General features: G+C 72.4%; 50 protein-coding genes and 1 pseudogene (1 of these 51 cut by a window edge). 27 read left to right on the plus strand and 24 right to left on the minus strand.

All coding sequences use genetic code 11. The features are described 5' to 3' along the window. Positions 1-211: 211 nt before the first annotated feature. Complete coding sequence (locus ACFYW9_RS25560; protein WP_351875642.1) at positions 212-988, plus strand: GNAT family N-acetyltransferase; 777 nt, start codon at positions 212-214, stop codon at positions 986-988. A 188-nt stretch (positions 989-1,176) separates the two neighbouring features. Here ACFYW9_RS25560 and ACFYW9_RS25565 read toward each other — a convergent pair whose 3' ends face one another. Next, positions 1,177-2,058, minus strand: a complete 882-nt coding sequence (locus ACFYW9_RS25565; protein WP_389154671.1) for a GNAT family N-acetyltransferase — start codon at positions 2,056-2,058, stop codon at positions 1,177-1,179. 125 nt (positions 2,059-2,183) lie between these two features. Then, a complete protein-coding gene (locus tag ACFYW9_RS25570) occupies positions 2,184-2,447 on the minus strand; it encodes a GlsB/YeaQ/YmgE family stress response membrane protein (protein WP_389154674.1) in 264 nt (87 codons plus the stop codon). A gap of 254 nt (positions 2,448-2,701) precedes the next feature. Here ACFYW9_RS25570 and ACFYW9_RS25575 point away from each other — a divergent pair. Next, positions 2,702-3,115, plus strand: a pseudogene (locus ACFYW9_RS25575) (hydrolase); the annotation flags it as partial. Here the strand turns inward: ACFYW9_RS25575 and ACFYW9_RS25580 are convergent. Then, positions 3,099-5,435: a recombinase family protein gene (locus ACFYW9_RS25580; protein ID WP_389154677.1), complete on the minus strand. Its 2,337-nt coding sequence runs from the start codon at positions 5,433-5,435 to the stop codon at positions 3,099-3,101. The pseudogene ACFYW9_RS25575 and the gene ACFYW9_RS25580 sit on opposite strands and share 17 nt — an antisense overlap. Before the next feature lie 463 nt (positions 5,436-5,898). Next, positions 5,899-6,471, minus strand: coding sequence for a GNAT family N-acetyltransferase (locus tag ACFYW9_RS25585; protein ID WP_389154680.1), 573 nt, complete (start codon positions 6,469-6,471; stop codon positions 5,899-5,901). Positions 6,472-6,639: 168 nt separating this feature from the next. Between ACFYW9_RS25585 and ACFYW9_RS25590 the strand changes: the two genes are divergently transcribed. The 5 genes from ACFYW9_RS25590 to ACFYW9_RS25610 all read left to right on the plus strand — a co-directional run bounded on the left by ACFYW9_RS25590 (position 6,640) and on the right by ACFYW9_RS25610 (position 12,555). Further along, positions 6,640-8,175: an AMP-binding protein gene (locus ACFYW9_RS25590; RefSeq protein ID WP_389154683.1), complete on the plus strand. Its 1,536-nt coding sequence runs from the start codon at positions 6,640-6,642 to the stop codon at positions 8,173-8,175. A 327-nt stretch (positions 8,176-8,502) separates the two neighbouring features. Then, complete coding sequence (locus tag ACFYW9_RS25595) at positions 8,503-9,759, plus strand: NAD(P)/FAD-dependent oxidoreductase (protein ID WP_389154922.1); 1,257 nt, start codon at positions 8,503-8,505, stop codon at positions 9,757-9,759. Beyond that, the gene (locus ACFYW9_RS25600) at positions 9,756-10,487 is read left to right on the plus strand and encodes a DUF1365 domain-containing protein (protein ID WP_389154686.1); all 732 of its coding nucleotides are present in this window, start codon (positions 9,756-9,758) and stop codon (positions 10,485-10,487) included. Before ACFYW9_RS25595 ends, ACFYW9_RS25600 begins: the two co-directional genes overlap by 4 nt. Continuing rightward, positions 10,484-11,752, plus strand: a complete 1,269-nt coding sequence (locus ACFYW9_RS25605) for a class I SAM-dependent methyltransferase (protein ID WP_389154689.1) — start codon at positions 10,484-10,486, stop codon at positions 11,750-11,752. The genes ACFYW9_RS25600 and ACFYW9_RS25605 overlap by 4 nt, the downstream gene beginning before the upstream one ends. Beyond that, positions 11,749-12,555: a DUF1295 domain-containing protein gene (locus tag ACFYW9_RS25610; protein ID WP_389154692.1), complete on the plus strand. Its 807-nt coding sequence runs from the start codon at positions 11,749-11,751 to the stop codon at positions 12,553-12,555. Before ACFYW9_RS25605 ends, ACFYW9_RS25610 begins: the two co-directional genes overlap by 4 nt. Before the next feature lie 55 nt (positions 12,556-12,610). Here ACFYW9_RS25610 and ACFYW9_RS25615 read toward each other — a convergent pair whose 3' ends face one another. The 3 genes from ACFYW9_RS25615 to ACFYW9_RS25625 all read right to left on the minus strand — a co-directional run bounded on the left by ACFYW9_RS25615 (position 12,611) and on the right by ACFYW9_RS25625 (position 14,640). Then, complete coding sequence (locus ACFYW9_RS25615) at positions 12,611-13,363, minus strand: anti-sigma factor domain-containing protein (protein ID WP_389154695.1); 753 nt, start codon at positions 13,361-13,363, stop codon at positions 12,611-12,613. Continuing rightward, positions 13,360-13,944, minus strand: coding sequence for a sigma-70 family RNA polymerase sigma factor (locus ACFYW9_RS25620; RefSeq protein WP_389154699.1), 585 nt, complete (start codon positions 13,942-13,944; stop codon positions 13,360-13,362). Before ACFYW9_RS25620 ends, ACFYW9_RS25615 begins: the two co-directional genes overlap by 4 nt. Before the next feature lie 102 nt (positions 13,945-14,046). Further along, entirely contained in the window at positions 14,047-14,640 is a 594-nt protein-coding gene (locus ACFYW9_RS25625) for a sigma-70 family RNA polymerase sigma factor (protein WP_389154702.1), read from the minus strand. A gap of 113 nt (positions 14,641-14,753) precedes the next feature. On the opposite strand from ACFYW9_RS25625, the gene ACFYW9_RS25630 reads away from it, so the two are divergent. Further along, the gene (locus ACFYW9_RS25630; RefSeq protein WP_389154705.1) at positions 14,754-15,752 is read left to right on the plus strand and encodes a MerR family transcriptional regulator; all 999 of its coding nucleotides are present in this window, start codon (positions 14,754-14,756) and stop codon (positions 15,750-15,752) included. A 65-nt stretch (positions 15,753-15,817) separates the two neighbouring features. Here the strand turns inward: ACFYW9_RS25630 and ACFYW9_RS25635 are convergent, their stop codons facing one another. The 3 genes from ACFYW9_RS25635 to ACFYW9_RS25645 all read right to left on the minus strand — a co-directional run bounded on the left by ACFYW9_RS25635 (position 15,818) and on the right by ACFYW9_RS25645 (position 19,958). Beyond that, on the minus strand, positions 15,818-16,588 hold the full coding sequence (locus ACFYW9_RS25635; RefSeq protein WP_389154708.1) for a DUF4142 domain-containing protein: 771 nt from the start codon (positions 16,586-16,588) through the stop codon (positions 15,818-15,820). A gap of 242 nt (positions 16,589-16,830) precedes the next feature. After that, positions 16,831-18,204 carry a cryptochrome/photolyase family protein gene (locus ACFYW9_RS25640; RefSeq protein WP_389154711.1) on the minus strand — a complete coding sequence of 458 codons (1,374 nt, stop codon included), beginning with the start codon at positions 18,202-18,204 and terminating at the stop codon, positions 16,831-16,833. Between the two features lie 227 nt (positions 18,205-18,431). Next, positions 18,432-19,958, minus strand: a complete 1,527-nt coding sequence (locus tag ACFYW9_RS25645) for an SDR family oxidoreductase (protein WP_389154714.1) — start codon at positions 19,956-19,958, stop codon at positions 18,432-18,434. Positions 19,959-20,112: 154 nt separating this feature from the next. Here ACFYW9_RS25645 and ACFYW9_RS25650 point away from each other — a divergent pair, with 154 nt between their 5' ends. Continuing rightward, on the plus strand, positions 20,113-20,634 hold the full coding sequence (locus tag ACFYW9_RS25650; protein ID WP_329297909.1) for a MarR family transcriptional regulator: 522 nt from the start codon (positions 20,113-20,115) through the stop codon (positions 20,632-20,634). 219 nt (positions 20,635-20,853) lie between these two features. Next, a complete protein-coding gene (locus ACFYW9_RS25655; RefSeq protein WP_389154718.1) occupies positions 20,854-22,995 on the plus strand; it encodes an MMPL family transporter in 2,142 nt (713 codons plus the stop codon). A 146-nt stretch (positions 22,996-23,141) separates the two neighbouring features. Here the strand turns inward: ACFYW9_RS25655 and ACFYW9_RS25660 are convergent, their stop codons facing one another. Continuing rightward, entirely contained in the window at positions 23,142-23,309 is a 168-nt protein-coding gene (locus ACFYW9_RS25660; RefSeq protein WP_326789658.1) for a hypothetical protein, read from the minus strand. Positions 23,310-23,995: 686 nt separating this feature from the next. On the opposite strand from ACFYW9_RS25660, the gene ssuE reads away from it, so the two are divergent. From ssuE to ACFYW9_RS25675, 3 genes are read left to right on the plus strand one after another with little or no spacing between them, the layout of a single operon-like run. Next, a complete protein-coding gene (gene ssuE, locus ACFYW9_RS25665; protein ID WP_389154722.1) occupies positions 23,996-24,550 on the plus strand; it encodes an NADPH-dependent FMN reductase in 555 nt (184 codons plus the stop codon). Between the two features lie 5 nt (positions 24,551-24,555). Next, a complete protein-coding gene (locus ACFYW9_RS25670; RefSeq protein WP_389154725.1) occupies positions 24,556-25,740 on the plus strand; it encodes an SfnB family sulfur acquisition oxidoreductase in 1,185 nt (394 codons plus the stop codon). A 55-nt stretch (positions 25,741-25,795) separates the two neighbouring features. Further along, positions 25,796-26,938 carry an LLM class flavin-dependent oxidoreductase gene (locus tag ACFYW9_RS25675; RefSeq protein WP_389154728.1) on the plus strand — a complete coding sequence of 381 codons (1,143 nt, stop codon included), beginning with the start codon at positions 25,796-25,798 and terminating at the stop codon, positions 26,936-26,938. On the opposite strand, the gene ACFYW9_RS25680 is transcribed toward ACFYW9_RS25675, so the two are convergent. Beyond that, positions 26,928-28,001 (minus strand): acyl-CoA dehydrogenase family protein, encoded by a 1,074-nt coding sequence (locus ACFYW9_RS25680; protein WP_351876176.1) that lies wholly within the window; start codon positions 27,999-28,001, stop codon positions 26,928-26,930. The two genes, ACFYW9_RS25675 and ACFYW9_RS25680, sit on opposite strands and share 11 nt — an antisense overlap. Before the next feature lie 100 nt (positions 28,002-28,101). On the opposite strand from ACFYW9_RS25680, the gene ACFYW9_RS25685 reads away from it, so the two are divergent. After that, complete coding sequence (locus ACFYW9_RS25685) at positions 28,102-28,458, plus strand: YciI family protein (RefSeq protein WP_351876179.1); 357 nt, start codon at positions 28,102-28,104, stop codon at positions 28,456-28,458. After that, positions 28,455-29,654 (plus strand): RNA polymerase sigma factor, encoded by a 1,200-nt coding sequence (locus ACFYW9_RS25690; protein WP_389154733.1) that lies wholly within the window; start codon positions 28,455-28,457, stop codon positions 29,652-29,654. Before ACFYW9_RS25685 ends, ACFYW9_RS25690 begins: the two co-directional genes overlap by 4 nt. Positions 29,655-29,717: 63 nt before the next feature. Here the strand turns inward: ACFYW9_RS25690 and urtE are convergent, their stop codons facing one another. The 4 genes from urtE to urtB are packed head-to-tail and all read right to left on the minus strand — an operon-like array spanning position 29,718 to position 33,218. Continuing rightward, on the minus strand, positions 29,718-30,410 hold the full coding sequence (gene urtE, locus ACFYW9_RS25695; RefSeq protein ID WP_351876185.1) for an urea ABC transporter ATP-binding subunit UrtE: 693 nt from the start codon (positions 30,408-30,410) through the stop codon (positions 29,718-29,720). Next, positions 30,410-31,213, minus strand: coding sequence for an urea ABC transporter ATP-binding protein UrtD (gene urtD / locus ACFYW9_RS25700; RefSeq protein WP_389154737.1), 804 nt, complete (start codon positions 31,211-31,213; stop codon positions 30,410-30,412). The genes urtE and urtD overlap by 1 nt, the downstream gene beginning before the upstream one ends. Further along, positions 31,210-32,325 carry an urea ABC transporter permease subunit UrtC gene (gene urtC / locus ACFYW9_RS25705; RefSeq protein WP_389154740.1) on the minus strand — a complete coding sequence of 372 codons (1,116 nt, stop codon included), beginning with the start codon at positions 32,323-32,325 and terminating at the stop codon, positions 31,210-31,212. Before urtC ends, urtD begins: the two co-directional genes overlap by 4 nt. Further along, entirely contained in the window at positions 32,322-33,218 is an 897-nt protein-coding gene (gene urtB, locus ACFYW9_RS25710) for an urea ABC transporter permease subunit UrtB (protein WP_261707052.1), read from the minus strand. Before urtB ends, urtC begins: the two co-directional genes overlap by 4 nt. A 195-nt stretch (positions 33,219-33,413) precedes the next feature. Here urtB and ACFYW9_RS25715 point away from each other — a divergent pair, with 195 nt between their 5' ends. After that, entirely contained in the window at positions 33,414-34,598 is a 1,185-nt protein-coding gene (locus ACFYW9_RS25715; protein ID WP_389154743.1) for a glutathionylspermidine synthase family protein, read from the plus strand. Positions 34,599-34,658: 60 nt separating this feature from the next. Here ACFYW9_RS25715 and rocD read toward each other — a convergent pair whose 3' ends face one another. Continuing rightward, positions 34,659-35,873 carry an ornithine--oxo-acid transaminase gene (gene rocD, locus ACFYW9_RS25720; protein WP_351868638.1) on the minus strand — a complete coding sequence of 405 codons (1,215 nt, stop codon included), beginning with the start codon at positions 35,871-35,873 and terminating at the stop codon, positions 34,659-34,661. Between the two features lie 320 nt (positions 35,874-36,193). Between rocD and ACFYW9_RS25725 the strand changes: the two genes are divergently transcribed. Further along, positions 36,194-37,639: a glycine hydroxymethyltransferase gene (locus ACFYW9_RS25725; protein ID WP_351868443.1), complete on the plus strand. Its 1,446-nt coding sequence runs from the start codon at positions 36,194-36,196 to the stop codon at positions 37,637-37,639. Between the two features lie 52 nt (positions 37,640-37,691). Here ACFYW9_RS25725 and ACFYW9_RS25730 read toward each other — a convergent pair whose 3' ends face one another. Next, positions 37,692-38,459: a hypothetical protein gene (locus tag ACFYW9_RS25730; RefSeq protein WP_389154748.1), complete on the minus strand. Its 768-nt coding sequence runs from the start codon at positions 38,457-38,459 to the stop codon at positions 37,692-37,694. Between the two features lie 387 nt (positions 38,460-38,846). On the opposite strand from ACFYW9_RS25730, the gene trpS reads away from it, so the two are divergent. Next, positions 38,847-39,860: a tryptophan--tRNA ligase gene (gene trpS, locus ACFYW9_RS25735; protein WP_328671030.1), complete on the plus strand. Its 1,014-nt coding sequence runs from the start codon at positions 38,847-38,849 to the stop codon at positions 39,858-39,860. A gap of 227 nt (positions 39,861-40,087) precedes the next feature. After that, a complete protein-coding gene (locus ACFYW9_RS25740) occupies positions 40,088-40,669 on the plus strand; it encodes a 2'-5' RNA ligase family protein (RefSeq protein WP_351868449.1) in 582 nt (193 codons plus the stop codon). Between the two features lie 13 nt (positions 40,670-40,682). Here ACFYW9_RS25740 and ACFYW9_RS25745 read toward each other — a convergent pair whose 3' ends face one another. Continuing rightward, positions 40,683-41,438, minus strand: coding sequence for a decaprenylphospho-beta-D-erythro-pentofuranosid-2-ulose 2-reductase (locus ACFYW9_RS25745; protein WP_351868451.1), 756 nt, complete (start codon positions 41,436-41,438; stop codon positions 40,683-40,685). Positions 41,439-41,521: 83 nt separating this feature from the next. Next, the gene (locus ACFYW9_RS25750; RefSeq protein WP_389154754.1) at positions 41,522-42,871 is read right to left on the minus strand and encodes an FAD-binding protein; all 1,350 of its coding nucleotides are present in this window, start codon (positions 42,869-42,871) and stop codon (positions 41,522-41,524) included. Between the two features lie 142 nt (positions 42,872-43,013). Between ACFYW9_RS25750 and ACFYW9_RS25755 the strand changes: the two genes are divergently transcribed. From ACFYW9_RS25755 to ACFYW9_RS25770, 4 genes are all read left to right on the plus strand, one after another. Further along, positions 43,014-43,550: a phosphatase PAP2 family protein gene (locus tag ACFYW9_RS25755; protein ID WP_389154758.1), complete on the plus strand. Its 537-nt coding sequence runs from the start codon at positions 43,014-43,016 to the stop codon at positions 43,548-43,550. Then, entirely contained in the window at positions 43,543-44,487 is a 945-nt protein-coding gene (locus tag ACFYW9_RS25760; RefSeq protein WP_389154761.1) for a decaprenyl-phosphate phosphoribosyltransferase, read from the plus strand. The genes ACFYW9_RS25755 and ACFYW9_RS25760 overlap by 8 nt, the downstream gene beginning before the upstream one ends. Before the next feature lie 134 nt (positions 44,488-44,621). Next, entirely contained in the window at positions 44,622-45,035 is a 414-nt protein-coding gene (locus tag ACFYW9_RS25765; protein ID WP_389154926.1) for a GtrA family protein, read from the plus strand. Then, the gene (locus ACFYW9_RS25770) at positions 45,023-46,075 is read left to right on the plus strand and encodes a YihY/virulence factor BrkB family protein (protein WP_389154765.1); all 1,053 of its coding nucleotides are present in this window, start codon (positions 45,023-45,025) and stop codon (positions 46,073-46,075) included. The genes ACFYW9_RS25765 and ACFYW9_RS25770 overlap by 13 nt, the downstream gene beginning before the upstream one ends. Here the strand turns inward: ACFYW9_RS25770 and ACFYW9_RS25775 are convergent. Further along, positions 46,029-47,360, minus strand: coding sequence for a D-alanyl-D-alanine carboxypeptidase family protein (locus ACFYW9_RS25775; protein ID WP_389154768.1), 1,332 nt, complete (start codon positions 47,358-47,360; stop codon positions 46,029-46,031). The genes ACFYW9_RS25770 and ACFYW9_RS25775 overlap by 47 nt on opposite strands. Positions 47,361-47,472: 112 nt before the next feature. Between ACFYW9_RS25775 and ACFYW9_RS25780 the strand changes: the two genes are divergently transcribed. The 3 genes from ACFYW9_RS25780 to ACFYW9_RS25790 all read left to right on the plus strand — a co-directional run bounded on the left by ACFYW9_RS25780 (position 47,473) and on the right by ACFYW9_RS25790 (position 50,940). Then, a complete protein-coding gene (locus ACFYW9_RS25780) occupies positions 47,473-47,715 on the plus strand; it encodes an SCO4848 family membrane protein (RefSeq protein ID WP_328449026.1) in 243 nt (80 codons plus the stop codon). A gap of 16 nt (positions 47,716-47,731) precedes the next feature. Then, the gene (locus tag ACFYW9_RS25785) at positions 47,732-49,237 is read left to right on the plus strand and encodes a metallophosphoesterase (RefSeq protein ID WP_389154772.1); all 1,506 of its coding nucleotides are present in this window, start codon (positions 47,732-47,734) and stop codon (positions 49,235-49,237) included. 146 nt (positions 49,238-49,383) lie between these two features. Then, on the plus strand, positions 49,384-50,940 hold the full coding sequence (locus ACFYW9_RS25790; protein ID WP_389154775.1) for an ABC transporter substrate-binding protein: 1,557 nt from the start codon (positions 49,384-49,386) through the stop codon (positions 50,938-50,940). A gap of 100 nt (positions 50,941-51,040) precedes the next feature. Here the strand turns inward: ACFYW9_RS25790 and ACFYW9_RS25795 are convergent, their stop codons facing one another. The 3 genes from ACFYW9_RS25795 to ACFYW9_RS25805 form a co-directional block, all read right to left on the minus strand. Beyond that, on the minus strand, positions 51,041-53,212 hold the full coding sequence (locus ACFYW9_RS25795) for a sulfatase-like hydrolase/transferase (RefSeq protein WP_389154779.1): 2,172 nt from the start codon (positions 53,210-53,212) through the stop codon (positions 51,041-51,043). Between the two features lie 322 nt (positions 53,213-53,534). Continuing rightward, complete coding sequence (locus ACFYW9_RS25800; RefSeq protein WP_351868471.1) at positions 53,535-54,989, minus strand: HAMP domain-containing sensor histidine kinase; 1,455 nt, start codon at positions 54,987-54,989, stop codon at positions 53,535-53,537. After that, on the minus strand, positions 54,986-55,675 hold the full coding sequence (locus tag ACFYW9_RS25805) for a response regulator transcription factor (RefSeq protein ID WP_351868473.1): 690 nt from the start codon (positions 55,673-55,675) through the stop codon (positions 54,986-54,988). Before ACFYW9_RS25805 ends, ACFYW9_RS25800 begins: the two co-directional genes overlap by 4 nt. 158 nt (positions 55,676-55,833) lie before the next feature. Between ACFYW9_RS25805 and ACFYW9_RS25810 the strand changes: the two genes are divergently transcribed. Further along, positions 55,834-56,131 carry the 5' portion of an MMPL family transporter gene (locus ACFYW9_RS25810; protein WP_389154929.1) on the plus strand. Its footprint extends 2,117 nt past the window's final position, so the window shows 298 of its 2,415 coding nt (coding positions 1-298); it begins with the start codon at positions 55,834-55,836; its stop codon lies beyond the right edge, outside the window.

Raw genomic sequence — 56,131 nt, forward strand, 5'->3', positions numbered from 1 at the left:
GCGCCGGGCGCCCCCCCCCCCCCCCCGCGCCCCCCCCCCCGGGCCCGCCCCCCCCCCCCCCGGCCCGGGCGCGGCCGCCCGCCCCCCCCCCCCCCCCCCCCCACGCCCTCATGTCCGGGGCGTACGCGCGGTGACGCCTGGCGGGTGATGGACAGGGAGGACACCGCCTTATCCCGTTGCCCCGTTCGTCCCGGGATGTTGAAGTGACCCCATGGATCACGTAGCGGTACTGGCGCTGTTCGACCGGGACATGCGGGAAGGCGCGCGGCCCGACGCGCCGGGCGCCCGCGTCGAGCGCGCCGGCAAGGTGGTGCGCCAGGTCGGCGCCGACAAGGGCTGGAACGGGGTGCTCTGGTCCGACCTCGACGCGACGAGCGCCGACGCGGCCATCGCCGAACAGGTGCGCTTCTTCTCCTCGCTCGGGGGCGGCTTCGAGTGGAAGCTGTACGGGCACGACCGGCCGGAGGACCTGGGGCAGCGACTGCGGGCCGCGGGTTTCACCGCCCAGCCCGAGGAGACGCTGATGGTCGCCGAGCTGAGCGACCTGGCCCTCGACGGGGAACCGCCCGAGGGCGTACGGCTGCTTCCGGTCACCGACCGCGCGGGCGTGGCCCTCGTCGCCGACGTCCATGAGCAGGCCTTCGGCGACGACAGCACCCTGCTGCGCCACCAGCTGCTCGCCCAGCTCACCGGCGACGCGAACACGGTCGTCGCCGTCGTGGCGCTCGTCGGAGACGTCCCGGTCAGCGCGGCCCGCATGGAACTCCCGCCGGGGGCCCGGTTCGCCGGGCTGTGGGGCGGCGGGACCGTCGAGGCCTGGCGGGGCCGGGGCATCTACCGCGCCCTCGTCGCCCACCGGGCCCGTGTCGCCGCCGAGCGCGGCTACCGCTACGTCCAGGTCGACGCCTCCAGCCAGAGCCGCCCCATCCTCACCCGGCTGGGCTTCCAGCCGCTCACCACGACCACGCCGTACGTGTACGAAGGGTGACCCCGGCCGCCGTCGACGCGCGCGGCCGGGGTTGATGCCGCCGCGCTGAAGGCGGCCGTCCGGCACGGGAGCCCGCCGTCGGGCGCCGGGTCCCGGCCGGGAACTCCGACCGGGGCCTCCCGGGACCGATGCCGGACCGGTGCGGGACCGAGGGGACCGGCACCCCGGAGCGCCGCCGTCCCCGTCCCTCAGAGGTCCAGCCGGTACTCCAGCTCCCGGTGGGTCGGCCGATAGCCGAGTGCGTCGTTGATGCCGATCATGTGCGCGTTGCTGTCGGCCGTGTCGGTCAGCAGTCCGGCGAGTTCCGGGTACCGCAGACGGGCGGCGCGGATCGACTCGGCCTTCATCCACAGCCCGAGGCCGTGGCCGCGATGTCCGGGCAGGACGCCCGTTCCGTAGTGCTGGGCGTCGCCGCGCCCGCCGCCCGGTACGACGAGTTCCGAGAATCCGGCGACGGAGCCGTCCGAGCGGTCCACCACGGCCACCGTGTGCAGCGCGTCGCCCCGTGCGAGGACGGCCTCGGCCACGGCCACGACCCGCGTGACGTCCCAGACGTCGATGCCGTGGTCGCTGTCCTCCATCGGCATGTCGTCCATCGCCCGGCGGGAGTCGGCGAAGGTGTGCGCCAGTTCGGGCGGCACGACACCGTCCCAGCTCGTCAGCGCGTAGCCGGGGTGCGGACGTCCGGCGATCGCGGTCACCGCTTCGAGGTCGAGTTCCGGCAGCGGGAGGCGGGCGAACGTCAGGGCCAGCACCGGGCGGAACCCATGGGCCGTGAGAAACGGTTCGCCGGGGGAGCCGGCTGTGACGCGGGCGACCAGCGACCGGCGTCCGTCGCCCCGCGCGGCGGTCAGGGCGGCGTCCAGAAGGGCGCCGCCCACTCCGGCGCGCCGCTCGGCCGGGTGCACCGCGATCTCCAGCTCGGCGCGATGGTCCTGCCCCTTCCCGCCGGGCAGCCGGAGGAACGCCGAGCCCACCGGGACCCCTTCGTCGTCCGAGGCCAGCCAGGCCGGTCGTCGGTTCGAGGGGGAGGAGCCGGGATCGGTCAACGGCGTGATGCGTGGCGGCAAGGTGTCTCCGTGAAGTGGCGGCGCGGGCATGCGAAACCCGCAGAACGTAGCCGCACACACCCCCGCCCGGCAACGCAATTCGGCGAGCGCCGCCCGTCAGCCGGTTCCGGCCCGGCGGCGGCCGCTCAGTGACGCCCCCTGGCCCGGTCCAGCGCCGTGACGCCGACCGCGGCGAGGCCTATCTGGATGAGCCACTCGATCCAGTCGACGCCCTTGGTGTCGGCGACGCCGAACGCGGCGGCGATCCCCGACCCGATGAACGCGGCCACGATGCCGACCATGATCGTCCACAGGATGCCGATGCGCTGGCGTCCCGGCACGGCGAGCCGGCCCAGTACACCGATGACGATGCCGATGACGACGGCACTGATGACGCCCGAGATCTCCATCTCCGCCCCTCCTGGTCGGTCCCCCGTAGTCATGTATCTGCCCGCATCGGGCCCGGCCAGTCCGCCGCCGCGCAGGCACCCGCGGGGATGCCGCCGCAGGGCCCGCGGCGCACCTCTTCCGCCCCCTGGGAAACTCACGTTTGGACATGTGCAGTTCAATAATCTGTTGAACGGGAGACGGTCAACTTCCGTTCTACGCGCGCAGACTTGGCGCCCGCACCGCCTCTCCCCCCTCATTGCCGGAGGTTCGTCGGATGCTCGGATTCAGGAAGTCCCGTCACAGACTCACCACCGCCCTGGGCCTGTTCGGACTGTTCGTCACGGGTGCCGCGCTCCAGGCGGCCACCGCTGTTCCCGCCCACGCGGCCACCCCCCACCGCGTCCTGTTCGACAACGGCCACGCCGAGACCGCGGGCAACGCCGACTGGATCATCTCCACCAGCCAGCCCGACCCGCTCGGCCAGAACTCCAGCCCGACCTCGGAGACCTCCTGGACGGGCGCCCTGTCCTCCTGGGGCGTGGCCCTGCAGAACACCGGCAACTACAGCCTGAAGACGCTGCCCTCGGGCTCCAGCCTCACCTACGGGGGCAGTGCCGCGACCGACCTGTCGAACTTCGACGAACTGGTGCTGCCCGAGCCCGACACGCTGTTCACTGCGGCCGAGAAGGCCCTCCGATCGGCAGTGGGTTGGTGAACAGATCCTGCGTGATCCTGCCGCGCACCTTGAGCTGTGGAATCACGGGCTCCTGATAGGCCGGCGTCCCCTCGCCCCGTGCCAGCAGCACGGGCATCATCAGCTCCCAGGCGCCGGTGTTGAACCAGAGCCCCTGGGCCCGCTTGAGCGAGGCCCTGGAGACCCCGAAGGTCCCGTCCAGCTCCTCCCACGTGGCTCCCGAGCGGAGCCGGTGGAGCATCGCCCGCAGAGCCTCACGGAGGTCGTAGCGGCCCTTGAGGAGATCCGGGTCCACGTCCAGCAGGACGTCCTGTACCTGACCCCACGCCGTGTCGTCCGGGTCGTCCGGTACGGGCGTACTGCTCTCCAGGTGCCAGGCCGTGACCGAGCAGCGCCGCCCGCTGCGACGGGCGAACCGGTGCTCTTCGGGAATGACTTCGATGCCGAACATGTCGAACACCTCGGCCTGCTTGTCGAGATCCAGCGTGTGCATGCGGCCCTTGGCCTTCCCGATCAGCTCCACCATGTCCTTGGCCCGCACCTGGGCCGGGTCGTACTCGGCCAGCCAGGCCTCCGTCTCGGCGAGGGCCGACCGCAGAGCGGCAAGGTCGGTGTTCAGCTCGTCCGTCGCCTCCCTGACGGCCTCTTCATCGAGGCCGAGGACCGCGGCGTTCTTGAAGGCGTTTTTCAGCGCGCCCTGGCGCTCGTCCACCTGCCGACGCAGTGACTCCGCGCGCTCGATGTACGCCACCTGATTGCCGGGCAGACTCTCAGCCCATTCCTCGGCCGGCTGGCGTAGCCTCTCGGGCTCCTCAAGGAAGGCCTCCAGACGGCCCCAGACGTCCTTTTCGACCGCTTCGGCCTCCAGGTAGCTGTCACCGCACGGCGTGGCGTGAGTGGCCCCCTGGCAGCGGTACATGCGCGTCCCGTCGGGGCGTTCGTTGCCGACATACGTCTTGCCGCAAGAACCAAGGATGTGGCGGCTCAGCGGGTACTTGTCGCTCACCCGCTTCTCTCGGGCCCGGTCCTTCAGCGCCTTGGCCAGGGCTCCGGCGCGGTCCTCGGAGAGGATGCGCGGCACCGGCAGAGCGACGGTCGGTCCGTACAGGGGCGCCCCGTCCTCGTCCAGCTTGGTCTTGGTCGTGCCGTCGGTCTTGCGGAAGTAGACCTTGCCCTCCAGGAGATGGCTTCCGCTCAGCAGCCGGTCCACGCTGGCGCAGTCCCACTCCTTGCCCGAACGGCGCCTGCCCTTGGCTTCATTGAGCCGGCGGGCGGTCTCCTCCTTGGAGTGACCGTCGTCCAGGAACAGTGTCACGGCCCGGTTGATCACCTGGACCTCGTCCTCATGGAGGACCGCCACGGCGTCCTTGCCCTTGCCCTGGAGAGCAAGACCGAAGGGAGTGCCCCCTGAAGGCCAGCCGCCCTCGGTCAGCTTGCGGTCACGGCCGCCCAGGGTGCGCTCCAGGATCAGCGTGTGCTCCAGCTCCGCCATGAAGGCGAGCAGGCTCATCATGATGCCGAACATGTCGTCGTCGGAGTCCAGGCGGTTGTCCGCAGTGAGCACGCGGACACCCCGGTCCTGGGTGTCGTACACCCAGCGGTGAATGTCCTTAATCGTGCGCCCGATGCGGTCGAGCTTGCCGAAGATCACCGCGTCGAAGGTGCCGGCGCTGATCTGGCGGTTCATTTCGTCCAGGTTCGGTCGACTGGCCAGCTTGCCGGACACGGCGCCATCGGTGAAGACCATGACGTCGTAACCGCTCTTGAAGATGCCGTCCAGCCTGGTGCGGCAGAGGGATTCCTGGACCTCCAGGCCGTATCCCTCCAACTGCTGGGCCGTGGACACCCGGAGATACACCGCGACCCTCGGGCGGTTCTTGCGGCGGGGTGCGGGCAGGGTAGCTTTACGCATGTCAGTCCTATCGCGACTGGCCATGTGATCCCGGGAGGGCCTCAGAAACGCTCCCGGGATCACTCGTGTAGCGGCAGCCTGGGCCGTGGCGTCCTCGCCGAAGAGGATTTCCAGCAGTCTGGCCCGCTGAGCGGGCCCGGGGAGGGGGCGATCTCCCACTCGATCGAGACCTTCGGATCGGGCTTGTCCTTCAGGTCTCGCGCAGCCACTCGCCGGCCGCTTCGGCCTACCCGTTCTGCATGGCTTACCTGCCTTCCGGGTGCGCGTGGCACGCCATGCCCTCCCGGAGACCACACAGGCACACAGGCCCTGTCGTGTGGGTCGGGAGGCTTTCCAGTGCTCGAGCAATGACCGGCACGCCCTCGGTGCCGCGGTAGAAGTCCAGGCTTCATTAGCCTTCATGAACGCCGGGCCAGCATGAAGCGGCCCAGGTTCGTGCTGGTCTTGCAGTCCAGGCCAGGTCCTGGCCGGCCCGCCTGGCGTCCGTACACGGCTTCGCCAGGACGTCCCGGAAGCGCGCCTGGTCCGTGAGCTTCAGCGGGGCGTAGAAGGGCCCCAGGGTGACCGTGTGGGTCGGTTCCTGGGGCCGTAGGAGATCTGCCCGACGACGGTCAGACAGCGAGCCTGGGAGTCTCGATCGAAGATCCCGCGCCTTGTCTCCGTCCTGACTTCCGCCTTGGCCGTGGTGACGGCCAGGTTGTACATCTGATCCAGGATCAGGGCGGCCAGCTCTTCAGCCGAGCGGTGTGAGCTGAGCGCCCCGCCGGACGGAGGGGCGGGCCCGCGACCGGGGCCGCCCCTCACGCCGCTCCGCCGGGACGGTCCGCGCCCCCCCGAAGCGGTCGCGTCCTTTCGGCGCGGCCCCTCATCCGCGGCGTGGGCCGGTGCCTTCGAGATGGTTCCAGGTCCGCAGTACGACGTCCCGTCCCTTCGCCGTACGGACCACGGGCTCGTCGTCGGTCAGGACGAAACCCGTCGCCTCGGCGACCGCCTCGCTCGCCGTGTTCCCGTCCTCGATGCACAGCACGACGCGCCGGCCGCCGACGCGACGGTGGGCGAAGTCCACGACGAGCCGGACCGCGCGGGTCGCGAGCCCCCGGCCCCGGTAGGCGGCCCCCACCCCGTAGGCCAGCTCGACGTCACGGTCGTCGGCCGTGCCGGGGAACAGCAGGATCTCGCCCCGGGGCCGCGCACCGTCCGTGGTGATGGCGAGCTGCACCCCCCGCCTCTCGGCGGCCTTCTGCTCGGCCGCCGCGAGGTAGGCGAGCGCCGCCTCCGTGTCGAAGGGCGAGACGACCGGCGTCCACCGGTCGATCTCGGGATCGTCGTAGAGCGCGACGAGATCCGCGACGTCGTCGTCGGACCACTCGCGCAGATGCAGTCCCAGCCCGCCGATGCGCAGGGGCCGGGGCAAGTCGAACGTCGGTCGGCTGTCCATCGGACGATCGTGGCGTGCCGGGCGGGCGAAGGCCAAGGAGGCGAGGACGCGTACATGGGTCCGGACACCACGGCCGGTGCCCTTTACGGCCCCTTCGTGTGTTGTCCGGATGCGCGGGGGCGGGGCCAGGATAGAAAGGGGACATCGTCCGATCGTCGGGAGGCCGTGATGCTCGTCCCTTTCGGAGCGCTTGATTTCCTGGACCGCGCCGTCACCGTGTACGGCGACCGCCTCGGTGTCGTCGACGAACCCGACCAGCCCGCCGAGCCCTGGGAAGGGCTGACCTACCGGCGCGTCGGTGAGCTGGCCGTGGCCCAGGCCGCCGGGCTCGACGCGCTGGGCGTCCCGCACGGCGCGCGCGTGGCCGTCGTCTCGCCCAACAGTGCCCGGCTGCTCACCTCCTTCTTCGGCGTCAGCGGCCACGGCCGGGTCCTCGTACCGGTCAATTTCAGGCTGACGTCCGAGGAGGTGAGCTACATCGTCGAGCACTCGGGCGCGAGCGTCCTGCTCGTCGACCCCGAACTGACCGACCGCCTCGCCGGGGTCGACTGCAAGCACCGCTTCACCCTCGGCGCCGCCGCGGACGCCGAGCTGTACCGCTTCGGCACCGAACCCCGACCCTGGGAGCCGGACGAGAACGCCACCGCGACGATCAACTACACCAGCGGCACGACGGCCCGGCCCAAGGGCGTACAGATCACGCACCGCAACATCTGGGTCAACGCCACGACCTTCGCCCTGCACGCCGGGGTCACCGACCGTGATGTGTACCTGCACACCCTGCCCATGTTCCACGCGAACGGATGGGGAATGCCGTTCGCGATGGCGGGCCTCGGCGTCCGGCAGATCGCGCTGCGCAAGGTCGACGGGGCGGAGATCCTGCGCCGGGTCGCCGAGCACGGCGTGACGGTCATGTGCGCGGCCCCGGCCGTCGTCAACGCCGTACTGGCCGCCGCCGAGTCCTGGGAGGGCGAGATCCCCGGCCGCGACCGGGTCCGTGTCATCGTCGCCGGAGCGCCGCCGCCCACGAAGACCGTCGCCCGCGTCGAGTCCCTGCTGGGCTGGGAGTTCATCCAGATCTACGGTCTCACCGAGACCTCGCCCCTGCTCACCGTCAACCGCACCCGTGCCGAGTGGGACGACCTCGACCCGGAGGCCCGTGCCGAGAAACTGGTACGCGCCGGCGCGCCCGCGCTCGGGGTGACCCTGCGCACCGCCGCCGACGGCGAGATCCTCGCGCGCTCCAACGTCGTGCTGGAGGGCTACTGGGAGCAGCCCGCGGAGACCGAACGGGCGCTGGCCGACGGCTGGTTCCACACCGGCGACGGCGGATCCATCGGCGAGGACGGCTATCTGACGATCAGTGACCGCAAGAAGGACGTGATCATCACGGGCGGTGAGAACGTGTCCTCGATCGAGGTGGAGGACGCGCTCTTCAGCCACCCGGCGGTGGCCGAGGTCGCGGTCATCGGTGTGCCGCACGAGAAGTGGGGCGAGACGGTCAAGGCCCTGGTGGTCCTCGCTCCGGACGCGGCGGCCACGGAGAGTGAGCTGATCCAGCACTGCAAGGAGCGCCTCGCCGGATACAAGGCGCCGACCTCGGTCGAGTTCCGGGACGCCCTGGCCCGGACGGCCACCGGAAAACTCCAGAAGTACAAGTTGCGCGAGCCGTACTGGGAGGGGCGCGAACGGCACGTCAACTGACCGTCGCTCCCGGTGACGGCGGGCGTCGCGGCGAGGGCGGCCCCCGCGCCCCGGCGGCCCGGTGGCCGGGCGTGACGGCCCGGTCGCCCTCGGCGATCGGCCACCGGGCGGTCCGGCCCTTCCTCCGCCCGGCGCGGAGGAAGATCGGGCTCCGGCCCATCCGTTCGGCCCTCTGCTTCGGAATACCCCCGAGAGCTCCGATCCCCCGATCCGGAGCCGCGCGGGAGGAATCCGATGAGAACGAGGCACGGGCCGGCGGGTGCTCCGGACGGCGGCGCAGGGCACCTGGGACAGGAACGTCCGGGAGCACTCCGGCGTACGGCCGTGATCGGCCGTACGGCCGTGATCGGCGGGGGAGTGGCCGGGCTCACCGCCGCGTACGTGCTGAGCCGTGAGCGGCCCGTGGCCCTCTACGAAGCGGACGACCGGCTCGGCGGACACGCCCACACCCACGACCTGACCTCGTCCGACGGACGCCTGCACCGCGTCGACTCGGGCTTCATCGTGCACAACCACCGCACCTACCCCCACCTGCTGCGGCTGTTCGCCGAACTCGGCGTCGCCACACAGGAGTCCGAGATGAGCATGTCGGTGCGGTGCGAGGGATGCGGACTCCAGTACGCGGGCGCCCGGGGCCCCGCCGGTCTGTTCGCCCGGCCGCGCAGCGCGCTGCACGGCCCCTACCTGCGGATGCTCACCGAAGTCCCGGCGTTCCACCGCGCCGCCCGCCGACTGCTGGCCGACGGCGGCGAAGACGCCCTCACACTCGGTGAGTTCATCACCCGGCAGCGCTTCTCGCCCTATTTCACCCGGCACTTCATGACCCCGCTCGTCTCCGCCGTCTGGTCCTGCGACGCGGCCACGGCCCGCCGCTACCCGGCCGCCTATCTGTTCCGCTTCATGGACCACCACGGCATGCTCTCGGTGGGCGGTTCACCCGCCTGGCGCACGGTCACCGGAGGTTCCCGCTCCTACGTCGACCGGCTGGCCAAGGAACTCGACGCGGTGCACACCTCCACCCCGGTCCGGGCCGTGCGCCGCCACGCCGACGGAGTGGACATCACCACCGAGGACGGCACCACCGCCTCGTACGGCTCCGTCGTCATCGCCGTGCATCCCGGCCAGGCCCTGCGGCTGCTCGCCGACCCCACCCCGGACGAGCGCGAGGTGCTCGGGACGTTCCGCTACTCCCGCAACACCACCCTCCTCCACACCGACACCGCGCTGCTGCCGAGCGCCCGTGGGGCACGGGCCTCCTGGAACTACCTGATGCCCGACTGCGACACCGACGCGGACCGGGTCCGGGTCAGCTACGACATGAACCGGCTGCAACGGCTGGACGCGCCCGAGACGTTCGTCGTCACCCTCGGCGGCGAGGACCGGGTCGACCCGGCCCGGGTCCTGGCCCGCATGGAGTACGAACACCCCGTCTACACAGCCGAGTCCGTCGCCGCCCAGCGCCGACTCCCGTCCCTGAACAGCCCGGTGACCGCGTACGCCGGCGCCTACCACGGCTGGGGCTTCCACGAGGACGGCTGCCGGTCCGGCGTCGAGGCGGCGAAGACGCTGGGGGTGACCTGGTGACCGGCGTCCCCGCCCTCTATCCCTGCACGGTCGCGCACGTACGGACCCGTCCCACCCGGTACGCACTCCGCCACCGGACGTACATGTGGCTGACCGACCCCGACCATCCACCCGAACTTCCCTACCTGCTGCGTCCGTTGGCCCGCTTCGATCCCCGGGACCACTTCGACGGCGACCAGCCGGGCATCCGCGCGGGCCTGGACCGCTTCCTCGCCTCGCACGGCGTCGACCTGCACGGCGGACCGGTGCTGATGCTCGCCCACGCACGGGTCCTCGGCCATGTCTTCAACCCACTGACCCTGTACTGGTGCCACGACCCCGACGGCACCGCGCGCTGTGTCGTCGCCGAGGTGCACAACACCTACGGCGAACGGCACGCGTATCTGCTGCGCCCCGACGACAGCGGCATCGCGCGGACCCGCAAGGAGTTCTACGTCTCGCCGTTCTTCCCCGTCGACGGCGCCTACCGCATGCGACTGCCCGAGCCGGGCAGCCGGCTCGATCTGACGGTGCGTCTGGAACGCGCGGGGAACCGGCCCTTCACCGCCACCGTACGCGGGACACGGCAGGCGGCGACGGCCGGCGCGCTGCTGCGTCAGGCGCTGCGCCACCCGTGGTCCACCGTCGCCGTGTCCGCCGCCATCCGGCTGCACGGCATCCGCCTCCACCTGCGCGGGCTGCCCGTTCAGCCCCGCACCCCGCGACGAGATCAGGAGAGCGTGAAATGACGACAGCCGAGTCCTGTCCCGTCGGGACACCCCGACGGGACACCGACCCGCTCCGCTGGCCGGACGTCGTGGCCCGGCCGCCGTCATCGCGGGCCCGCACGGCCGTCACCCGCGCGGTGGTGCTGAGGGCGCTCGAACGACTGCCGCTGCGGGCGCGGTTCGCGGACGGAACCCGCGCCGGCCTCGGCGGCCCGGTCATCGACATCCTCGACCCGGCGGCCTTCCACCGCCGCATCGGCGCCCAGGGCCTCGTCGGCTTCGGCGAGTCCTACATGGCGCGGGAGTGGGACGCGCCGGACCTGGTCGCCGCGCTCACCGTGCTCGCCGGCAACGCGGCCCGGCTGATCCCGGCACCGCTCCAGAGACTGCGGGCGCTCTGGGCGACGCGCCGGCCGGACATCCAGCGCAACACCCCCGCGGGAGCCCGCCACAACATCAGCCGCCACTACGACCTGTCCAACGACCTGTTCGCGCTCTTCCTCGACGACACCCTCAGCTATTCGGCGGCCCTCTTCCGCGGCTTCCCGGCTTCCTGGACGCTGCTGCCGGCCGCCCAGCACCGCAAGATCGACCGGCTCCTCGACCTCGCAGTCGTGGGACCCGGCACCCGGCTCCTCGAAATCGGCACCGGCTGGGGCGAGCTGGCGATCCGCGCCGCCGCCCGCGGCGCCCGCGTCACCTCGCTCACCCTCTCCCGTGAACAACAGGCCCTGGCCCGTGAACGGGTGCGCCGGGCGGGGCTCGACGACCGGGTGCGCATCGAACTGTGCGACTACCGCGAGGCCACCGGGACCTACGACGCCGTGGTCAGCGTCGAGATGATCGAGGCCGTGGGAGAGGAGTTCTGGCCCGTCTACTTCACCACCCTCGACGCCCGGCTCGCCCCCGGCGGCCGTCTCGCCCTCCAGGCGATCACCATGCCGCACGATCGCATGCTCGCCTCCCGCGACACCTTCACCTGGATCCAGAAGTACGTCTTCCCCGGCGGGCTGCTGCCCTCAGTGGAGGCGCTGGAAGCGGTGACCCGCGCCCACACCGCTCTGCGCACCACGCGCAGGGACGCCTTCGGGGAGCACTACGCGGAAACCCTGCGGCTGTGGCGCGAGCGGTTCACCGAGCGGGCCGACGAGGTCGCGGCGCTCGGCTTCGACGAGACCTTCCGCCGGATGTGGACCTTCTATCTCGCGTACTCCGAAGCCGGATTCCGCTCCGGCTATCTGGACGTCCAGCAGTATCTGTTCACGAAGGAGGTCCCCACGCCATGAGCGGTTTCCCCTGGGAGGCGTTCGCCCTGAACCTCGCTCTCGCGGCCGGCGCGGCGTTCTCCGTCATGCTCGCCACCTTCGCCGTCGCGGTACGCCGGGGCCTGCACCGGATCGTGGACGTCGCCTGGGGGATCGGCTTCACCGCGGTGGCCCTCGTCACCTTCCTGGCGTCCGCCGGTGAGGGCGACGAGGCCCGCCGCGTGCTCGTCACCGTCCTCACCTCGGTGTGGGGACTGCGGCTGGCCGCGCACATCGCGCGGCGCGGCCGGGGGCACGGCGAGGACCCGCGCTACGAAGCCCTGCTGGCCAAGGCGCCCGGCAGCCGTGACCTCTACGCCCTGCGCATGGTGTACCTCCTGCAAGGGGCGCTGGTGTGGCTGGTCTCGCTGCCCGTCCAGGCCGCGCAGTACGTTCCGGGGCCGCTGACGGGCTTCGCCTGGGCAGGCACGGCCCTGTGGGCCCTCGGGCTGTTCTTCGAGGCGGTCGGCGACGCCCAGCTGGCCCGATTCAAGGCCGATCCGGCCCACCGCGGCCGCGTCATGGACCGCGGCCTGTGGAGCTGGACCCGCCACCCCAACTACTTCGGCGACTTCTGCGTCTGGTGGGGCCTGTTCCTGCTCGCGTGCGACAGCCCGCAGGCGGCCGCCGTGGCCCTGGTGTCGCCGCTGGTGATGAGCTACCTCCTGATCAACGGCAGCGGAAAGCCGATGCTGGAGCGGCACATGGCGCGGCGCCCGGGTTTCGCCGAGTACGCGGCGCGCACCAGCGGCTTCTTCCCGCTGCCGCCGAGACCGCGCCGCTGACCGGCCCCGACGCCCCGAGTGTTCGTCCCCTCCCCCGAACCGAGGGGACGAACGCTCAGACGGGAAGGCCCAGCAGGGCCACCGGCGCGGACGTCGGTCCCGGGGAACCACCGGCCGGCTCCACGGTGATCCCCATGCCGGACGCACCGTCGAGGGAACCCTCCAGCAGTACGGCCTCGGTCGTGCGGCCCGGGTCCATCAGCCCGGCGGACCGCATGGTCCCCGCGTCGTCGAACCACAGCTGGTAGACCTTGCCGCCCGGCGGTTTCGCCATCTTCGAGGAGATGAACACCGCCTGGTCCCGGCTCCGGGACACGACGACCGTGCCGCTCGCCCCGCCGGCCAGCTTCGCCGTACGTGACCTGGCGTCGGGGGCGGTGAGGACCGCGGCCACCTGGTCCGCACGCCGTTCGGCCCGCCGGGCCTGCTCCTGGGCGTCCTGGGCGCGCTCGTGCTGCCACACCGCCGTACCGCCGAGCGAGGCCGCCGCGGCCAGCGCCGCGGCCAGCACCCACGGCCCGGGCCGGCGCCGGCGGATGCCGGGGGCCCGGGGAGCCGTGAGGGGAAGGGCGCGCGGCGGGTCCTGGCGGACCGTGGTGATCCGCCGCATCACCCGGTCCTTGAGGGCCGGGCCCGGCGAAGCCGTGACGGCCAGGCCCAGCCGCGCCGCGGTGGCACTGAGCTCACGGACCTCCCGTGTGCAGTCGGCGCAGTCCGCGGCGTGCCGCTCGAAACGCTCGCGTTCGTCATCGGCCAGCGCGTGCAGCGCGTACGCGCCGGTCAGCGTGTGCAGATCCACCGGGGTCACGCCGTGACCCCCAGACAGTCGCGCAGCCGGATCAGGCCGTCGCGCAGCCGGGTCTTGACCGTGCCGAGGGGAGTCGCCAGCAGCTCCGCCACCTCCCGGTAGGTCAGCCCGCGGTAGTAGGCCAGGGTCACCGACTCGCGCTGGAGCTCCGTCAGCGTGCGCAGACAGCGCCGTACCTGCTCACGTTCCAGGCGCGCCTCGACCTGTTCGGTCACCTCGTCGAACGGGGACGTCCGGTCGAGGAGCGCGGCCTTCTGCTCCCGCGCGGCCGAGGCCTCGACCGAGCGCACCCGGTCCACGGCCCGCTGATGGGTGAGGGTCAGGACCCAGTTCATGACCGACCCCCGCTCGGGGCGGTAGCGGGCCGCGGTCCGCCACACCTCGACGAGCACCTCCTGCGCGACCTCCTCCGACTGCGCCGGGTCGCGCAGCACCTTGCGCACGATGCCGAGGACCGGGCCCGCCACCACGTCGTAGAGCGAGGCGAACGCGTCCTGGTCACCGCGGGCGACCCGGGTCATGAGATCCGGCAGGTCCGGCTCCGCGGACGGGTTTCGCCCGATCTCCACGGCTTCCTTCACGGTGTGGTCCTCCGAGACGCGACGATGGTTCGGATGTGATCCGGAGCTGGTGGGACGGCGGATTGGCCGGCGCCCCGGAAAGCGCCGGCGGGCCCTTTGCGCTCAGACCTCGGCCAGCGGGCGCAGACAGTCACGGAGCTGGTGCATACCGCGTCGGGAGTGGCTCTTGACGGTGCCCAGCGGCCAGCCGGTGCGCCGGGCGATCTGGGTCTGCGTGAGGTCCTCGTAGAACGCGAGGTGCAGGACCCGGCGCTGCGGGGTCGGGAGCTTGGCCAGCTCGTGCCGGACGACGACACGGTCGAGCGTGGCCTCGGGCCGGGACCTGGTGTCGTCGGCGAGGACCAGGAGGGCGCCGGCCGCGCCCACCAGCTCGGCGCGCCTGGTCCGCGCGGACAGGGCGTCGGCGATCTTGCGCCGGGTGATGCCGACGAGCCACGCGGCCACCGGGCCGCGTTCGGGCCGGTAACCGCGAGCGCCCCGCCACACGGCGAGGAACACCTGCTGGGTGACGTCCTCCGCCTCGCGCGCGTCGCCCAGCGAACGCCGGGCCAGGGCGTGGACGAGGGGAGCCCAGCGCCGGTACGCGGTGGCCATGGACGCCTCGTCCCCGTCGACGATGCCACGGGCCAGGTCCGCGTCCGTGAGCGTGTCCCCGGGCTCGGCGGTCAGGTGCTCGGCGGTCGGATCTGCGCTCATGGCCACGGCTCCTTGCTCCGGGAACTCCCTGTGTGGGGCCCCGTGGAACCGATTGTGTGAACCATGCGACAGAGCCGACAACTCGCATCGTTTCTGCGTCGTATAGTCGCCGTATGGGTGATGGCCGGTCGGATCAAGGTCGGGAGCCGGGCACGGGATCCGCCGAAGCCGGTGTCACCACCGGCGCGCTGGCCCGCCGCCTGGGAGTGTCACCCACCACGCTGCGTTCCTGGGACCGCAGATACGGAATGGGCCCCGCGGTCCGTTCCGGCGGACGGCACCGCCGCTGGACGCCCCAGGACGTGGCCATGCTCGAGGAGATGTGCCGGCTGACCTCGGCCGGAGTGCCGCCCGCCGAGGCGGCCAGGGCGGCGAAGGGCCGCCCCGATCCCCTGGCGCCCGGGGGCGGGAGCGCGGCCGACGGCCCGGAACACCCGGCACCGGCGGCCGGAGCGGAGCCCCTCGGGGACCCCCGGCAGGAGTGCAAGGGGCTCGCGCGCGCCGCCGTACGCCTCGACGCGCCGTCCGTGGACGACCAGTTGACCTCGCTCGTCGAGCGGCACGGCGTGGTCGTCGGCTGGGAGGAGGTGATGGTGCCGACCCTGCACGCGGTGGGCCGCAAATGGGAGTCCGCCGGGGACCGCTACGTGGAGGTGGAGCACCTGCTGTCGTGGCAGATCTCCCGGGTGCTGCACCGTGCTTCGGGACCGGTGGGGACCCGATCGCCGGCGACCGGCGGCGGACCGGTCGTGCTGGCCTGTGTCCCGGGCGAACAGCACTGCCTCCCGCTGGAGGCGTTGCACGCGGGGCTCGTCGAACAGGGCCTGCCCGCGCGGATGTTCGGCCCCGCCGTGCCCCCCGAGGCGCTGACCGCGGCGGTGCGCCGGCTGGGACCGGTCGCCGTCGTGCTGTGGTCGCAGACCCGTTCCACCGCCGACCGCCCGCTGGCCCGGCACATCGCGGCCACCGCCTGGGGAGTCAAGGGCGCCCGCAGCCATCCCGCCGTCCTGCTCGGCGGCCCCGGCTGGGCCGGACGCCAGGAACCGGGCATGCTCCGGCCGCCGGGACTGAGGGAGGCGCTCACCACGCTGGTGGGCCTGGCCGAGGGCTGAGCCGGAAGGCGGCCGCCCTCACGAACTCCCGCTCGGGCCGCCGCCGTTCACCCCACCCGCGCGGTTCAGCCCACCGTCGGCGTCGGCGAGGGCAGCGAGGCCCCTCCCGCGGGCAGCGACGCTCCGCCCGAGGGCAGCGCCGCCCCGCCCGCCGGCGGTGTCAGGACGACCTCCGGCTCTCCGGGCTGCGGCGCGGGAGGCGTCAGATCGGCCTCGGGCACCTTCGGGATGGTGGTCTCCTGGATGATCACCTGGTCGAAGTCGACCAGTCCGGTCTTCTCCATCACGGTGATGTGGTCCAGCACGGTGTCGTTGGCCTGGTCGGCGAGCTGCCGTACGAGGGAGTTCTCCGTCGAGGCGCGGATCTTCGCCACGGTCGAGAAGATCTGTCCGTGGGTGATGCGCAGGATGTTGGCGAAGTCGGTGTTGAACTTCGAGCCGGAGTCCGAGCTCAACGTCGTGATGAAGCCCTGCTGCAGCGGGGACGGCTTGTTGGGCAGCGTGATGCCGAGTTCCTTGGCGACCTTGCGGCTCGTGGCGTCGAGCCCGGCGTGCCCCGCGATCAGGTGCTCCCCCGCCGTGCGGACCTCCGGGGTGGTCCCCTTCTGCAGGGCCAGCTGCCCGACCGGGTACTCCCACAGCCCCGCCGCGCGCACCTTGACGACGAAGTCGCGGTCGGCCTCGGTCAGCGGTCCCGAGGACGGATTGGCGATGACGCGGACCGGGGTGGCGGACGTGGTCTCGACCCCCAGCATGGCCGGATAGGCGAGCGCGGCCAGGGTCAGCGTCAACGCGCCGGTCACGAAGAGGGTTCCCACGTTCCGTGTAATGCGCATTGAGCAGCCTCCTGGGGGCGGGTACGGCGGTTCCGGAGCCGTCGGCTCCGGGATGGCCGCGCGATGGATCCGGTGCGCACGGATCCGGTACGAATGGTTCGGACGACCACCAGTACGGCGGCGCACCGCTGAGGAATCTCTACAACAGGTAAAATCCTCGGCAGTTTATATTCGATTCGGATCGCTCTTGCACGCGGCCGCGGTGTTGTCGCCGGTCCAGGTCCAAGTCCCCGGCGTTGCCGTCAGTCCAGGCCCCGGGCCTTCTTGAACCGGGCCAGCCCCTCGGACAGGTCGACGATCGGGTCCGGGTAGTCGCGGGCCGCCGGGTCCAGGTCCTGGAGCTTCCACGGCTCGTGCACCGCGCGCCCCGCGATTCCGGCCAACTCGGGCACCCAGCGTCGGACATATACCCCTTCCGGGTCGTAACGCCTCGCCTGGGTCAGCGGGTTCAGGACCCGGTTGGGCCGGCTGTCCGTGCCCGTTCCCGCCATCCACTGCCAGTTGAGCTGGTTGTCGGCGACATCGCCGTCCACCAGCAGGTCCAGGAAGTGCCGGGCCCCGACCCGCCAGTCCACGTACAGCGTCTTGACCAGGAAGCTCGCGGTGAGCAGGCGCCCCCGGTTGTGCATCCAGCCCTCGTGGCGCAACTGCCGCATCGCGGCGTCCACCACCGGATAGCCGGTCCGCCCCTCCCGCCAGGCCTCGACGTCCTCCCGCGCCTCGGCCCCCGAGCGCCAACGGTCGTGCCGGGGACGGTAGTCGGCGGCGGACGCGTCCGGCCTGGCCGCCAGCACCTGGTGATGGAAGTCCCGCCAGGCGAGCTGCCGTACGAACGCCTCGGCGCCCGGACCGCCCGCGCCGCGTGCCCGGTGGACCAGTTCGACCGGCGACAGCGTGCCGAAGTGCAGATGGGGGGAGAGCCGGGAGGTCGCGTCGCCCGGCAGGTCGTCGTGGCGGTCCTCGTACGCTCCGATCCCGTCGCGCAGCCAGGCCGTCAGCCGTTTCCTGGCCTCCGTCTCGCCGCCCCGGGCCAGCCCCTCGGACACCCCGGACACGTCCGGGCGCGAGGGGATCGCCTCCGAACCGACGCCGTCCGGCACCCGGACGCCCCGGGGAGCCGCGACCGGGTCCCGCAACGGCTGCCGCGCCCACCGGCGGTGGTACGGCGTGAAGACGGCGAAGTGGTCGGAGGCCGCCGGGGTCACCGCACCGGGAGCGAGCGCGGTGACCACCGCCTCGTGGACGTGCAGACGGCGTCCCCGCGTCTCCAGCGCGGCGCGCAGCCGCTCCTCCCTGTGCTGCGCGTAGGCGCTGACCCCCGCCGCGATGTGCACCGCGTCGGCGTCGGTCTCGGCGGCCGCCTTCGCCACCTCGGCCGCCACGTCGCCGGAGCGCACCACCAGACGACCGCCGCGGTCACGGAGCCCGGCGTCCAGATCCGTCAGACAGTCGGCGAGGAACGCCATCCGGTTGGGGGCGGTGAACCCGGCGCCAGCGACGGCCTCGTCGCGGACGAAGAGCGGCACCACCGCGTCCGCACCGTCGAGGGCGGCCCGCAGCGGCGGATGGTCGTGCAGGCGCAGGTCGGAGGTGAACAGGACGATCGAGACGGTCATGGGGTGGCTCCGGGGCGGTGCTCAGCGGGGTAACGGCGTCGGTCTGCTTCGGCTCGGGGGACCGATGTGGATGCGGTTCGGCCGGTTCGTGCGGAGGTGCGCCCGCCCCTAGCGGAGGCGAGGCCGGTGACACGGCACGGCACGGCGGGCCGCGGCTCAGCAGGGCGGTCCGCGGCTCAGCGTGGCGGGACATGGCACAGCACGGCGGGACGCGGCGCCGCAGCGGGTCAGCGGGTGAGCGCCGGGGCGGCCGCGTCCGCGGGGGCGTTCTCGGCGGCCCGGGCGATGTTCCGGGCCATGCCGCCGAACACCACGGCGTGGAACGGCGAGACGCTCCACCAGTACACATGCCCCAGCAGCCCGTGCGGATGGAACAGGGCCCGCTGCCGGTAGCGCGTACGCCCGTCGTCCGTCGCGTCGGCGTACATCTCCAGCCATGCCAGCCCGGGCAGTCTCATCTCGGCCCGCAGCCGCAGCAGACGGCCCGGCTCGATCTCCTCCACCCGCCAGAAGTCCAGGGAGTCGCCCACCCGCAGCCGGCTGGCGTCACGGCGGCCGCGCCGCAGGCCCACTCCGCCCACCAGCCGGTCCATCCAGCCGCGCACCGCCCAGGCCAGCGGGAAGGAGTACCAGCCGTTGTCGCCGCCGATGCCCTCGATCACCCGCCACAGGTTCCTCGGCGAGGCGTCCACGGCCAGTTCGCGGTCGTCCGAGTAGAGGCTGCCGCCCGCCCAGTCGGGGTCGGTGGGCAGCGGGTCGCTGGCCGTCCCGGGATACGACGCCGACGACCACCGGGTCGTCACCTGGGCGTCGCGCACCCGCTGGAGTGCCAGGGCCACCGCCGCGTCGAAGCCGATCGGCCGTCCCGGGGGATCGGGAACGTACCGGACGATGTCGTGCTCGTGGCACACGACCTCATGGCGCAGCGACTCGGTGAGCGGGCGGGCGATCGACGCGGGCACCGGGGTGACCAGGCCGACCCAGTGGCTGGACAGCCGGGGCGTGAGGACCGGCACAGGGAAGATGAGCCTGCGCGGCAGCCCGGCGACGGCCGCGTACCGGCGCATCATCTCCAGGTACGTGAGGACGTCGGGGCCGCCGATGTCGAAGGCGCGGTTCACCTCCGCGGGCATGGCGGCGCTGCCGACCAGGGTGCGCAGCACATCGCGTACGCCCATGGGCTGGATCCGGGTGTGCACCCAGCTCGGCGTCACCATCACCGGCAGCCGCTCGGTGAGATAGCGCAGCATCTCGAAGGAGGCCGAGCCGGAGCCGATGATCACCGCGGCGCGCAGCACGGTGGTCGGTACGCCCGACTCCAGCAGGATGCGCCCCACCTCGGCCCGCGACCTCAGGTGCGGTGACAGTTCCCCGGCCGGTACGCCCGCGGGGGTGAGGCCGCCCAGATAGACGATGCGCCGCACACCCGCCGCGCGGGCCTGCTCGCCGAAGATCCGGGCCGCCCTGCGGTCCGTGTCCTCGAAGTCGTGGCCCGTGCCGAGCGCGTGCACGAGGTAGTAGGCGACCTCGCAGCCGCGCATGGCGGCGGCGACCGATTCGGCGTCCGTGACGTCGCCGCGGACCACCTCCGCCTCGCCCGCCCAGGGATAGTCGCGCAGCTTGGCCGGTGAGCGGGCCAGACACCGCACCCGGTACCCCTCGGCCAGCAGTTCGGGGACCAGCCGTCCGCCGATGTAGCCGGTGGCACCGGTCACCAGACACCTGGGGCCGGTGCCGGTCTCCTCGTCGCTCATGGGTCCTCCGTCGGTCGCCGCCGGCCCCCTCGGGGACCGCCTTCGTCCCTGATCCCTTCCACCCGGGCACCGCCCGCGGATGCGCCGGACGGGGCGGCCTCCGGGTGCCGGACGCCCGAACGGGGGAGTGCGGGGACTTCTATAGGCTGATCACGTGGCCAGACGAGACGACCGTGACGACCGGACGGATGATCCGGACCCCGACGCGGGCAGGGAGCGGGAGCGGGCCGCGGCGACGGATCTTCACGCCTTCGCGGTCGAGCTGCGCCGCCTGAACGGCGAGATCAACCGGCTGGTCCACGCCTTCGCCGGGGAACACGGTCTGCACGCCACGGACGTTCTGGCGCTCGCGGCGATCCTCGACGCGTCCGAGCCGCTCACCCCGGGCCGGCTGCGCGAGCACCTCGGACTCACCTCGGGCGCGGTCACCGCGTGTCTGGACCGGCTCGAACGCGCGGGCCACATCCGGCGCGTCCGGGAGAGCCCCGACCGCAGGGTGGTCCACCTCCACTACGTTCCCGACGCCAGGTCGGCCGCGCGCGCCCACTTCCGGCCGCTCGCCGACGTCACGGCGAGCGTGCGGTCCGGATTCAGCGAGGACGAGCTGTCCGTCGTCCTCCGCTTCCTGGCGACGATGAACGAGCGGCTCTCGGCCGTACGGTCTCCCGGACGCTGAGCCCGCCCGGCGCACGCCGAACCCGCCGCCCGCGGACGCGTCCGGGCGGCCGCTGTCCGTGCCCGGACGGTCGCCGCCCGCCGCATCCGGACGGCCGCCGGGGACGGAACTCCGGGCATGGTCTACGATCTGGCCGCGAGATATCTCAATGATTGAGATTGTCATTCATCGAGGTACTTGTCGCTCACCGAACCACCTGCCGGCGCAACCTGGAGAACGATGTCCCTCACCCCGCGACGAGCCCTGTGGCTGATCCCCGTCGTCCTGCTCGTCGCCTGGCTCGGCATCGGAGGCACCCTCGGCCCCTACGCCGGCCGGCTCGGCGAGGTCTCCACCAACGACCAGGCCGCCTTCCTGCCGCGCAGCGCCGAGTCCACGAAGGTGGTGGCCCAGCAGCGTGCGTTCCAGCAGGCCGGGACGCTGCCCGCGATCGTCGTGTGGACCGTGGACGGCGACGCGTCCACGGCCGGGGCCCGGCAGTCCGCCGCGACCCGCGCGCTCGCCTCCCTCGCCGGTGCCCCCGGCGTGGTCGGCCGGCCGTCACCCGCCCTGCCGTCACAGGACGGCAAGGCACTGGAGGGCGTCGTCCAGCTCAGGCCCGACCTCGGCAAGCGGCTTCCCGACGCCGTCGACCGCATCCGTACCGCCGCCGCAGCCGTTCCCGGTACGACCACGTGGATCGCCGGACCCGCCGCCAGTCAGGCCGACCTCGGCGACGCCTTCGCCGGGATCGACGGACTGCTCCTCGGGGTGGCCCTGGCGGCCGTCCTCGTGATCCTGCTGCTCGTCTACCGCAGTGTGCTGCTCCCGTTCCTCATCATCCTCGGATCGGTGTTCGCGCTGGGCCTGGCCTGCGCCGTCGTCTACGTCCTCGCCGACCACGGTGTCGTACGCGTCGACGGCCAGGTGCAGGGCATCCTCTCGATCCTCGTGATCGGCGCCGCCACCGATTACGCCCTTCTGCTCAGTGCCCGCTTCCGTGAGGAACTCGCCCTGAGCGCCGACCGGTTCACGGCGGTCCGGGCGGCACTGCGGCAGTCCTGGGGCGCGATCGTCGCGAGCGCGGGAACCGTCGCCCTCGGACTGCTGGCGCTGCTGCTCAGCGATCTGACGAACAACCGCTCGCTCGGTCCCGTGGGAGCCATCGGCGTGGCCTGCGCCGGCTTGAGCTCGCTCACCTTCCTGCCCGCCGTCCTGGTGCTCCTCGGCCGTGCCGCCTACTGGCCGGCCAGGCCCCGCCCGGCGGGCGGGGCGAGCACCGGCGACGGCATCTGGAACCGGGTCGCGGCACTGGTCGACCGCGCGCCGCGCAAGGTCTGGGCGATGGCCCTGGCCGGCCTCCTCGCCTGCGCGGCCTTCGCGCCCACCCTGACCGCGAAAGGCATCCCGCTCGCCGAGATCTTCGTCAACGACGCACCGTCGGTCGCCGCGCAGGAGACCCTCGGGCGACACTTCCCCGGCGGCTCCGGCAACCCCGCCGTGATCATCGCCGACGCCGACCGGGTCGCGCAGGTCACGTCCGCCGCGCGCGCCACGGACGGTGTCGCGTCGGCCGCCGCGGTGACGGAGTCCGGGCGGCCCGGCGGGGGAACGCCCCGGATCGTCGACGGCCGGGTCCGTGTCGACGTCACGCTGCGGTCCGCCGCGGACAGCGACGCGGCCAAGGCCACCGTCGCCCGGCTGCGCACGGCGGTGCACGCCGTACCGGACGCCGACGCGCTCGTCGGGGGCTACGCGGCCCAGCAGTACGACACCCGGCAGACCGCCGAACGCGACCGGGCGCTGATCGTGCCGGTGGTCCTCGCCATCATCCTGGTCATATTGACCGTCCTGCTCCGCTCGCTGCTCATGCCGGTGCTCCTGGTGGCCACGGTGGCGCTCAACTTCCTCGCCACGCTGGGCATCTCGTCGCTCGTGTTCCGGCACGGGTTCGGCTTCACGGGCACCGACGCGTCCGTGCCGCTGTACGGCTTCGTGTTCCTGGTGGCCCTCGGCGTCGACTACAACATCTTCCTGATGTCCCGGGTCCGGGAGGAGTCGCTGCGCCACGGGGTGCGCGCGGGCGTGCTGCGCGGACTCGTCGCCACCGGCGGGGTGATCACCTCGGCGGGCGTGGTGCTGGCCGCGACCTTCGCCGCCCTCGGGGTGATCCCGCTGGCGTTCCTGGTGCAGATCGCCTTCATCGTCGCCTTCGGCGTCCTGCTCGACACCCTGGTCGTCCGCTCCCTGCTGGTGCCGGCCCTGGTCCGCGACATCGGCCGCCGGGCGTGGTGGCCGGGGACACTCAGCCGCGGGCCCGGAGCCGACCCCGGGCCGGCGTCCGCGCCCGGCGCCCGGGGGGACGAGCGCGTCGAGGTGTGAGAACCCTGTCGGAGCGGGCCCCGTCCGGCGGGACGGGGCCCGCTCCGACAGGACGCGCGACGGTCCGCCGGGTGGTTCGCGCGGGTCGTTCGTGCGCGCGGACCGGCCGCTGTGTTCCGTCGCGGTCCGGTCGCCCGCGGTCCGGCTCAGTCCTCGTCGCCGGCCGGCACGACCACGAGGAAGGCGTCCGAGTTCAGATCCATCACGACCGTCGCCTGCAGCCCCTCGGTACGGCGCCGGGCCGCGTACTCCTCCGCGGTCCAGGATCCACGCGGAGCCCCGGCGGGAAATCGTTCCAGCACCTTTGTGCCCATGGCGGCAGACACCTCCAGCTCTGACGGCGGACCCGGAGCGACGAGTCCCGTGGAATGCGCTTGCCCGGGTTTCCCCGGGACATGTCCCGGTCCGGGATACGAGACCGGACCGCCGTTCCTTGACTGCCCTCGCCCTGGGCTGCGACGATCTCCGTATGAAGAAGCGACTGGACCTCACGCGACGACGCCACGTCGACCTCGCGCGTGTCTGCAGCGCCTTCTGTCGCCGCGAAGTCTGACGACCCCGATCCCGGGTCTCCTTCGCGCGGGTCCGTCCGCCCACGGTGGCTTGTTCTCACCGTGATCCGGCGCGTGCCCTCGTCTCCCGCCCCTCGTTCCGGCTCCCGAACTCCGCCTGATCGCGGCTGAGTTCCCGAACCCCGACGCGTCCCGAACAGCCGTCGGCCCCGCCTGCCGGGCAACGGCCCGTGCGGTGCGCCGAGGTCCGACCGCCGCACGGAGGACGGGAGTCCGTCAGGACTCAGGCCCCTTTCCAGCGAGCCACGCGCGTGCGGTGCGAGCCTGCCCGTCGTCCCCGTTCGCTCACCGCTCCCCGGCAGTCCGCCGCCCCGGAGCGCCGGTCACGCCCACTCACCCGGAGCCCGGGTCACGGAATCCACCCGCGAGCCCGCTCACAGCAGTCACCCGGAACCCGTCCACCGGAACCCGTCCACGAAAGAGGACTCATGGCCACCGTCCTGTCCGTCTCCGGCAGCCCTTCGGTCTCCTCCCGCACCGCCAAGCTCCTGCGCCACCTCGACACGCGGCTCGCCGCACAGGGCCACGAGGTGATCCCTCTCGACGTCCGGACGATCCCCGCGGAGGCGTTGCTCGGCGCGGACTTCCAGCACCCGGCCATAGTCGAGGCGACCGAACTGTTCGCCCGTGCCGACGGAGTGGTCATCGGCACCCCCGTCTACAAGGCCGCCTACTCCGGCGTCCTGAAGGCCCTGCTCGACCTGCTCCCGCAGTACGCCCTGACCGGGAAGACCGTGCTGCCCCTGGTGACCGGAGGCAGCACCGCCCATGTGCTCGCCCTGGACTACGCGCTCCGTCCGGTCCTCAACTCCATGGGGGCGGCCCATATCGTGCAGGGCTGGTTCACCCTCGACAAGGACATCATCACGGGCCAGGACGGGAGCGTCACCGTGGCGCCGGGCAGCGCCGAGGCCCTGGCCCAGGTGGTGGACCAGTTCTCCGTCGCTCTGGGCCGTACCCCCCTGCTCGCCGCCACGGGCTGACACCGATGACCGCCAAAGTGATCGCCGACGACGCCGAGGCGCTGGCCGTCGCTGCCGCCCTCGCCGACGAGTTCCGCGCCGGGGCGTCGGCGCGGGACGCCGAACGGCGCTTGCCGTACGAGGAGCTGGAACGTCTCTCCGCCTCCGGTCTGCTCGCCGTCACGGTACCGGCCGGACACGGCGGAGCGGACGTGCGCCAGGAGACCCTGGCCGAGATCTTCCGGCTGCTGGCCTCGGCCGACGCCAGCCTCGCTCAGATCCCGCAGAACCACTTCGTGTACGCGAATGTGATACGCCGCCAGGGAAGCCCGGAACAGCGGGAGTTCTTCTTCGCCGAGATCCTGGCGGGGCGGCGGTTCGGCAACGCGCAGTCGGAGGCGGGGACGGCGCACGTACAGGACATCCGCACCCGGCTCGACGCGCGCCCGGACGGCTCGTACCGGCTCACCGGTGTCAAGCACTACTCCACCGGAGCGCTCTTCGCCGACTGGATCCCCGTCCTGGCCCGCGCCGAGGACGACAACCCGCACGTCGCCTTCGTCCAACGGAACGCCGACGGCGTCACGGTCGTCGACGACTGGGACGGTATGGGACAGCGCACCACGGCCAGCGGCACGGTCCGGCTCGACGCCGTCGTCGTTCCGGCCGACCGGGTGGTCCCGCACCACCTCACCTTCCGGGAGCCACAACTGCACGGAGCGGTGGCGCAGTTGCTGCACGCCGCCATCGACGCCGGGATCGCGGCGGGAGCGCTCGCCGAGGCGGTGGAGTTCGTGCGGACCAAGAGCCGGCCCTGGTTCGAGAGCGGCGCGGACACCGCGGCCGAGGACCCGTTGCTCATCCAGCGCTTCGGTGAACTCGCCCTCCAGGTCCGGGCGTCCGAGGCGCTGCTCGGCGTCGCGGCCCGCGCGGTCGACACGGCCCGCGACGGTCTCACCGACGCGTCCGCGGCCGAGGCGTCCATCGCCGTGGCCGCCGCCAAGGCGCACACCTCCGCCACCGCCGTCCTGGTGGCCGACGCCCTGTTCGAGGTGTCCGGCACCCGCTCGGCACTCGACTCGCTGAACCTGCACCGGCATTGGCGCGACGCCCGCACCCACACCCTGCACGACCCGGCCCGCTGGAAGATCCAGCACATCGGCCGCTACGTCCTGAACGGCACCAGGCCGCCGCGACACGGCCTCCTCTAGCCGCCGTCCGACGGGCCCCTCGCCCACCAGGTCCCCACGATCGGAGAACGCCGCCGTGTCCCTCACCTTCCACTGGTTCCTGCCCACCAACGGCGACAGCCGCGATGTCGTCGGCGGCGGTCACGGCACGCCCGCCACCGTGTCCTCACGGGACCGGCCACCGACGGTCGCCTATCTGAGCCAGATCGCCCGTGCCGCGGAGGACCTGGGATTCGTCGGCGCCCTCACCCCGACGGGCGCCTGGTGCGAGGACGCGTGGCTGACGACCGCGATGGTCAGTCAGCACACGGAGCGGCTGAAGTTCCTCGTCGCCTTCCGGCCCGGCTTCGTGTCGCCCACACTCGCCGCGCAGATGGCCTCCACCTTCCAGCGCCGGACCGGCGGACGGCTGCTCCTCAACGTGGTGACCGGCGGCGAGAGCCACGAGCAGCGCGCCTACGGCGACTTCCTCGACAAGGACGCCCGCTACCGCCGTACAGGCGAATTCCTGCGGATCGTCCGGGACCTGTGGGACGGCAAGACCGTCGACCTGGACGGCGAGCACCTGCGGGTCGAGGACGCCCGGCTCGCCCGGGTCCCCGACCCGGTCCCCGAGGTCTACTTCGGCGGCTCCTCGCCGATCGCCGGCGAGGTCGCCGCCCGCCACGCGGACGTCTACCTGACCTGGGGCGAACCACCCGCACAGGTCGCCGAGAAGATCGCCTGGATCCGCGGACTGGCGGCGGAGGAAGGGCGGACCCTCCGGTTCGGCATCCGGCTCCACGTCATCACCCGCGACAGCTCCGAGCAGGCCTGGGCCGAGGCGCACCGGCTCCTCGACGGCTTCGACCCGGCGACCGTACGGTCCGTCCAGGAGGGACTCGCCCGCAGCGAGTCGCAGGGCCAGCAGCGGATGCTCGCGCTGCACGGCGGCGGCCGGGACGGACTGGAGATCCACCCCAACCTGTGGGCCGGCATCGGCCTGGTGCGCGGCGGAGCGGGCACCGCGCTGGTCGGCAGCCACGAGGAGGTCGCCGACCGGATCGGGGAGTACCACGCTCTCGGCATCGACGAGTTCGTGCTCTCCGGCTACCCGCACCTGGAGGAGGCCTACTGGTTCGGCGAGGGCGTCCTGCCCCGGCTCGCCGCGCGGGGCCTGTGGCGGCACCCGTTCGCGGCCCCGCCGGCACCGGTCGCCCAGGTGCCCTTCACCGGCTGAGCGGACCGGGCCCGCCGAGGGAGCCCAGCGACCCCAGGTGCGCCGCGCGCACCTGGGCCGTCTGCCCCTGCACCAGCAGGAACATCCCCTCGCGCGCGAGCCGTTGGGCCGGGCTGCGCAGGTCCATCGCCCGCCCGCCGCCGGCCACGACCGCCGCCGTGGTGGCCGCCCGCATCACGTCGTACGCCCGGGTCTTGCACTCCAGCCGCTCCTCGATCCGCTCGGTCGGCACCGGGTGGTCGGCGAGTTCGTACGCCTGCCGTCTGACCTCGTCGAGACGCGCCCGCAGGGTGTCCGCCGTCCCCTTCGCCGAGGGATCGTCCTCCAGCAGGCCGATCGCCGCCGCCGTGACCCCGAAGACGGCCGGCGAGGCGTTGGTGTTCTTGGGGCGGTCCGTGACCGCCCAGGACTCGTACGGGGTGCGCAGCGCCACCGCGTCGTCGGGCAGCCACAGCCCGTCCAGCTCCAGCGAGACGGTCCGGGACGCGGTGAGCGCGGCGAGCCGCATCGGCGGGGACGGGCGCAGCCCCGGCTGCTCGCGCGCCCGCGTGAACGCGAACAGCGCCTCGTCGTCCGCCGTCACCCCGGCCAGCAGCATGACGTCGTTCAGCCCCCAGCCGGTGTACCAGGGGACCGTCCCGTCGAAGCGCCACCCGCCGCGCTCGCGCGTGACCCGTACCGGGACGCGCGGGTACGCGCGCAACTGGGCGTACGCGACACCGGACAGCAGCTCTCCGCGCGCGAGCGGACCGAGAAGCCGCTCGCGCACCGGAAGGCCGCTCCCCACCAGGGTCGCCACCGGCGTGTGGTGCTGGGCCTGCACGAACCAGGTCGAGCAGCACGCCCCGGCCAGGATCTCCGCGGTCGCGCGGACCACCGCGGCCGGCGCCGCCGACCCGCCGTCCTCGGCCGGAGCGGCGATCCCGAGCAGCCCCGACCGCTTGACGGCCTCGACGCTGCTCATGGGCATGCCGTCCCGGTCCACGTCCTCGGCCAGGGGAGCCAGGACCTCGGCCGCCAGTTCCCGGGCCGCGGCGACGAGCGGATGCGGTGGGACGGTCATCGAAGGAATCTCCCGCTGTTGTCGTGGCGTGTGTCGATCCGGCGCCCTTTCGTTCGTGTAGTCAGAAAGACGCCGAGTGGGACCACCGAGGAGGAACATCATGAAGTACTACCTGCTGAGCGTGATGCAGCCGCAGGGCGAGCCGCCCGCGCCCGAGGTCCTGGAAGAGATCATGCACAACCTGGACGTGTTCGACACCGAACTGCGCGAGGCCGGCGCCTGGGTGTTCGCCGGCGGACTGCACGGGCCGGAGACGGCCACCGTGCTGCGGGCCCGGGACGGTGACGTCCTGGTCACCGACGGGCCGTACGCGGAGAGCAAGGAGTATCTGGGCGGGATCTGCCTGATCAAGGCGCCCGATCTCGACGCGGCGCTCGCCTGGGGGCGCAAGGCGACCCTGGCGACGACGCTCCCGATCGAGGTGCGGCCGTTCACCCACGAGTCCGGGGACCGATGACTGTCGGAGCCGGTGACATCGAGGCCGTCTTCCGCGCCGAGTACGGCCGGGCGGTCGCCGTCCTGATCCGCTTCCTGGGCGACATCGACCTCGCCGAGGAAGCGGTCCAGGACGCGTTCACCACGGCCGTGGCGAAGTGGCCGGGGACCGGGATCCCGCCGAGCCCGGCCGGCTGGATCATCACGACCGCCCGCAACCGCGCCGTCGACCGGCTGCGCCGCGAGTCCACCCGCGCGGCCCGGCACGCCGAGGCGGCCCGGCTGCACGCCCCGGACGACCCCGTGGAGGAGGGCCCCGTGCGCGACGAACGGCTCCGTCTGATCTTCACCTGCTGCCACCCCGCGCTCGCGCCCCAGGCCCGGGTCGCCCTGACGCTACGGCTCCTCGGCGGCCTGAGCACCGCGCAGATCGCGCGTGCCTTCCTCGTCCCCGAACCCACCATGGCCCAGCGGATCGTCCGCGCCAAGGCCAAGATCCGCGACGCGGGCATCCCCTACCGCGTGCCGCGCGACGCGGACCTGCCGGACCGCGTCAGAGGTGTACTGGCCGTCGTCTACCTCGTCTTCAACGAGGGGTACGGGGGCCGCGAGGACCTCTGCGCCGAGGCCCTGCGCCTCGGACGTCTCCTCGTCGAGCTCATGCCCGACGAGCCCGAGGCGCTCGGCCTGCTCGCGCTGATGCTGCTCGTCGAAGCCCGTCGGCCGGCCCGCGAGACGGCCGGCGGTGACCTGGTCCTCCTCGCCGAACAGGACCGCACCCGCTGGGACCGGGACCTGATCACCGAGGGCCAGGCCCTCGTACGCCGCTGTCTGCGCCGCGACCGGCCGGGGCCCTACCAGATCCAGGCCGCGATCAACGCGGTCCACAGCGACGCCCCGACCGCCGCCGCCACGGACTGGGGGCAGATCCTCCAGCTGTACGACCAGCTCGTGCGGCTCGCCCCCAGCCCGGTCGTGGCCCTCAACCGCGCCGTCGCCGTGGCCGAGACCGAGGGACCGGAGCCCGCCCTCGCCCTCGTCGACCGGCTCGACCTCGACGGGTACCACGCCTTCCACGCCGTACGGGCGGACCTGCTGCGCCGGCTCGGACGGCACACCGAGGCGGTACAGGCGTACGACGCCGCCATCACGCTGTCCGGGAGCGCGCCGGAACGCGCTCACCTCGAACGGGCCCGGGCATCCCTCGCGGGGAGATGACGGCCGAGGCCGCGCGCCCCGTCCTGGCCGATCATCAGCGTGCCCGGCGGACTCCACCCGGGGTCACACGCTGAGCGCCTCCCGCACCACCCGTTCGGCGTCCCGGCCGCCCTCGCCCGACGAGGTGACCCGGCCGGCCTCCAGGACGTAGTAGCGCTGCGCGGCCCGCATCGCGAAGCCGACGTGCTGCTCGACCAGGAGCACCGACAGACCGCCCCGGGCGGCCAGGGCGAGGACCGTCTCCTCGATCTCGGCGACCACCGAGGGCTGGATGCCCTCGGTCGGCTCGTCCAGCAGGAGAACCCGAGGCTCCGTCACCAGGGCCCGGGCGATGGACAGTTGCTGGCGCTGACCCCCGGAGAGCAGCCCCGCCCGGCGGCCCGACAGGGCCCGCAGCGCCGGGAACAGGTCCAGTGCCCCGGCGACAGCCTCCCTGCCGCGGCGCCGTCCGTCCGCGACCAGCTGGAGATTCTCGGCGGTCGTGAGGTGCGGGAAGGCCTGCTGGCCCTGCGGGACGTACGCCATGCCGCGCGCCACCCGCTCATGAGGCCTCAGCCGGGTGATGTCCTCGCCGTCCAGGCGGACCGAGCCGCTCCGCGGGCCGAGCAGTCCGACGGCGGCCCGCAGCAGGGTGCTCTTGCCCGCGCCGTTGTGCCCGAGCACCGCCGCCACCCCGTCCCTCGGCACCTCGACGGAGACACCGTGCAGCACGAGACTGCGGTGGTACCCGACGTGGACGGTGTCGATCTCCAGCATCACGCCTCCTGAGCGGCGGTCGGTCCGGGCACGGCCGCCGTGGTGTCCTCGGCGGCCGCGTGTCCGAGATACACCTGCTGCACCTTCGGGTCGGCCTGCACCTCGGCCACCGTCCCCTCGCTGAGCACCCGGCCCGCGTGCAGCACACTGACGCTGCGCGCGAAGGACCGCATGAAGTCCATGTCGTGCTCGATCACGACGACGGTCCGCTCCCGGCTGATGCGCTCCAACAGCTCGCCGGTGGCCTGCCGTTCGTCCTGGCTCATGCCCGCGACCGGCTCGTCGAGCAGCAGCAGCCGGACGTCCTGCACGAGCAGCATGCCGATCTCCAGCCACTGCTTCTGGCCGTGCGCGAGCGTCCCGGCCGGGCTGTCGGCACGGCCGGCCAGGCCCACCGTCTCCAGGGCGCGCGCCACGGAGACGGGCACACCCCTGCGGCGGCGCAGCATCGTCAGCGCGCCCCGCCCGGCGCCCGCCGCGATGTCCAGGTTCTGAAGGACCGTCAGCTCCTCGAAGACGGCGGCCGTCTGGAAGGTGCGGCCGATTCCCGAGCGGGCGATCCGGTGCACGCTGCGGCCGAGGACGTCGGCACCCCCGAAACGCACCGATCCCGTCGCCCGCACCAGCCCGGTGACCGCGTCGACCAGCGTCGTCTTGCCCGCGCCGTTCGGCCCGATCAGGAAGCGAAGGTCCCCCGGCCGCACATCGAGGTCCACCCCGTCGACGGCGGTGAAGCCGTCGAAGGTCACCCGCAGTCCCCGGATCTCGAGCCCCGCGGGCGCACTGCCTGTCAACTCCGTCATACCGTGTCTCCAGCGAGTCCTCGGTGCGCCCGGCGCCGCTTCACGATCGCGGCCAGCGAGGCGAGGCCGCCCGGCAGGAACGCCAGGGCGACGATGAACAACAGCCCCTGGAAGTAGGTCCAGGCCGCGGGGAACTCCTCGGACAGGGCCGTCCTGGCCCAGGCGACGCCGATCGCGCCGAGCACCGCGCCCGTCAGGCTCGCCCGGCCGCCGACCGCGGCGCCGATGACGAGCTCGATGGACGGCACGATGCCGACCAGCGCGGGAGAGATGATGCCGACGGCGGGCACGAACAACGCACCCGCCAGTCCCGCCATGCCCGCCGCGACGACGTACGCCACGAGCTTGACGTTCGCGGGGTCGTAGCCGAGGAACCGCACCCGTTCCTCGGAATCCCGCACGGCGACGAGGAGTTCGCCGTAGCGGCTGCGCGTCAGCTGACGGGCGAGCGCGATCAGCAGGAGCAGCACCGCGGCGATGACGAAGTACACCATCCGCTGGTTGACCGGGTCGTTCAGGTCGTAGCCGAAGAAGCCCTGGATGTCGGTCAGTCCGTTGGTGCCGCCTGTCGTGGCCTGCTGGCCGACCAGCCAGATCGCGAAGGCCGCGGCGAGCGCCTGGCTGAGAATCGCGAAGTAGGCGCCCTTGACCCGGCGCCGGAAGACGAAGGAACCGAGGATCGCGGCGACGGCCATGGGCAGCAGGACGGTCGCGGCGATCGCGAACACCGGATTCGCGAACGGCCGCCACCACCAGGGCAGTTCGGTGGCGGTCCCGTACAGCTGCATGAAGTCGGGCAGGTTGCCGGGGCCGGCGTCCGCGATCTTCAGGTGCATGGCCATGGCGTAGCCGCCCAGTCCGAAGAACACCCCTTGGCCGAGTGTCAGCAGGCCGCCGCGCCCCCATGCCAGACAGATGCCGACCGCGACCATGGCCGTGCACAGATACTTGGCGAGCAGCCCGAGCCGGAAGTCGGACAACGCGAGCGGGGCGACGGCGAAGAGCGCGACGGCGGCCGCCGCGAATCCGGCCGCGGGCCGAGCCGCCGTGAACCGGCGTCGACCACGCGGCAGTTGTCCCGTCTTCGGGGCGAGGGGAGTGGTGGTGGTCATACGAGGCTCCTGGTGCGCAGCGTGTACAGGCCCTGCGGCCGCCACTGGAGGAACGCGACGATGGCCACGAGGACCAGCACCTTCGCGACACTGACGGTGGTCGAGTACTCCAGGACCGACTGCAGCGCGCCCAGCACGAAGGCGACGATGACACTGCCCTTGAGCTGCCCGATGCCGCCGACCACGATGACCAGGAAGGCGTCGATGATGACGTTGGTGCCCATCGTCGGCCCGATCGGGCCGACCAGGGTCAGCGCGACCCCGGCGACCCCGGCGAGGCCGGAGCCGATGAAGAAGGCGGTGCGGTCCACGCGCCCGGTGGAGATGCCGGACACCTCCGCCAGGTCCCGGTTCTGCACCACCGCGCGGATCCGCCGCCCGAGCGGGGTCAGCCGCAGTGTGAGGGACAGTGCCACGACGGCCGTGACCGCCAGCCCGAGGATGAACAGCCGGCTGTTGGCGAAGGTGAGCGGGTCGTCGCCGCCGATGACCGTGATGTGCCCGGTGAGGACATCGGGTGCGCGGGTCTGCACATTCGGCGCGCCGAAGATGTCACGGGCGAGTTGCTGAAGCATCAGCGAGACACCCCAGGTGACGAGAAGGGTGTCGAGGGGACGGAGGTAAAGGCGGCGGATCAGCAGCCATTCCAGCAGCGCGCCGAGCGCCCCCGACACAAGAAATGCGACGGGCAGGGCGACGATCAGTGAAATTCCTGCGCCGGAAATGGACTTCTGCAGTACGTACGTGGTGTAGGCGCCGGCCATGATGAACTCGCCGTGGGCCATGTTGATGACATTCATCTGGCCGAAGGTGAGCGAGAGGCCGAGCGCGATGAGGAGCAGGACGGCACCGATGCTGACGCCGGTGAACAACTGCCCGAGGATCACGGTCATACGGCGGCTCCGGGGAGTCGGGACGCGGGGGGGGGGGGGGGGGGGGGCGCCGCCGGGGGGGGGGGGGGGGGGCGGGGGGGGGGGCGCCGGGGGGCGCCGCGGGGGGGGGGGGGCCCCCCCCCCCCCCCCCCCCCCCCCCCCCCCGCCGCCGAGACGGAGAACCCACCCGCCGCCGACACGGAGAACCCCGCGCCCATGGAACGCCGCACCATCACCCCCCGCCCCGGCTGGCAGCAGACCGTCGAGCGGCAGGGGCTGATCTACCCGCTCACCCGCCACCCCGACGACTCCCTGCGCCCCTACTGGGACGAGAGCGCCTACTACGCCTTCTCGCTGCCCGAGGTGGAGGCGCTGGAGGAGGTCGTCGAGGAACTGCACGCCATGTGCCTGACGGCCGCCGGTCACATCGTCGAGCGGGGACGCTTCGCCGACCTCGGCATCGACGACCCCCGGGTCGCGGCGGCCGTCTCCGAGGCCTGGCACCGGCGCGGCGAACTCCCCTCCGTCTACGGCCGTTTCGACCTCCGCTACGACGGAACGGGCCCGGCGAAACTCCTCGAGTACAACGCCGACACACCGACCTCGCTGGTCGAGGCCGCCGGCCCGCAGTGGTTCTGGATGGAGGACCGCTTCCCCGGCGCCGACCAGTGGAACTCCCTCCACGAACGCCTCGTCGCGGCCTGGAAGAAGCAGGCCGCCCTCCTCCCGCCGGGCAGCCCGCTCCACTTCGCGCACTCCGCCGAGGACGAACTCGGCGAGGACCTGATGACGGTCGCCTACCTGAAGGAGACCGCGGAGCAGGCGGGGCTCGCCACGGACTGGATCTCCATGGAGGAGATCGGCTGGGACCCCCTCTCCGGCCGCTTCGTCGACAACCGGCTCGGTTTCATCCGCGCCTGCTTCAAGCTCTATCCCTGGGAGTGGCTCACCACCGACGCGTTCGCCGGCCATGTCCTGGACACCCTCGACAACGGCGGCGGCACCGGTACGACCCTGTGGATCGAGCCCGCCTGGAAGATGCTCCTCTCCAACAAGGCCGTCCTCGCCGTCCTCTGGGAGCTCTACCCGGACCACCCGAACCTCCTCCCCGCCTACCTCGACGGCCCCCGCGAGCTGGCCCGTACGAACGGCTACGTCGCCAAGCCCCTGCTCGGCCGCGAGGGCGCCGGGGTGACGGTCCACGAACCCGGCGCCGCCCCCGCCGTACGCGAAGAGGCCTGCTGCTACCAGGAGCTGGCACCGCTCCCGTCCTTCGACGGCAACCGTGTCGTCCTCGGCGCCTGGGTCGTCGAGGACGAGTCGGCGGGCCTCGGCATCAGGGAGTCCTCGGGCCCGATCACGGACGAGTACGCCCGCTTCCTGCCCCACGTGATCCTCTAGGGGCCGTTCGCGGGTCCTGCCGGGTCCGGGTCCCTTCGTGGCCCTCCGGGGCCCGGGTCCCTACGCGCCGAGCACGGCCCGCAGCTGGGCCAGGCCCCAGTCCAGGTCCTCCTCGGTGATCACCAGCGGCGGGGCGATCCGGACGGTGACCCCGTGGGTGTCCTTGACCAGGACACCCCGGTCCATCAGCTTCTCCGAGATCTCCCGGCCCGTGCCGTACGCGGGGGCGATGTCGACGCCCGCCCACAGCCCGCGCCCGCGCACCGCGGTGACGTGACCGGAGTCCTTCAACAGACCCAGTTCACGGTGCAGACGCTCACCGAGCTCGGCGGCCCGCCGCTGGTACTCGCCCGACCGCAGCATCGCGATCACCTCCAGGGCCACCGCGCAGGCCAGCGGATTCCCGCCGAAGGTCGACCCGTGCTCCCCGGGCCGGAACACCCCCAGCACCTCCGCGCTCGACACCACCGCCGACACCGGCACCACTCCGCCGCCGAGCGCCTTCCCGAGGACGTACATGTCCGGCACCACGCCCTCGTGCTCGCACGCGAACGTACGGCCGGTGCGCCCCAGCCCCGACTGGATCTCGTCCGCGACGAACAGCACGTCGCGCTCCAGCGTCAGCTCCCGCACGGCCGGCAGGTAACCGGCCGGCGGCACCAGCACCCCCGCCTCGCCCTGGATCGGTTCCAGCAGCACGGCCACCGTGTTCTCCGTGACCGCCGCCCGCATCGCCGTCAGGTCCCCGTACGGCACGATCTCGAATCCCGGTGTGTACGGGCCGAAGTCGGCCCGCGCCTCCGGGTCCGTCGAGAAACTGATGACCGTCGTCGTACGCCCGTGGAAGTTGTTGCCCGCGACCACGATCTTCGCCATCTCGGCCGGGACGCCCTTGACCCGGTACCCCCACTTCCGGGCCGTCTTCACCGCCGTCTCCACCGCCTCCGCCCCGGTGTTCATCGGCAGCACCATCTCCATGCCGCACAGCGAGGCCAACTCCCGGCAGAAGTCCGCGAACCGGTCGTGGTGGAACGCCCGCGACGTCAGCGTCACCCGGTCGAGCTGCGCCTTGGCCGCCTCGATCAGCCGCCGGTTGCCGTGGCCGAAGTTCAGCGCCGAGTATCCGGCCAGCATGTCGAGGAAACGGCGCCCCTCGACGTCCGTCATCCAGGCCCCGTCCGCCGTCGCCACGACGACCGGCAGCGGGTGGTAGTTGTGCGCGCTGTGCTCGTCGGCCGAGGCGATGTACGCCTCCGTCGTCTCCCTGGCATCCATGGTGGTCACGGGATCTCCGTTCGCGCGGGGGCGGGCTTGTGGCCTCTTTCCTATCGTCGCTCGCATGGTGGACGAGGGACCCCGGTGATCCGGCGCGCCCGGTAGGCTGACCGGCGGGGCCGTGACTGGCGCGCTGGGATGGGACCGACCATCGGGGAGCGGCACCCGCGCTGTGGCTTCCCCGGGGCGATCCCGGACCTCTGGACGGAGAAGCAGGCCGTCGTGAGGGGCCCGGACCGTCCGGGCGAGGAGTCGTGGCAACCGAGTGCCGTGCGCCTGGGCCGACCCGTGAACGCTGAAAGCAACGTCCGGAGGCCGTCATGCCAGAGCCCCTTTCCACCGAGTCCACCGCCTTCCGCAGCGCCCTCGACGTGATCCGGGCCGTGGAGCCCCGTGTCGCCGACGCCATCGGCCAGGAGATCGCCGACCAGCGCGACATGCTCAAACTGATCGCGTCCGAGAACTACGCCTCCCCGGCCACCCTGCTGGCCATGGGCAACTGGTTCAGCGACAAGTACGCCGAGGGCACCGTCGGCCGCCGCTTCTACGCCGGCTGCCGCAACGTCGACACCGTCGAGGCCCTCGCCGCCGAGCACGCCCGCGAACTGTTCGGCGCCGAGCACGCCTACGCCCAGCCGCACTCCGGCATCGACGCCAACCTCGTCGCCTTCTGGGCCGTCCTCGCCGCCCGCGTGGAGGTCCCGGCGCTCGCCGAGGCCGGCGTCCGCAACGTCAACGACCTCTCCGAGGCCGACTGGGCCGAACTGCGCCGGGCCTTCGGCAACCAGCGCATGCTCGGCATGTCCCTGGACGCCGGCGGCCACCTCACCCACGGCTTCCGCCCGAACATCTCGGGCAAGATGTTCGACCAGCGCTCCTACGGCACCGACCCCGCCACCGGTCTCATCGACTACGAGGCCCTGCGCGCCTCCGCCCGCGAGTTCAAGCCGCTGATCATCGTCGCCGGGTACTCCGCCTACCCCCGTCTGGTGAACTTCCGCGTCATGCGCGAGATCGCCGACGAGGTCGGCGCCACCCTCATGGTCGACATGGCGCACTTCGCCGGCCTGGTCGCGGGCAAGGTCCTGACCGGCGACTTCGACCCGGTCCCGCACGCCCAGATCGTCACCACCACCACGCACAAGTCGCTCCGCGGCCCGCGCGGCGGCATGGTCCTGTGCGACGAGACCCTCGCCGAGCAGGTCGACCGCGGCTGCCCGATGGTCCTCGGCGGCCCGCTTCCCCACGTCATGGCCGCCAAGGCCGTCGCGCTCGCCGAGGCCCGCCGCCCCGAGTTCCGCGACTACGCCCAGGCCGTCGTCGACAACTCCCGCGCCCTCGCCGAGGGCCTGATGCGCCGCGGCGCCACGCTGGTCACCGGCGGCACGGACAACCACCTCAACCTCATCGACGTGGCCTCCTCCTACGGCCTGACCGGCCGCCAGGCCGAGTCCGCCCTGCTCGACTCGGGCATCGTCACCAACCGCAACGCCATCCCCGCCGACCCGAACGGCGCCTGGTACACCTCCGGCATCCGCATCGGCACCCCCGCGCTGACCACCCGCGGTCTCGGCGCGACCGAGATGGACGAGATCGCCGCCCTGATCGACCGGGTCCTCACCGCCGCCGAGGCCGGCACCACCGCCAAGGGCGCCCCGTCCAAGGCGCAGCACGTCCTGGACGCGAAGATCTCCGACGAGATCGCCCACCGCGCGAGCGACCTGCTCACCGGCTTCCCGCTCTACCCGGAGATCGACCTCGGCTGACGCACTGCACCGGGGCCGGATCCCTCCGGCCCCGGACCGCGGGCGACACGACTCAGACCTCGACCAGCTCCTGGCGCGGTTCCGGCAGCGACTCGGCGCTCCAGACGTTCCCTGCGTTCCCCGCGTTCCCGGCGTTCCCGGCGTTCCCGGCGTTCACCCGCCGGACCTTCGCGCGGCGGACGAACCACGTGGCGCCGACGCCGAGGGCCAGGCCCGCCGCGAGTCCGGGCACCGCCCACGCAGCCGGGTCCAGCTCCACCCGGACGGCGGACGCGGCCGGCCCGGAGCCGAACAGCTTTCCCTCCTGCGTGAGCTGGCCGAACACCGAGAGCGACGCCCGGTGCCAGCGGAAGTCGCCGCCCACCAGGTCGGGAGCCAGATTCGACCGCACCCACGGCGCGCCGTCCGCGGTGAGGAACACCTGGTCCTGGCGCTCGATGGCGACGTCACCCCCGGCACCCGTGACTCCCCAGATCACCGTGACCTCGGGAACGGGAAGACGGCCGTCCGCCCACTCGTCGGGCGTCTTCTTCTCCCCCGCGTACCGGGGGGACAGCAGCCGCCACAGCCGTCCGAAATCCGGATCGCCGCTGTGCAGGGTGGTCGTCAGTCCCGTGTCACCGGCGACGGTCAGGACGATGTCCGGGCTGTCGCCCGAGGAGCCCTGCGCGGCGTACTCCGCGCTCTCCCGGACCGCCGACGCGACCATCGGCGTGTTCGCCGGGGGGCCGGCCAGGGCGGCCGGTGCCGCCGACACGACCGCCGCGGCGGTCGCCCCCAACGCCCCCACCACCGTGACCAGTTCACGAAGCCCGCGCATGGAACCCCCAACCAGCCGGCGCAGAGCCGGCCCGCACACCGTTGTGCCAATTTCTGGGTGCGCCGACGGACCCGCCGGGGTTCCCCTCGACGGCGACGTCCGAGCGGCGCTCCGCCCTGCCGAATCCGGCTACCTGGGCGAATCGGCATTGTTAAGCGCCCGTGGCGCCGAAAGCACCCCCTCCAGGCAGAACGTCACCTCACCGTTGCACTTCCATGACGGCGAGTGTTCGAAAACCGCTCAGGTGAGCAAAACGGTCACCGTCTGTGCTGTCGGGCCGGGGGCCCGGAGGGCACGGTTCCCGGAACCGCGGCGCCGGCCCGCCCGGACCACATCTCTTTCCGGCCAGTTCCGGAGCGGGCCCCGGCACCTGAGAGAATGGTGAACATGGCCTCTGACAGTCCTCGCGTGCTCTCCGGAATCCAGCCCACGGCAGGCTCGTTCCACCTCGGCAACTACCTCGGCGCCGTCCGCCAGTGGGTGGCGCTCCAGGAGTCCCACGACGCGTTCTACATGGTCGTCGACCTGCACGCGATCACGATTCCGCAGGACCCCGCGGACCTGCGTGCCAACACCCGGCTCGCGGCGGCGCAGCTCCTCGCGGCGGGACTCGATCCCGAGCGCTGCACGCTCTTCGTCCAGAGCCACGTCCCCGAGCACGCGCAGCTCGCCTGGGTGATGAACTGCCTCACCGGTTTCGGCGAGGCCTCCCGCATGACCCAGTTCAAGGACAAGTCCGCCAAGCAGGGCGCCGACCGCGCGAGCGTGGGCCTCTTCACGTACCCGGTCCTCCAGGTGGCGGACATCCTGCTGTACCAGGCCCACGAGGTCCCGGTCGGCGAGGACCAGCGCCAGCACATCGAGCTGACCCGCGACCTCGCGGAGCGTTTCAACGGCCGCTTCGGCGACACCTTCCGGATTCCCAAGCCGTACATCCTCAAGGAGACGGCGAAGATCTTCGATCTCCAGGACCCGTCGATCAAGATGAGCAAGTCGGCCTCGACGCCGAAGGGCCTCATCAACCTGCTCGACGACCCGAAGGTGACCGCCAAGAAGGTCAAGAGCGCGGTCACCGACACGGACACCGTCATCAGGTACGACGCGAGCGCCAAGCCGGGTGTCAGCAACCTGCTGACCATCTATTCGACGCTCACCGGCACGGGAATCGGCGAGCTGGAGGAGAAGTACGCCGGCAAGGGCTACGGTGCGCTGAAAACGGACCTCGCCGAGGTCATGGTCGACTTCGTGACGCCGTTCCGGGAGCGCACCCAGCAGTATCTGGACGACCCCGAGACGCTCGACTCGATTCTGGCCAAGGGCGCCGAGAAGGCGCGCGCCGTCGCCGCCGAGACGCTCTCCCAGGCGTACGACCGGGTCGGATTCCTGCCCGCCAAGCACTGACGGCCGAGGCCGCCGCCGTACGCGGGGCCGCGCCCCGGCCCTCCGGCGGCGGCACGGCCCCTACCACACCACCTTCGGCAGTCAGTACGAGACGAGCGCGACACTCCTACACACGCCGATTGCGGGTCATACCGCCGTACAGTCGAAAGCCGGGGCGGGCCGAGCGATCGCCCCCTCCCGCGCAGCACCACCGAACAGCCCTGACCACGACAACGACAGGAGACGACGTGGGGACCGTAACGATCGGTGTGTCGATCGCGGTCCCGGAGCCTCACGGCAGCCTGCTCCAGGAGCGGCGCGCGGGCTTCGGCGACCCCGCGGCTTGCTGCATTCCCACGCACGTCACCCTGTTGCCGCCGACCGAGGTCGAGGAGTCGGCGCTGCCCGCGATCGAGACGCACCTCGTCGAGGTCGCGGCCGCCGGGCGACCGTTCCCGATGCGGCTGTCCGGCACCGGCACCTTCCGCCCCCTGTCACCGGTCGTGTACGTCCGGGTCGCCGAGGGCGCCGAGGCCTGCACCTGGCTCCAGAAGCAGGTCCGGGACGTCTCGGGCCCCGTCGCCCGCGAGCTCCAGTTCCCGTACCACCCGCACGTCACCGTGGCCCACGGCATCGACGACGAGGCGATGGACCACGCCTTCGAGGCGCTCTCCGGGTACGAGGCCGGGTGGCCCTGCACCGGATTCGCCCTCTACGAGCAGGGTGCCGACGGTGTGTGGCGCAAGCTCCGCGAGTTCGCCTTCGGCGGCGCCGTGGTGCCCCCGCAGGCCACCTCGCCCGAGCGGGACACCACGCTTCCTGCGCTCTGACGGGTGCGGGACGTCAGAGCGGCAGCCGCCTGAAGACCGCGCGCGGCGTGTGCCGCAGCGCGGACATGACCATCCTCAGGGCCCCCGGCACCCACACCGTCTCCGAGCGGCGCCTCAGCCCCAGTTCGATCGCCGCGGCCACCGCCTCCGGGGTGGTCGACAGCGGCGCCTCGGGCAGATGGGCCGTCATCCGCGTACGGACGAATCCGGGGCGTACGACCATGACGTGCGCGCCGGTGCCGTGGAGGGCGTCGCCCAGGCCCTGCGCGAAGGCGTCCAGGCCCGCCTTGCTGGAGCCGTAGATGAAGTTCGAGCGGCGGGCGCGTTCGCCCGCGACCGAGGACAGCACCACCAGGGAGCCGTGCCCCTGCGTCTGCAGCGCCCGCGCGCACACCAGACCCGAGGACACCGCGCCCGTGTAGTTGGTCTGCGCGACCCGGACCGCCGCGACCGGCTCCTTCTCGTCCAGGGCCTGGTCGCCGAGCACCCCGAAGGCCATCAGCACGATGTCGATGTCGCCCTCGGCGAAGACCTTGCCGAGCACGGCCTCGTGGGACTCGGGATCGAGGGCGTCGAAGGCGAGGGTACGGACGTCCGCGCCGAGCCGGCGCAGCCGCTCGGCGGCCTCTTCCAGGGCGGGGGCCGGCCGTCCGGCGAGCCACACCGTGCGGGTCCGCCGGGTGATCAGCCGGTGCGCCGTGGCCAGCGCGATCTCGGACGTGCCGCCGAGGACCAGCAGGGACTGGGGGATACCGAAGGCGTCCTTCATGACAGCGAGCTCCTAGAGACGGGGAACCGGAGGGGCGGGCGGGAACGGGGCGCGCTGCGGGCCGGGAACGGCGCCGGGGCCCGCTACAGGCCCAGCCGGCGGGACAGGTCGGAGGTGAAGACCCCCCGCGGGTCCAGCTCCTGGCGCAGCGACCGGAACGCGCCGAGCCGCGGATACATGACGTCCAGCAGCTCGGGCCGCAGCCGCGCGTCCTTGGCGAGGTACACGCGCCCTCCGGCCTCCGCCACCTCCTCGTCCAGCTCGTCGAGGAAGGCGCCGAGGCCCGGCAGGCCCGCCGGGATGTCCAGGGCCAGGGTCCAGCCGGGCAGGGGGAAGGACAGCCAGCCCGGATCGCCCTCTCCGAAGCGCTTGAGGACGGCGAGGAAGGACGGGCAGCGGCGTTCGGAGATGCGCCGCACGATCCGCCGCAGGGTCTCCTCCCGGCCGTGTCCGACGACGAACTGGTACTGGACGAAGCCGCCGCGCCCGTAGACCCGGTTCCAGTGCGGCACCCCGTCCAGGGGATGGAAGAAGGCCGGGATCGGCTGGAGCTCACCGGTCCGCAGGCGGGGCGCCTTGCGGTACCAGAGTTCGTTGAAGAGGCCGACCGTCGTCCGTCCGAGGAGCCCTTCCGGCACGAAGGCGGGGGCGGCCGGGAGGCGTGACGGGCGGAACGCCAGCGGATGTCTGCGGGCCCGCGGGGGGAGCGCGTCCAGCGGCGTGTGCTCGCCGCGGGTCAGGACCGAGCGCCCCGTTCCGGCCCCGCGCGCGAGGAGGTCGATCCAGGCCACCGAGTAGCGGTACCGGTGGTCGGTGGCGGTGAGGCGGGCCATCAGGTCGTCCAGGTCCGTCGCGCGTTCGGTGTCGACGGACATCAGGGCGGTCTCCACCGGCTGGAGGCGGACGGTCGCCGTCAGGATCACGCCGGTCAGGCCCATGCCGCCCGCCGTGGCGTCGAACAGCGGGGTGCCGGGTCCGACCGCCCGGATCCCGCCGTCCGCCGTCAGCAGCTCGAAGGACAGGACGTGACGGGCGAAGGAGCCCGACACGTGGTGGTTCTTGCCGTGGATGTCCGCGCCGATCGCGCCGCCCACGGTCACGTAGCGGGTCCCGGGCGTCACCGGCACGAACCAGCCGAGGGGGAGCAGGACCTCCATGAGCCGGTGCAGGGACACCCCCGCGTCGCACAGGACCGTGCCGCCGTCCGCGTCGATGGCGTGGATCCGGTCCAGGCCCGTCATGTCGAGCACCGCCCCGCCCGCGTTCTGCGCGGCGTCGCCGTAGGCCCGTCCGAGCCCCCGGGCGATCCCTCCCCGGGCCCCGCACTCCCGGACGGCGGCCGCCGCCTCCCCGTAGGTGCGCGGACGGACCAGACGGGCGGTGGTCGGGGCGGTGCGGCCCCAACCCGTGACGGAGACGGAGTCGGCAGGCATGACCGTGACCGTAGCGCCGCCGAGGGTGCACAACGGGGCAATCTACCCAGCACTCCCGGCTCCTCACCGAAATGGGTGATTAATGGGATGTCGTCCAAGATTGCCGTAGTTCTGCGACCGCTCCCTAGAAGAGTGGGATCGCATGGACGACCTTGACGACCGTGACGAGATGGATCGGCGGCCTGACGGCATGGACCGCCGGGTGCTGTCCGTACTCCACGCGTACGGCGGGGACCCGCGGGTCGCGGCCGTCGCGCGCGTCCTGTCCCGGAGCGGGGAGCACGGCGCCCTGTGGCTCGCGGCGGGGCTCGCCGGGGCGGCCGCCGACCCCGGGCGGCGCGGCGCGTGGCTGCGCGCGACGGCGCTCACCGCCGGCGCGCACCTCGCGAGCATGGGGGTGAAACGGATCGTGCGCCGCCCGCGTCCCACGCACGTGGCACCCCGGGTGGGAACGGCCGGACGGCACTCCTTCCCCAGCTCGCACGCGGCCTCCGCGACCGCCGCGGCGGTCGCGTACGGCGCGCTCGGCGCGTACGCCGTCCCGCCGCTCGCCGCCGCGATGTGCCTCTCGCGCCTCGTCGTCGGCGTCCACTACCCCACGGACGTCGCCGCCGGCGCGGCCCTGGGCGCCGCGGCGGCCGGACTGGGCGCCCGCTGGATCGGGACGGGCCATGGCTGAGCGTACGGCGCTCCTGGAGCGCGCCCCGGTCCTCGTCCCACCGCCGCGGAGCCTGACCGGGCTGCTGCGGGGCCTCGTCAGGACCGCGCGTCCCCGCCAGTGGGTGAAGAACGTGCTCGTCGTGGCCGCCCCGGCCGCCGCCGGCCGGCTCCTCTCGCTGCACGCCTTCAGTCAACTCGCGCTGGTCTTCCTCCTGTTCACGGCCTGCGCCGCCGCCGTGTATCTGATCAACGACGCCCGGGACGCCGTCGCCGACCGCGCCCACCCGGTGAAGCGCCACCGCCCGGTCGCCGCGGGCCAGGTCCCCGTCCCGGCCGCGTACGCCGTCGGCGGCGTCCTCGGGGTCCTCGCGCCCGCGACCGCCGCCTGGTTCTGCTCGCCGGCCGTCTGCGCGCTGCTGACCGCGTACCTCGGCATGCAGCTCGCGTACTGCGTGAGCCTGAAGCACGTGCTCGTCGTCGACCTCGTCGTCGTCACGACCGGGTTCCTGATGCGGGCCATGATCGGCGGCCTGGCCCTCGGCATCCCGCTCTCGCGCTGGTTCCTGATCACCACCGGCTTCGGGGCGCTGTTCATGGTCTCGGCGAAGCGCTACTCCGAGGCCGTGCAGATGGCGGGCACGGCGGGTGCCACGCGCGCGCTGCTCACCGAGTACACGACCGGCTACCTGCGGTTCGTGTGGCAGCTCGCCGCCGGGGTCTCCGTCCTCGGCTACTGCCTGTGGGCCCTGGAGGAGGGCGGAGTGCCGAGCACCGGCCTGCTGCCGTGGCGTCAGCTGTCCGTGGTCGCCTTCATCCTGGCCGTCCTGCGCTACGCGGTCTTCGCCGACCGGGGCACGGCGGGCGAGCCGGAGGACGTGGTCCTGCGCGACCGTCCGCTCGCCCTCATCGGCCTGGTCTGGCTGGCCATGTACGGACTCGCCGTGGCGAACTGGTGAGCGTCACCGAGGACCGGCCCGGTCCCGGTCTCCTCGCCGGCCGCGGGGCGGACACCGGGGCGCCGGACGCCCCGGGGCCCGCGGTCACGGAACCGGCGGCGGCCCCCGGACGGGCCCGTCCCCGGAAGCGTCTCCTGCGCGAGCTCCTCGGGTTCGCGGCGGTCGGCGCCCTCGCCTACGCCGCCGACCTCGGCCTCTTCGTCTGGCTCCGCGGCCCGGCGGGTCTGGACCCCCTGACCGCCAAGTCGCTGTCCTTCGTCGCGGGCTGCTCGGTGGCGTACGCCGGGAACGCGCTCGGCACCTACCGGCACACGGCGGCCCGGGGCCCGCGCCCCTGCCTGATCTTCCTCGCGGTGAACATCGCGGGCGCGCTGGTGCAGTTGCTGTCCATCGCCGTCAGCCACTACGGGCTCGGGTTCACCTCGGCGCGCGCGGACACCGTCTCGGGCGCGGGAGTCGGGATGGCGCTCGCCACGCTCCTGCGATTCTGGGGTACCCGGTCGCTGGTTTTCCGAGACGAGGGCAGAGTCGGATCATGGACTGGCTGAAAAAGATTCCCGGCGTGGGGCCTTGGGTCGTACGCCTGATGGCCACGCACGCGTGGCGGTCGTACGAGCGTCTGGACCGCGTCAAGTGGACGCGGCTCGCCGCCGCGATGACCTTCATCAGTTTCGTGGCGCTGTTCCCGCTGCTGACCGTGGCCGCGGCGATCGCCGCCGCCACGCTCAGCACCGAACAGCAGAAGGACCTCCAGGACAAGCTCGCCGAGCAGGTGCCGGGCATCTCCGACCAGCTCGACATCAACGGCCTCGTCCAGAACGCCGGCACGATCGGGCTCGTCGCCGGCGCCCTGCTGCTGGTCACCGGCATCAGCTGGGTCGGCTCCATGCGGGAGTGCCTGCGCGTGGTCTGGGAGCTGCCCGACAGCGAGGAGAACCCCGTCCTGCGCAAGCTCAAGGACGGGGGAGTCCTCGTCGGTCTCGGCGGCGCCGTGCTCCTCACCGTCGCCGTCTCCACGCTGGCGTCCACGGCGATGGGCTGGTCCGCGCGGCACCTGGGCCTCGACGAGCACGGCTGGGGGACCACGCTGCTTCAGTTCGTCGCCTTCGCGGTGGCGGTGCTCGCCGACTTCGTGGTCCTGCTGTACGTCCTGACGCTGCTGCCCGGTGTGGAGCCGCCGCGCCGCCGGCTGATCGTCGCCGCGCTGATCGGCGCCGTCGGCTTCGAGCTGCTCAAGCTGCTGCTCAGCGGCTACATGCGGGGGGTGGCGTCCAAGAGCATGTACGGAGCCTTCGGGGTGCCGATCGCGCTGCTCCTGTGGATCAACTTCACCTCGAAACTGCTCCTGTACTCCTCCGCCTGGACGGCGACACCGAGCGAGGGGCAGGACCGGGAGGCGTCGGACGACGACGCGCCGGCGGGTCCGGACGGGCCGGCCGGCTCACGGGAACCGGCCGGCGACGGCGAACCGGCCGGCCCGGAGGACCGGGGGGACCCGGGGGCTCCGAAGAACGCGAAGCGGGCTCCCGGGACCCGCGCGGTCAGCGGCGGCGGCGCATCAGGTCCGGCAGCGGCCAGCGGCGGTTGACCAGGAAGACGCCCGCCGCGAGCAGGGCGACGAAGCCGCCCGCCAGGCCGAGCGCGACGCCGATGCCGGTCGAACCGCCCTTCGCCGCGGTGGAGGCCGCCACCGGCTTCGTGGAGGTGTGCGCGGTGCCCGTGCCGGAACCCGTGCCCGGGCTCGCCCCGTCCGACGCGTTCGCGCCCGGTCGGGCCGTGGTGTCCACGCCCTTGGGCGCGACCAGTTCACCCACCGGTTCGACCTTGCCCGCGGACTGGAATCCCCAGTCGAGGAGCTGCGCGGCCTCCTTGTAGACCTCGTTGTGCTCCTTCTTCTCCGGGTTCATGACCGTGACGAGCAGCACCTTGCCGCCGCGCTCGGCGACGCCCGTGAAGGTGGCGCCGGCGTTGGTGGTGTTGCCGTTCTTCACTCCCGCGATGCCCTGGTACGGGGTGACGTCGCTGTCACCGGACAGCAGCCGGTTGGTGTTGCGGATCTCGGAGGAGGCGCGGCCGGACGTGCCCTTCTTGTTCCCGGCCGCCGCGCCGGGGAACGTGGCCCGCACCGTCGAGCAGTACTCCCGGAAGTCCTTCTTCTGGAGCCCCGAACGGGCGAACAGCGTCAGGTCGTAGGCCGACGACACCTGGCCCCCGGCGTCGTAACCGTCCGGGCTCACCACGTGCGTGTCGAGGGCCTGGAGGTCGTCCGCGTGCGCCTGCATGTCCTTGACCGTCTCGCGGACGCCCCCGTTCATCGAGGACAGCACGTGCACGGCGTCGTTGCCGGACTTCAGGAAGACACCGAGCCACAGGTCGTGGACGGTGTACGTCTCGTTCTCCTTTATGCCCACCACGCTGGAGCCCGCTCCGATGCCCGCCAGGTCGGAGGGGGCCACCTTGTACGAGGTGGTCCTCGGGAACTTGGGCAGCACCGTGTCGGCGAACAGCATCTTCAGGGTGCTCGCCGGGGGCAGCCGCCAGTGCGCGTTGTGCGCGGCCAGGACGTCACCGGACTCGGCGTCGGCGACGATCCAGGAACGCGCGGTGATGTCCGCGGGCAGGACGGGAGCGCCGCCGCCGAGGTTCACCTGGTTGCCGGGCCGGCCGAGCCGCTCGCCGCCGAGGCCCGACATGTTCGCCGGGGGCGTGGCCGAAGGAGCGGCCGAGGGAGTGGCCGAGGGTGACGGGGAGGGGCTCGCCGTGGGGCTCGCGTCGGTGGTGACGGCGAACACGGGCGCAGTGAAGGAAAGGGTCAACAGCGTGGCGGAAGTGATCAAAAAGGATCGCTGAATGGTCTTTTTCGAGGCGGACACGATCGAGAAAGTACAGGGGTTGTGACGGGAATTCCCGTCACCGTTCGGGGAAGCCCCTTCGCCCTCTCCACCCCGGCGCCGGACCACGGTGGGCGACGGCGATACTGAACGCATGAAGCTCAGCCGCCCCGTGTCCTGGTTCCTGCTCGCCTTCGGGGTGTGGAGTTGGGTCATTTGGGTCACTTTCGCTAAGAATCTCTGGGAAGACGCCAGTGGGCTCGCGTTCGACGACGCGGGTGATCCGACGGCGTACTTCTGGGTGCACCTGACGCTCACCGTCGTGTCGTTTGTCCTTGGGACGGTCGTCGGGGTCATCGGGTTGCGCGGCGTACGCGCTTTGCGCCAGACGTCATAACGGGGGATACGACGTCATGGTCATCTTGTTCGTGTTGGTGGGTCTGAGCGTGCTGGCCGTGCTCGGCGGGATGCACTGGTACGCCTGGCGCCGGCTGGTGCGGGACACCACGAGCGGCCCCGGACCGGTCCGCAGGCTGGGCACGGCCCTCTTCGTCGCCGGGCCGCTGCTGATGGTCGGTGCCATCGTGAGCGAGCGGGCGGGCGCTCCCTTCCCGCTCCAGCAGACGCTGGCCTGGCCCGGGTTCCTGTGGATGCCGCTGGGCCTCTACCTCGTACTGGCGCTGCTGGCCGGGGAGTTCGTACGGCCGGTCCTGCGACGGGTCCTGGAGCGCCGGGCCGCCCGGCGCGCGGAGAGCGGCGGGGCCGCGTCCCCCGCCGTGACCGAGCGCGTGGCGTCGACGGAGCCCGCCGAATCGGTGGCGTCGACGGCACCGGCCGAATCGACGGGGCCCGCGGAACCGGCTGAATCGGTGGGACCCGCGGAACCCGCTGCATCAGTGGGACCCGCGGAACCCGCTGCATCAGTGGGACCCGCGGAACCGGCTGCATCGGTGGGACCCGCGGCACCGGCTGAATCGGTGGGACCCGCGGAACCCGCTGCATCAGTGGGACCCGCGGAACCCGCTGCATCAGTGGGACCCGCGGCACCGGCTGATTCAACGGGACCCGCGGAACCGGCGGGAGCCGTCCGGTCGCCGTCGCGGCGTCTGTTCGTCTCGCGGGTCGTGGGTGGCACGGCCGCGGCCGTCGCCGTGGGGACCGTGGGGTACGGGACCTACGGCGTGCTGCGCGGGCCCAGGGTGAAGCGGGTCACCGTACCGCTCGCCAAACTGCCCCGGTCCGCCCACGGATTCCGGATCGCCGTCGTGAGCGACATCCACCTCGGGCCGGTGCTCGGACGCGGATTCGCCCAGCGGGTCGTCGACACGATCAACTCCACACAGCCCGATCTGATCGCCGTCGTCGGTGACCTGGTCGACGGCAGCGTGAAGAACCTCGGCCCCGCCGCCGCACCCCTCGCCCGGCTGCGCGCCCGGCACGGCTCCTACTTCGTCACCGGGAACCACGAGTACTTCTCCGGAGCCGAGCAGTGGATCCGGGAGGTGCGGGAGCTGGGGATCCATCCCCTGGAGAACGCGCGGACCGAACTGGCCGGATTCGACCTCGCCGGCGTGAACGACCTCCAGGGCGAGAGTGAGGGGCAGGGACCCGACTTCGGCAAGGCGCTCGGGGACCGCGACACGACCCGGGCCTGTGTGCTCCTCGCGCATCAGCCGGTGCAGATCCATGATGCGGTGCGCCACGGGGTCGACCTCCAGCTGTCCGGACACACCCACGGCGGACAGCTGTGGCCGGGCAACCTCGTCGCGGCCGCCGCCAATCCGACGGTCGCCGGCCTGGAGCGCTACGGCGACACGCAGCTCTACGTCTCCCGGGGCGCGGGAGCCTGGGGGCCGCCGACCCGCGTCGGCGCGCCCTCCGACATCACGGTCGTCGAGCTGGCCTCGCGCGAAGCCTGAGAATCCGCTGTGAGGAGACACCGAAAAGATCATTTTCGTCGGTCCTGGGCGCTCTTCCCGATTTCCCTCCCCCGGCCGAAACTCCTGTGGTTAGGTGATCCGCGTCACTAGGGGAGTGGCGTGCGGGGCGCCTGGGGAGGGCACCGATGCGATCGGTTCGCTTATGGATACCGGCGGCGTTGCTCGTTGTGGCGAGCGCCGGTGTGGCCGGCTGGCAGTTCATACCGGCGGAGGGGAACGACAACCGCACCATCACGGTGGGCACCACGGACGCCGTCACCTCGCTCGACCCGGCCGGCGCCTACGACGCCGGGTCCTGGGCCCTGTTCGGCAATGTCTTCCAGTCGCTGCTCACCTTCGAGCCCGGCGGCGCCAAGCCGGTCCCGGACGCCGCCAGGAGCTGCGCGTTCACCGGCACGGGGCTGCGCACCTATCGCTGCACACTGCGTGACGACCTCACCTTCCCCAGCGGGCGCACGATGACCGCGGCGGACGTGAAGTTCTCCTTCGACCGCGTCAAGCGCATCAACGACGAGGTCGGGCCCGCCTCCCTCCTCTCCACCCTGGGCAGCGTGGACGCGAGCGGCCGGACCGTCACCTTCCATCTGTCCTCGCCCGACGCGACCTTCCCGTTCAAGCTGGCCACCGGCGCCGGTTCGATCGTCGACAGCACCCGCTATCCCCGGCGCAGCCTGCGCACCGGCCCCGGTGCCGACGGCACGGGGCCCTACGTCCTGAAGGCGTACACGCAGGGCGCGAGGGCCGTCCTCGCCCCCAACCCCGGCTACAAGGGCGCCGTCGACGACCTCGGCAAGCCCGTCGTGCTGCGCTACTACGCCAACTCGGGGGCGCTCCAGGTGGCCTGGAAGGCGAAGGAGCTCGACGTCGTGGCCCGTCAGCTCCCGCCCGCCGTGCTCGCCGCGCTCTCGCCGAGCGATCCCGCGCAACGCGTCACGGAGGCCGACAGCGCCGAGACCCGCAACCTCGTCCTCGACGTGCGCGAAGGGTCGCCGCTGCACGACCGGCGGGTCCGGCAGGCCCTCGCCTCGCTGGTCGACCGCGAGACGCTGGTCGACCGGACGTACCGGGGGACCACCGACCCGCTGTACGGGCTGATCCCGGCGGGGATCACGGGGCACGCGACCTCGTTCTTCGACAGCTATCCGAAGCCCGACGCCAAGAAGGCGCGGGCCCTGCTGACCGAGGCCGGGGTCTCGTTGCCCGTGCGCCTCACCTACGGGTTCGCCGAGGGGCGGGGTGCCGCGGGCGAGGAGGCGGCCGAGCTCAAGCGGCAGCTGGAGGCGGACGGGCTGTTCAAGGTGACGGCCGAGGGGTTCGAGTGGACCGAGTTCCAGAAGAAGTACGCGGAGGGCGGGTTCGACGCCTGGGCGGTCGGCTGGGTCGCCGACTATCCCGACGCGGACACCTTCGGCGCACCGCTGGTCGGTACCGGCAACAGCATGAAGAACGGCTACACCGACAAGGATGTCGACCGTCTGATCAAGGAGACCCGGCAGGACGCCGACCGGAGCCGTACGGCGGAAGCGTTCCGGCGGCTCCAGGCGCGGGTCGCCCAGGACGTTCCGCTGGTCCCGCTGTGGCAGCGCAGGGACTACGTCATCAGCAGTGAGGACGTCAGCGGCGGAGAGTACCTGTCCGACGGGACCGGCGTCTTCCGCCTCTGGCAGCTGAACTGGCTGTGACGAGCGGCCCCGGTGTCCGGGGCCCTCGGCTCCACGCGCGCGGGCGGCGGTCGTAGGCCCCGGCCGTGACCGCCGCCCCGCCGGCGCGGAGTCGGTCCTGTCACGGGTGCGGAGTGGATCCGTACGCCGTCAGGAAGCGGTCGCGGAACGAGTCCATCTTCCACACCGGGGCGTCGTGCTCGGGCCGGAGTCCGTCCGTCCAGCCCCAGCCGGCGATCCTGTCGAGCACCTTGGGGTCCTTGGCGACGATCGAGACGGGCACGTCGCGGCTGGCGTGGTCGCCGCTGACCCGGGCGAGCGGCTGGTGGTCCCCGAGGAAGACCAGCACGGTGTTCTTGTCGCCGTGCTGCACCAGCCAGTCGATCAGGCTCGTCACCGAGTACGAGATCGACTTGCCGTACTCCACCTTCGACTTCTGCGAGCTGGTGATGATGTCGCCGGGCTTCTTGCCGGCCTTCTGGATGGCGTCGTAGACCGAGCCGTCGCCGACCTGGTCCTGGGGGACCGTCTTGGGGATGGGCGCCCAGGGCTGGTGGCTGGAGGTCAGGATGATCGTCGACATCAGCGGCTTGTCGTGCTTCTTGCTGTGCACCAGGCGCTCGAACGCGGTCAGGGCGTACTGGTCGGGCATGGTCGACCAGCTGAACTTCGGTCCCTTGTACCCGAGGTGGAAGGCGTCGTAGAGCTTGTCGATGCCGTAGAACTTCTGCTCGGGCCAGCCCTTCTGGATGCCCGGCATGACGCCCACGGTGTCGTAGTCGCCGGTCTTCTTGAAGGCGCTGATCAGGCTGAGGTGGCTGCCTGCGGTCACGGTGCGGTAGCGCTGCTGGTTGTTGATCCACAGGCCCGACAGGAACGTCGAGTGGCCGAGCCAGCTGTTGCCGCCGTACGTCGCCGAGGTGAGCCAGCCGCTCTTCGCCGCGAAGCCGGCCCGGGTCAGCTTCTCGTTCTCCGCGGCCAGGGTCGCGTCGACGTCCGGTGCGATGACCGGGTCCTCGACGGCGGTGCGGCCGTAGCTCTCGATGAACGTGATGACCATGTCCTTGCCGCGCAGATCGGTGAGCATCTCGTCGGGCGGCGTGTTCGCGAAGTCGTCCTTCTTGGCGATCCTGGCGAACTCGGCTTCGTCCCGCAGGGTGTTCCGCACCCGCGCCGCCCGGTCCTGGACGACCAGCGCGGTGTGCTCGGAGGCGATGGGCACCCCGGTGTACTGCACGCCGAGCGCCGCGCAGGTGACCCAGGCCATGGCCAGGACGAGGGTCGTGCGGGTCGCCGTCGCGGTGTTCCTGGCCACCAGGTTGCCGAGCCGGACGACCGACAGCGTCATGAGCACCAGGATGGCGATCACGAGCGCCACGGCCAGCGCCGCGATGCCGAGCGCGCCGCCGTGGCCGAACGTGTCCTGGAGGTAGGCCTGCGCGTCGCCGAACAGCGACCAGTCGAGGACGACGTTGAAGCCGCGTCCGAGGTATTCGTTGAAGCCGATGTCGAGGATGTTCAGGATCGTCAGCACGCCCAGGACCAGCCCGGCGGCCACCGACAGCGCGATCCGCGGCCGGCGGGGCAGGACGATCAGCAGCGCGGCACCGAAGATCGCCTCCACCGGGAGCCGCAGGAATTCCGCCGGACGGAAACTGCCCGCCTGGCTCGGCATCAGCAGCGCGAACAGGACGAGCGCGGCGGCGACGAGGGTGGTCGTCCAGGCGAGGGCGCGGGCGGTGGCGGGATGCCGGTCCCGCCAGCCGCGCCACCGGCCGGGCACGGGCGGTTCGTCTCCCGGAGGCTCCTCCCCGCCACCGGCCCCGTCCCCGGCGGCCACGCCGGGCACCTCCTCGGGCGAGTCCGGGAACGGCGACGAGGACGACGGCGAGGCCGCGTCCGAGGCTTCGCCCGGGGCGGCGTCCGCGCCCTCGCCGACCGCACCGGGTGTTTCGGTCTCGGTCTCGGCCCGGACTTCGCTCCCGGCCGCGGCGGCGGACGTTCCGCTGCCGGTTCCCGCGGAGTCCGCCCCTTCACCGGGGACGGCTTCCGCCGGCTCCTCCCGCGGGTCCGCGGAGCCGATCGAGGTGGCCCCCTCGGTCACGGCTGCCTCGGGGGCCGCCCCAGCCGCTGCCTCTCCCTCACCCGAGGCGGCGGCGTCCTCATCCGCGTCTGTGTCCGTGCCGGTGCCGGTGCCGGTGCCGGTGTCCGCGAGCGGCTCCGGCGCCGGCTCTTCGCGCGGAGGCGCCGCGTCCGTGTTCGGCAGCTGTCGAGAGCTCGTGTTGAACGACAACCCGGCGGTCCTTCCCTGCGATGCGCGGTGGCGGCGTGGCGGGTCGACCGAAGCGACCGACGCGCCCTCGTCGTGGTGTACGAGGCCGAGGCGGCCCGTGTTCAACCGCCTCGGTCAGCTTCTGCCCAAGTCTGTTTCCGCAGGTCACGGCGGTGCGTGAGAGGGTTCCCGGCCGGCCCGGCAGGCTCTGGAGCGACACCGGTCCCGCCTGGCCACCCCCACCCCGCCCGCGCCGCCGGTGCCGCCGCGTCGGCGTCGTGCCCGCATCCCCGCCGCCGGCCCCGGGGGCTCCGCCGGTCCTGCCCTGGAAGCGCCCGTTTCCTCAGCGCACCGGCAGTGTCACCGTCACCGCCAGACCCTCGCCGGGAGCCGTCCGTACCGTGACGCTCCCCCCGTGCGCCCTCACCACGCCCTCCACGATCGCCATCCCGAGCCCGCTGCCCGCGCCGCCGCCTGCCCGGAAGAAGCGGTCGAAGACGCGCGCCGCGTCCTCCTCCGCGAGCCCGGGCCCCTTGTCCGCGACACACAGCCGCAGCACGCCGTCCGAGCGCTCCAGGCCGAGCCGCACGGGCACGTCGCCGGGTGTGTGGGTCCGTACGTTGCCCACGAGATTGCCCAGCACCTGCCGCAGCCCCGACTCGTCGGCCCGCACGAGGAGCGTGCCGTCGGCGTCCACGGTCACCGGGCGGCCGGGCTGCTGGGCGCGCAGATCCGCGGCCGCGTCCCGCACGAGCCGGCTCAGGTCGACGTTCCTGAACCGCAGTTCGGGCCGCTGGTCGAGGCGGGCCAGGGTGAGCAGCTCGTCGACCAGCCTGCCCATGCGGTCGGTCTCCGCGTTCATCCGGTCCCAGGCCCGTCTGCGCTCGACGGGATCGGTCAGCATCCCCTTCTCGTAGAGCTGGAGGTAGCCGCGGATCGCCGCCAGCGGGGTGCGCAGCTCGTGCGAGGCGTCCCCGACGAACCGGCGGAGCTGGGCGGCGCTGTCCTCGCGCGTCCGGTAGGCCGACTCGACCTGGTGCAGCATGGAGTTGAGCGCGAGCCGGAGCTGTTCGACCTCCTGGGTCGGATGATGGCTGGAGGGGACGCGTCGGGTCAGATCGCCCTCGGCGATGGCGGACGAGGTCTCCACCATGGCCTCCAGCGGCAGCATCCGGCGGCGCACGCTGAACATCGTCAGACACGCGAGGAGCGCCAACAGCAGGGTTCCCACGGTCAGATCGAGTTTGAGCGCCTTGGCGATGCCCTTGTGCAGTCCGTCGGTCGAGGTGGCGAACAGGACGTAGGTCCCGTCGGCGAGGCGGGCCCCGGTCGCCCGGTAGGCGGCGCCGCGCACGGTGATGTCCCGCGGGTCGTCGCCGCGGGCGAGCGCGGCGGGGTCGTCCACGGCGGCCGCGAACGCGCGCTGTGTCTCACTGGGCCGGAAGCCGGCCACCTCGACGGCCTCGCCGTGCCGGTCGACGGCCGCGAAGACCGAGTCCGGGTTCGCCGACTCGTCCACCGCGGGACCGATCCGGTCGTGCACGAACGCGAGGGCGCTCAGCGAGTCGATCTGGCGCATGGTGAGCTGCGAGACGCCCAGTGAGTCCCGGGTCTTGAGGAGCTGGGCGTCCACCTGGTCGAGCAGATAGTGCCGCATGCCCATCAGGCTCACGGCGGTCGCCACCACGATGCCCAGCGCCAGCAGTCCCACGTTCGCGATCGTCAGCTGGCCGCGCAGCGAATGGATGCCGTGCCGGCGGCGGTGGGGGCGGCACCCGGGCCGGGCGGGCAGGTTCACGCGATCCCGTATCCGACGCCCCGGCGGGTCTGGATCACCGGTGGGCCCAGCGGTTCGAGCTTGCGCCGCAGGTAGCTGATGTACGTCTCGACGACCGTCGATTCGGCCGGGTGCTCGTACTGCCAGACATGGCGCAGGAGCTGCTCCTTGGGCACGATCCGGCCGCCGTTGCGGACGAGGAAGCGCAGCAGCGCGTACTCGGTGGGGGTGAGCTCGACCGTGGTGCCCGCGCGGTGGACGCGGTACGTCGTCTCGTCCAGCTCCAGGTCGCCGTAGCGCAGGGGCGGGCGCTGCGGCAGGACGTCGTCGGACCTGGTGCGGCGCAGGACGGCGGTGATGCGGGCGACGACCTCGTCGATGTTGAACGGCTTGGTGATGTAGTCGTCGCCGAAGCCGAGCGCGCCGACGATCTCGGCGGGCGCGTCCCGCGCGGTGAGGAAGACGACGGCCAGGTCCGGCTGCCGCAGGCGCAGTTCACGGCCGAGCGCCCGGCCGTCGCCGTCCGGGAGCATCACGTCGAGCAGGGCCGCGTCGGGGCGGGTGCGCTCGGCGAGGGCGAGCGCCTCGCGGACGGTTCCCGCCGCCATCACCTCGAAACGGTGGTAGCGCAGCGCGATGGTCAGGACGTCCGCGATGCTCGGCTCGTCCTCGACGACGAGGACGGTGGCTCCGTCGTGAGCGGTCATGTCCCCAGTATCGGCTGGGTCGTTGGCGGTGAGGGCCGTTCGCTCCTTGGAGTTGCTTGAGAGTCATGGGCGGGTCGTGTCCACCCGCGCGCGTGACCGCGAATCCTGGTGCCAGGACCTGGGGGACCGACCGACTAAGGAGCGTTGAAGTGGCGGTATTGGCACGGTGGTGCTATCGGCACCGGCTGGTGGTCCTGTTGCTGTGGGTGGGTGCGCTGTTCGGTCTCGGCTTCGCGGCGACCACCGCGGGCACGGACTACGCGAACGTGTTCTCCCTTCCGAACACGGACTCCAAGCGTGCGTACGACCAGATGGAGAAGGCCTTCCCGGACAGTGCGGGGGACACCGACACGGTGGTGTGGAAGGTCGCGGACGGCTCGGTCCGGGATGCCGCGGTGCGTTCGCGGATCCAGCCCGTGCTGGACGAGATCGCCGGCATGAAGGGTGTGGGCCAGG

The organism is Streptomyces sp. NPDC002698, assembly GCF_042888945.1.
In the GTDB taxonomy this organism is placed as follows: Bacteria; Actinomycetota; Actinomycetes; order Streptomycetales; family Streptomycetaceae; genus Streptomyces.

Excerpts from the sequence above, each read along its gene's own strand:
- ACFYW9_RS25560 (WP_351875642.1), top strand. The coding sequence starts at position 212 with ATGGATCACGTAGCGGTACTGGCGCTGTTCGACCGGGACATGCGGGAA.
- ACFYW9_RS25570 (WP_389154674.1), bottom strand. The coding sequence starts at position 2,447 with ATGGAGATCTCGGGCGTCATCAGTGCCGTCGTCATCGGCATCGTCATC.
- ACFYW9_RS25580 (WP_389154677.1), bottom strand. The coding sequence starts at position 5,435 with ATGAAGGCTAATGAAGCCTGGACTTCTACCGCGGCACCGAGGGCGTGC.
- ACFYW9_RS25585 (WP_389154680.1), bottom strand. The coding sequence starts at position 6,471 with ATGGACAGCCGACCGACGTTCGACTTGCCCCGGCCCCTGCGCATCGGC.
- ACFYW9_RS25590 (WP_389154683.1), top strand. The coding sequence starts at position 6,640 with ATGCTCGTCCCTTTCGGAGCGCTTGATTTCCTGGACCGCGCCGTCACC.
- ACFYW9_RS25605 (WP_389154689.1), top strand. The coding sequence starts at position 10,484 with ATGACGACAGCCGAGTCCTGTCCCGTCGGGACACCCCGACGGGACACC.
- ACFYW9_RS25610 (WP_389154692.1), top strand. The coding sequence starts at position 11,749 with ATGAGCGGTTTCCCCTGGGAGGCGTTCGCCCTGAACCTCGCTCTCGCG.
- ACFYW9_RS25625 (WP_389154702.1), bottom strand. The coding sequence starts at position 14,640 with ATGAGCGCAGATCCGACCGCCGAGCACCTGACCGCCGAGCCCGGGGAC.
- ACFYW9_RS25630 (WP_389154705.1), top strand. The coding sequence starts at position 14,754 with ATGGGTGATGGCCGGTCGGATCAAGGTCGGGAGCCGGGCACGGGATCC.
- ACFYW9_RS25635 (WP_389154708.1), bottom strand. The coding sequence starts at position 16,588 with ATGCGCATTACACGGAACGTGGGAACCCTCTTCGTGACCGGCGCGTTG.
- ACFYW9_RS25640 (WP_389154711.1), bottom strand. The coding sequence starts at position 18,204 with ATGACCGTCTCGATCGTCCTGTTCACCTCCGACCTGCGCCTGCACGAC.
- ACFYW9_RS25645 (WP_389154714.1), bottom strand. The coding sequence starts at position 19,958 with ATGAGCGACGAGGAGACCGGCACCGGCCCCAGGTGTCTGGTGACCGGT.
- ACFYW9_RS25655 (WP_389154718.1), top strand. The coding sequence starts at position 20,854 with ATGTCCCTCACCCCGCGACGAGCCCTGTGGCTGATCCCCGTCGTCCTG.
- ACFYW9_RS25660 (WP_326789658.1), bottom strand. The coding sequence starts at position 23,309 with ATGGGCACAAAGGTGCTGGAACGATTTCCCGCCGGGGCTCCGCGTGGA.
- ssuE (WP_389154722.1), top strand. The coding sequence starts at position 23,996 with ATGGCCACCGTCCTGTCCGTCTCCGGCAGCCCTTCGGTCTCCTCCCGC.
- ACFYW9_RS25670 (WP_389154725.1), top strand. The coding sequence starts at position 24,556 with ATGACCGCCAAAGTGATCGCCGACGACGCCGAGGCGCTGGCCGTCGCT.
- ACFYW9_RS25680 (WP_351876176.1), bottom strand. The coding sequence starts at position 28,001 with ATGACCGTCCCACCGCATCCGCTCGTCGCCGCGGCCCGGGAACTGGCG.
- ACFYW9_RS25685 (WP_351876179.1), top strand. The coding sequence starts at position 28,102 with ATGAAGTACTACCTGCTGAGCGTGATGCAGCCGCAGGGCGAGCCGCCC.
- ACFYW9_RS25690 (WP_389154733.1), top strand. The coding sequence starts at position 28,455 with ATGACTGTCGGAGCCGGTGACATCGAGGCCGTCTTCCGCGCCGAGTAC.
- urtE (WP_351876185.1), bottom strand. The coding sequence starts at position 30,410 with ATGCTGGAGATCGACACCGTCCACGTCGGGTACCACCGCAGTCTCGTG.
- urtD (WP_389154737.1), bottom strand. The coding sequence starts at position 31,213 with ATGACGGAGTTGACAGGCAGTGCGCCCGCGGGGCTCGAGATCCGGGGA.
- urtC (WP_389154740.1), bottom strand. The coding sequence starts at position 32,325 with ATGACCACCACCACTCCCCTCGCCCCGAAGACGGGACAACTGCCGCGT.
- urtB (WP_261707052.1), bottom strand. The coding sequence starts at position 33,218 with ATGACCGTGATCCTCGGGCAGTTGTTCACCGGCGTCAGCATCGGTGCC.
- ACFYW9_RS25715 (WP_389154743.1), top strand. The coding sequence starts at position 33,414 with ATGGAACGCCGCACCATCACCCCCCGCCCCGGCTGGCAGCAGACCGTC.
- rocD (WP_351868638.1), bottom strand. The coding sequence starts at position 35,873 with ATGGATGCCAGGGAGACGACGGAGGCGTACATCGCCTCGGCCGACGAG.
- ACFYW9_RS25725 (WP_351868443.1), top strand. The coding sequence starts at position 36,194 with ATGCCAGAGCCCCTTTCCACCGAGTCCACCGCCTTCCGCAGCGCCCTC.
- ACFYW9_RS25730 (WP_389154748.1), bottom strand. The coding sequence starts at position 38,459 with ATGCGCGGGCTTCGTGAACTGGTCACGGTGGTGGGGGCGTTGGGGGCG.
- trpS (WP_328671030.1), top strand. The coding sequence starts at position 38,847 with ATGGCCTCTGACAGTCCTCGCGTGCTCTCCGGAATCCAGCCCACGGCA.
- ACFYW9_RS25745 (WP_351868451.1), bottom strand. The coding sequence starts at position 41,438 with ATGAAGGACGCCTTCGGTATCCCCCAGTCCCTGCTGGTCCTCGGCGGC.
- ACFYW9_RS25750 (WP_389154754.1), bottom strand. The coding sequence starts at position 42,871 with ATGCCTGCCGACTCCGTCTCCGTCACGGGTTGGGGCCGCACCGCCCCG.
- ACFYW9_RS25755 (WP_389154758.1), top strand. The coding sequence starts at position 43,014 with ATGGACGACCTTGACGACCGTGACGAGATGGATCGGCGGCCTGACGGC.
- ACFYW9_RS25760 (WP_389154761.1), top strand. The coding sequence starts at position 43,543 with ATGGCTGAGCGTACGGCGCTCCTGGAGCGCGCCCCGGTCCTCGTCCCA.
- ACFYW9_RS25770 (WP_389154765.1), top strand. The coding sequence starts at position 45,023 with ATGGACTGGCTGAAAAAGATTCCCGGCGTGGGGCCTTGGGTCGTACGC.
- ACFYW9_RS25780 (WP_328449026.1), top strand. The coding sequence starts at position 47,473 with ATGAAGCTCAGCCGCCCCGTGTCCTGGTTCCTGCTCGCCTTCGGGGTG.
- ACFYW9_RS25785 (WP_389154772.1), top strand. The coding sequence starts at position 47,732 with ATGGTCATCTTGTTCGTGTTGGTGGGTCTGAGCGTGCTGGCCGTGCTC.
- ACFYW9_RS25790 (WP_389154775.1), top strand. The coding sequence starts at position 49,384 with ATGCGATCGGTTCGCTTATGGATACCGGCGGCGTTGCTCGTTGTGGCG.
- ACFYW9_RS25805 (WP_351868473.1), bottom strand. The coding sequence starts at position 55,675 with ATGACCGCTCACGACGGAGCCACCGTCCTCGTCGTCGAGGACGAGCCG.